42 protein-coding genes, 1 tRNA gene, 1 other RNA gene and 1 pseudogene (2 of these 45 cut by a window edge) are annotated in these 57,671 nt (G+C 60.8%); 9 read left to right on the forward strand and 36 right to left on the reverse strand.

From position 1 onward, the window contains the following. The 4 genes from DXD24_RS04785 to DXD24_RS04800 form a co-directional block, all read right to left on the reverse strand. On the reverse strand, positions 1-198 hold the beginning of the coding sequence (locus DXD24_RS04785; RefSeq protein ID WP_233502329.1) for a response regulator. 516 nt of this gene lie to the left of the window's left edge; the window shows 198 of its 714 coding nt (coding positions 1-198); the start codon lies at positions 196-198; its stop codon lies beyond the left edge, outside the window. A 4-nt stretch (positions 199-202) separates the two neighbouring features. Continuing rightward, positions 203-1,828, reverse strand: a complete 1,626-nt coding sequence (locus tag DXD24_RS04790) for an ATP-binding protein (RefSeq protein ID WP_117646289.1) — start codon at positions 1,826-1,828, stop codon at positions 203-205. Between the two features lie 136 nt (positions 1,829-1,964). Beyond that, on the reverse strand, positions 1,965-3,992 hold the full coding sequence (locus DXD24_RS04795) for a KUP/HAK/KT family potassium transporter (protein ID WP_117646290.1): 2,028 nt from the start codon (positions 3,990-3,992) through the stop codon (positions 1,965-1,967). 159 nt (positions 3,993-4,151) lie between these two features. Continuing rightward, positions 4,152-5,000 carry a nitroreductase family protein gene (locus tag DXD24_RS04800; protein ID WP_117582961.1) on the reverse strand — a complete coding sequence of 283 codons (849 nt, stop codon included), beginning with the start codon at positions 4,998-5,000 and terminating at the stop codon, positions 4,152-4,154. Between the two features lie 213 nt (positions 5,001-5,213). On the opposite strand from DXD24_RS04800, the gene DXD24_RS04805 reads away from it, so the two are divergent. Further along, positions 5,214-7,514: an LTA synthase family protein gene (locus tag DXD24_RS04805; protein WP_117646291.1), complete on the forward strand. Its 2,301-nt coding sequence runs from the start codon at positions 5,214-5,216 to the stop codon at positions 7,512-7,514. Between the two features lie 698 nt (positions 7,515-8,212). Here DXD24_RS04805 and DXD24_RS04810 read toward each other — a convergent pair. The 9 genes from DXD24_RS04810 to DXD24_RS04850 all read right to left on the reverse strand — a co-directional run bounded on the left by DXD24_RS04810 (position 8,213) and on the right by DXD24_RS04850 (position 22,243). Further along, positions 8,213-8,911: a hypothetical protein gene (locus tag DXD24_RS04810; RefSeq protein ID WP_117646292.1), complete on the reverse strand. Its 699-nt coding sequence runs from the start codon at positions 8,909-8,911 to the stop codon at positions 8,213-8,215. Between the two features lie 2 nt (positions 8,912-8,913). Further along, positions 8,914-9,507, reverse strand: a complete 594-nt coding sequence (locus tag DXD24_RS04815; protein WP_117646293.1) for a hypothetical protein — start codon at positions 9,505-9,507, stop codon at positions 8,914-8,916. A gap of 1 nt (position 9,508) precedes the next feature. Beyond that, a complete protein-coding gene (locus DXD24_RS04820) occupies positions 9,509-14,980 on the reverse strand; it encodes a hypothetical protein (RefSeq protein WP_147326347.1) in 5,472 nt (1,823 codons plus the stop codon). A gap of 3 nt (positions 14,981-14,983) precedes the next feature. Further along, positions 14,984-15,631: a hypothetical protein gene (locus tag DXD24_RS04825; protein WP_117646295.1), complete on the reverse strand. Its 648-nt coding sequence runs from the start codon at positions 15,629-15,631 to the stop codon at positions 14,984-14,986. Between the two features lie 92 nt (positions 15,632-15,723). Beyond that, entirely contained in the window at positions 15,724-16,410 is a 687-nt protein-coding gene (locus tag DXD24_RS04830) for a SipW-dependent-type signal peptide-containing protein (protein ID WP_117646296.1), read from the reverse strand. 70 nt (positions 16,411-16,480) lie between these two features. After that, positions 16,481-17,038, reverse strand: coding sequence for a signal peptidase I (locus DXD24_RS04835; protein ID WP_370446238.1), 558 nt, complete (start codon positions 17,036-17,038; stop codon positions 16,481-16,483). 821 nt (positions 17,039-17,859) lie between these two features. Then, positions 17,860-18,411, reverse strand: a complete 552-nt coding sequence (bilS, locus tag DXD24_RS04840) for a flavodoxin family protein BilS (RefSeq protein WP_117646298.1) — start codon at positions 18,409-18,411, stop codon at positions 17,860-17,862. A 127-nt stretch (positions 18,412-18,538) separates the two neighbouring features. Beyond that, positions 18,539-20,398 (reverse strand): ABC transporter ATP-binding protein, encoded by a 1,860-nt coding sequence (locus DXD24_RS04845; RefSeq protein WP_117646299.1) that lies wholly within the window; start codon positions 20,396-20,398, stop codon positions 18,539-18,541. After that, a complete protein-coding gene (locus DXD24_RS04850) occupies positions 20,399-22,243 on the reverse strand; it encodes an ABC transporter ATP-binding protein (RefSeq protein WP_117646300.1) in 1,845 nt (614 codons plus the stop codon). It abuts the gene before it with no gap. A gap of 209 nt (positions 22,244-22,452) precedes the next feature. Here DXD24_RS04850 and DXD24_RS04855 point away from each other — a divergent pair, with 209 nt between their 5' ends. Next, positions 22,453-23,445, forward strand: a complete 993-nt coding sequence (locus DXD24_RS04855) for a hypothetical protein (protein WP_147326348.1) — start codon at positions 22,453-22,455, stop codon at positions 23,443-23,445. A 348-nt stretch (positions 23,446-23,793) separates the two neighbouring features. Here DXD24_RS04855 and ffs read toward each other — a convergent pair. The 6 genes and pseudogenes from ffs to tadA all read right to left on the reverse strand — a co-directional run bounded on the left by ffs (position 23,794) and on the right by tadA (position 34,334). Continuing rightward, an RNA gene (gene ffs / locus DXD24_RS04860) (signal recognition particle sRNA small type) lies at positions 23,794-23,889 on the reverse strand. Between the two features lie 94 nt (positions 23,890-23,983). Continuing rightward, positions 23,984-26,266 carry a Spy0128 family protein gene (locus DXD24_RS04865; RefSeq protein ID WP_233502334.1) on the reverse strand — a complete coding sequence of 761 codons (2,283 nt, stop codon included), beginning with the start codon at positions 26,264-26,266 and terminating at the stop codon, positions 23,984-23,986. Then, the gene (locus DXD24_RS10255; RefSeq protein ID WP_158550155.1) at positions 26,160-31,277 is read right to left on the reverse strand and encodes a Cna B-type domain-containing protein; all 5,118 of its coding nucleotides are present in this window, start codon (positions 31,275-31,277) and stop codon (positions 26,160-26,162) included. The genes DXD24_RS04865 and DXD24_RS10255 overlap by 107 nt, the downstream gene beginning before the upstream one ends. Before the next feature lie 101 nt (positions 31,278-31,378). After that, positions 31,379-31,585, reverse strand: a pseudogene (locus DXD24_RS10330) (leucine-rich repeat domain-containing protein); the annotation flags it as partial. A 5-nt stretch (positions 31,586-31,590) separates the two neighbouring features. Beyond that, positions 31,591-32,085 carry a leucine-rich repeat protein gene (locus DXD24_RS04880; RefSeq protein ID WP_158550156.1) on the reverse strand — a complete coding sequence of 165 codons (495 nt, stop codon included), beginning with the start codon at positions 32,083-32,085 and terminating at the stop codon, positions 31,591-31,593. Between the two features lie 467 nt (positions 32,086-32,552). Next, positions 32,553-34,334 (reverse strand): tRNA adenosine(34) deaminase TadA, encoded by a 1,782-nt coding sequence (gene tadA, locus DXD24_RS04885; protein ID WP_117646305.1) that lies wholly within the window; start codon positions 34,332-34,334, stop codon positions 32,553-32,555. A gap of 51 nt (positions 34,335-34,385) precedes the next feature. On the opposite strand from tadA, the gene DXD24_RS04890 reads away from it, so the two are divergent. Next, positions 34,386-34,475 (forward strand) — tRNA-Ser (locus DXD24_RS04890). A gap of 3 nt (positions 34,476-34,478) precedes the next feature. Here the strand turns inward: DXD24_RS04890 and DXD24_RS04895 are convergent. After that, positions 34,479-35,063 carry a TetR/AcrR family transcriptional regulator gene (locus DXD24_RS04895; RefSeq protein WP_117646306.1) on the reverse strand — a complete coding sequence of 195 codons (585 nt, stop codon included), beginning with the start codon at positions 35,061-35,063 and terminating at the stop codon, positions 34,479-34,481. A gap of 212 nt (positions 35,064-35,275) precedes the next feature. Between DXD24_RS04895 and DXD24_RS04900 the strand changes: the two genes are divergently transcribed. Beyond that, the gene (locus DXD24_RS04900) at positions 35,276-35,827 is read left to right on the forward strand and encodes a LemA family protein (protein ID WP_082421874.1); all 552 of its coding nucleotides are present in this window, start codon (positions 35,276-35,278) and stop codon (positions 35,825-35,827) included. Between the two features lie 560 nt (positions 35,828-36,387). Here the strand turns inward: DXD24_RS04900 and DXD24_RS04905 are convergent. After that, positions 36,388-37,440, reverse strand: coding sequence for a branched-chain amino acid aminotransferase (locus DXD24_RS04905; RefSeq protein ID WP_035138743.1), 1,053 nt, complete (start codon positions 37,438-37,440; stop codon positions 36,388-36,390). A gap of 289 nt (positions 37,441-37,729) precedes the next feature. Continuing rightward, positions 37,730-38,377 (reverse strand): DedA family protein, encoded by a 648-nt coding sequence (locus DXD24_RS04910; RefSeq protein WP_117646307.1) that lies wholly within the window; start codon positions 38,375-38,377, stop codon positions 37,730-37,732. A gap of 224 nt (positions 38,378-38,601) precedes the next feature. Between DXD24_RS04910 and cysE the strand changes: the two genes are divergently transcribed. Then, positions 38,602-39,306 carry a serine O-acetyltransferase gene (cysE, locus tag DXD24_RS04915; protein ID WP_117646308.1) on the forward strand — a complete coding sequence of 235 codons (705 nt, stop codon included), beginning with the start codon at positions 38,602-38,604 and terminating at the stop codon, positions 39,304-39,306. 113 nt (positions 39,307-39,419) lie between these two features. Here the strand turns inward: cysE and DXD24_RS04920 are convergent, their stop codons facing one another. From DXD24_RS04920 to DXD24_RS04935, 4 genes are all read right to left on the reverse strand, one after another. Continuing rightward, positions 39,420-41,426, reverse strand: a complete 2,007-nt coding sequence (locus DXD24_RS04920) for an ABC transporter ATP-binding protein (protein WP_117646309.1) — start codon at positions 41,424-41,426, stop codon at positions 39,420-39,422. A 1-nt stretch (position 41,427) separates the two neighbouring features. Beyond that, on the reverse strand, positions 41,428-43,152 hold the full coding sequence (locus tag DXD24_RS04925; RefSeq protein ID WP_117646310.1) for an ABC transporter ATP-binding protein: 1,725 nt from the start codon (positions 43,150-43,152) through the stop codon (positions 41,428-41,430). Further along, positions 43,152-43,652: a MarR family winged helix-turn-helix transcriptional regulator gene (locus DXD24_RS04930; protein ID WP_117582944.1), complete on the reverse strand. Its 501-nt coding sequence runs from the start codon at positions 43,650-43,652 to the stop codon at positions 43,152-43,154. The genes DXD24_RS04925 and DXD24_RS04930 overlap by 1 nt, the downstream gene beginning before the upstream one ends. Positions 43,653-43,832: 180 nt before the next feature. Then, positions 43,833-44,123 (reverse strand): hypothetical protein, encoded by a 291-nt coding sequence (locus DXD24_RS04935; protein ID WP_055251737.1) that lies wholly within the window; start codon positions 44,121-44,123, stop codon positions 43,833-43,835. Between the two features lie 294 nt (positions 44,124-44,417). Here DXD24_RS04935 and DXD24_RS04940 point away from each other — a divergent pair, with 294 nt between their 5' ends. Further along, the gene (locus DXD24_RS04940) at positions 44,418-44,939 is read left to right on the forward strand and encodes a nitroreductase family protein (protein ID WP_117646311.1); all 522 of its coding nucleotides are present in this window, start codon (positions 44,418-44,420) and stop codon (positions 44,937-44,939) included. Positions 44,940-44,980: 41 nt separating this feature from the next. On the opposite strand, the gene DXD24_RS04945 is transcribed toward DXD24_RS04940, so the two are convergent. The 3 genes from DXD24_RS04945 to DXD24_RS04955 all read right to left on the reverse strand — a co-directional run bounded on the left by DXD24_RS04945 (position 44,981) and on the right by DXD24_RS04955 (position 48,159). Next, the gene (locus DXD24_RS04945; protein ID WP_158550157.1) at positions 44,981-45,556 is read right to left on the reverse strand and encodes a hypothetical protein; all 576 of its coding nucleotides are present in this window, start codon (positions 45,554-45,556) and stop codon (positions 44,981-44,983) included. Positions 45,557-45,640: 84 nt separating this feature from the next. Next, a complete protein-coding gene (locus tag DXD24_RS04950; protein WP_117646313.1) occupies positions 45,641-46,858 on the reverse strand; it encodes a helix-turn-helix domain-containing protein in 1,218 nt (405 codons plus the stop codon). 266 nt (positions 46,859-47,124) lie between these two features. Then, complete coding sequence (locus DXD24_RS04955; RefSeq protein ID WP_117564322.1) at positions 47,125-48,159, reverse strand: YeiH family protein; 1,035 nt, start codon at positions 48,157-48,159, stop codon at positions 47,125-47,127. A 192-nt stretch (positions 48,160-48,351) separates the two neighbouring features. Between DXD24_RS04955 and DXD24_RS04960 the strand changes: the two genes are divergently transcribed. Then, positions 48,352-49,053 (forward strand): GntR family transcriptional regulator, encoded by a 702-nt coding sequence (locus tag DXD24_RS04960; RefSeq protein ID WP_117646314.1) that lies wholly within the window; start codon positions 48,352-48,354, stop codon positions 49,051-49,053. A 114-nt stretch (positions 49,054-49,167) separates the two neighbouring features. On the opposite strand, the gene glmS is transcribed toward DXD24_RS04960, so the two are convergent. Beyond that, positions 49,168-51,015, reverse strand: a complete 1,848-nt coding sequence (gene glmS / locus DXD24_RS04965; protein ID WP_117646315.1) for a glutamine--fructose-6-phosphate transaminase (isomerizing) — start codon at positions 51,013-51,015, stop codon at positions 49,168-49,170. Positions 51,016-51,327: 312 nt separating this feature from the next. Here glmS and DXD24_RS04970 point away from each other — a divergent pair, with 312 nt between their 5' ends. Further along, entirely contained in the window at positions 51,328-52,461 is a 1,134-nt protein-coding gene (locus DXD24_RS04970) for a LacI family DNA-binding transcriptional regulator (RefSeq protein ID WP_117646316.1), read from the forward strand. Positions 52,462-52,697: 236 nt separating this feature from the next. On the opposite strand, the gene DXD24_RS04975 is transcribed toward DXD24_RS04970, so the two are convergent. Next, on the reverse strand, positions 52,698-53,348 hold the full coding sequence (locus DXD24_RS04975; protein WP_117646317.1) for an HAD family phosphatase: 651 nt from the start codon (positions 53,346-53,348) through the stop codon (positions 52,698-52,700). Positions 53,349-53,521: 173 nt separating this feature from the next. Between DXD24_RS04975 and DXD24_RS04980 the strand changes: the two genes are divergently transcribed. Continuing rightward, entirely contained in the window at positions 53,522-54,400 is an 879-nt protein-coding gene (locus DXD24_RS04980; protein ID WP_117646318.1) for an ATP-dependent sacrificial sulfur transferase LarE, read from the forward strand. Between the two features lie 128 nt (positions 54,401-54,528). Here the strand turns inward: DXD24_RS04980 and DXD24_RS04985 are convergent, their stop codons facing one another. The 5 genes from DXD24_RS04985 to DXD24_RS05005 form a co-directional block, all read right to left on the reverse strand. Beyond that, the gene (locus DXD24_RS04985; protein ID WP_117646319.1) at positions 54,529-54,981 is read right to left on the reverse strand and encodes a PTS sugar transporter subunit IIA; all 453 of its coding nucleotides are present in this window, start codon (positions 54,979-54,981) and stop codon (positions 54,529-54,531) included. A 12-nt stretch (positions 54,982-54,993) separates the two neighbouring features. Then, positions 54,994-55,932 (reverse strand): transketolase family protein, encoded by a 939-nt coding sequence (locus tag DXD24_RS04990; RefSeq protein ID WP_117582935.1) that lies wholly within the window; start codon positions 55,930-55,932, stop codon positions 54,994-54,996. Next, positions 55,932-56,762 carry a transketolase gene (locus DXD24_RS04995; RefSeq protein ID WP_117646320.1) on the reverse strand — a complete coding sequence of 277 codons (831 nt, stop codon included), beginning with the start codon at positions 56,760-56,762 and terminating at the stop codon, positions 55,932-55,934. Before DXD24_RS04995 ends, DXD24_RS04990 begins: the two co-directional genes overlap by 1 nt. A 64-nt stretch (positions 56,763-56,826) precedes the next feature. After that, on the reverse strand, positions 56,827-57,510 hold the full coding sequence (gene fsa / locus DXD24_RS05000; RefSeq protein WP_006235616.1) for a fructose-6-phosphate aldolase: 684 nt from the start codon (positions 57,508-57,510) through the stop codon (positions 56,827-56,829). 125 nt (positions 57,511-57,635) lie between these two features. Further along, positions 57,636-57,671: the 3' portion of a class II D-tagatose-bisphosphate aldolase non-catalytic subunit gene (locus DXD24_RS05005; protein ID WP_117646321.1), read on the reverse strand. Its footprint extends 1,233 nt past the window's final position; 36 of the gene's 1,269 nt are visible here — the last part of the coding sequence; its start codon lies beyond the right edge, outside the window; its stop codon occupies positions 57,636-57,638.

Raw genomic sequence — 57,671 nt, forward strand, 5'->3', positions numbered from 1 at the left:
GCCGTCCATATCGGGCAGGCCCAGATCGAGCAGCACAATGCTCGGCGCCTGCGACGAAGCGGCGGCGATGGCGGCGTGGGCGGTCTCCACAGCCATATGGCGCAAACCGTGCGCCTCGAGCGCGGCAACGATAAGGTTGCGGACGGCGGGATCGTCCTCAACGACCAAGATAAGCGGTTTCACAGCAGAGTTCGGCACAGTGTTACTCCTTATCAAACGAAACATCGGCGGCAGGAAGCTCAATCGTAAAGACAGAGCCGTGCGGGTCCGCCGCGGCAACCCCTATGCTACCGCCATGCGCCAGCGCAATGGAGCGGCAGAGCGAAAGCCCCAGACCCACACTGCGGCAGCTATCGGCTAGGCCATGGTTGGCGATATAGAACGACTCAAAGATTCGCTCGCGGTCCTCGGGCGCAATGCCCGGGCCGTCATCGGCAACCGAGCACGCCACGCATCCATCATGGACGCCAATCGAGATCACGATATGCGAGCCTGCGGGCGTATAGGTAATGGCGTTGTTCACCAGATTGACCACCAGCTGCACCATCAGGCGCGCGTCGACGTTGACGAGCGCCGGCTCATCGCACGCCACTACCTTAAGGTCGTGCTCACGTACGGCCGGGTTTACGTGGCGCAGCGCCTCCTCGACGATATCGTCCATGAGCTCGAGCGTGGTCGACAGATGCATGCCGCCGCCCTCGAGCTTGGTAATGGCGAGCAGGTTCTCGACGGTGGCGTTGAGCCATTGCGCGTCCGAGCGAATGGATAGGAGCAGGCCGCGGCGCGTCTGGTCGTCGAGCACGGCCGTGCCAGTCGAGCCCTGGTCGAGCAACACGTCGGCATTGCCCGAGATACTGGTAAGCGGCGTGCGCAGATCGTGCGAGATGGAGCGCAGCAAGTTGGCACGCAGCTGCTCGTTTTTAGCGAGCACCGCCGCCTCCTCGCGGGCCTCCATGGCGCGGGCGCGATCGAGAGCCAGCTCGCCTTCGCTCACGATGGCATCGGCAAGCGTCCTCTCCTCGGGCGTCAGCGCATCGGGCTCGGCGACAATGGCGAACACCCCCACCACCGAGGCGGGATCGCCCGCGCGCACCATGGTGTCGCCCGAGCGCACGGTCAGGTATATGCCGTAGAACGCCGAGGCACCATAGGTGGCATCGAGCGGCGTTCCCACATAGGCGGACGCCGAGAGCCGCGGCGGCATCTGCGGCGCCAGCTGGTGTACCGGCGCGGCATCGCCCACGGCCGTGTACGTCGTGCGCGGCAGCAGGTCATCGTTATCGGCATCGGCGCTATACCACACGACCGGACAGTCCGAAAGACGCGCCAGCTGCGTTGCCATAGCGTGCACAATCTGTTGCTGATCGCCACACCGCTGCAGCATGCGGTTGGTCTCGAGCACCATCTGCGTGCGACGGTCGCTGGCGGCAGCCTGTGCCAAGGCGCGGCGCAGGGCCAACGCAATCGAGCTCGATACGAGCGAGACCGCAAACATGATAAAGAACATGCCGGGATAGACGCGGTCGATAAACGACAGCGCGTAGCGCGGGTCGACAAACAAGAAGTTGTAGAGCGCCACGGCGGCAGCCGAGCTCAGCAGGCAGTACAGGCGGCTCCAGGTAAAGAAAGCGCACAGCTGCACGGCGAACACATAGACGATCATGATGCTCGGCGCGAGCCCCGGATGGTCGAGCAGCGCGCCCACAATCGTTGCCGCGGCTAGCAGCCCCGCCGATACGCAGGCGTCATACAGAGGGCTGCGACGCGTCAGCGTTGTACGCCGCCACCAAAAGTTCTCGGCAATATCGCCGTCCGCACGGACATCCATCAGCGCCCCGCCCCTCTCTCAAAAACAAAAACCACCACAAAGGGGACTGGCACCTTTGCGGTGGTTGCCTCCTTGTGGTGGTTCCAAGTGTATAGCCTTTGCAGCCTGCGGTCGTTAGACAAACAGCAGACGTCGACTACGGGCGCTCGTCGGGAGCCAGACGCTGCATCTTGCTCACGGCCTTAAACTTGGTGAACAGCGGCACGTACTCAAAGCTCACGTTGGAGTTCTCCAGGCCGTACCAGCGCGCAGGCGTGCCGGCGGCACGGCGGATGATGTACTTGAGCGTGATGGCCGTACGCTCGCTGGGCTCCACGTCGCTTTCGGGCGCCAGCAGCTTGCGGATCATGACGAACTTAAACGTACCGATGTTGCCCGGATCCTTGTAGACCGAGTAATCGTGCGTCTGCGCCGGCAGCTCGCCGCTGGCGGCCAGGTCCTGAACAACCTGGCGCAGGTAGGCATTGACGCGCTGGTTGATCTTGTAGCCCAGGTACAGATGCACGCGGAACACGTAGTCGGTGCCGAACGTCTCGACCGAGTAGGCAAAGGTATGCGGCTCGTCCATGGTCTCGACATTCACGAACCACCAGGCGCGAGCGCGCTTGGGGTGCTTATCCAAAATCGAGTAGACGATATCGCGGTCGATATAGTCGGTGTTGGTGTCCTTGGTCAGGTACACGATGTTGTCGCTCATGAGCTCGTAGCGATCGTCATCGCGCAGGCGTTTGAGCTGCGGCAGATAGCTGCGCAGCGGCAGCAGCGTAAACTGACGTTGCTCGACCGCCGTGCCGTTGTACCAGCACACCATAATGCCCATGATGAGTGCAGCCATGAGGATGGTGAAGTAGCCGCCGTGGAAGAACTTGGTGAGCGAGCTCACAAAGAAGAAGCCCTCGAGCATAAGGAAGAAGGCGGCAAAGATCCACGGCGCGACCTTGAGATTGCGCTCCACGTGCAGATAGAAGAAGAGCAGCATTGTCGTGCACATCATGGTCAGGGTAATGGCCAGGCCGTACGCGGCCTCCATGTGCGCCGAGTTCTGGAACAGCAGCACCACGACGACGCAGCCCACGAGCATGACGTTGTTGACCATGGGAATGTAGAGTTGGCCCTTGGTCTCGGCAGGATAGAAGACCTGCATATGCGGCATGAGGTCCAGGCGGCTGGCCTCGGACACCAGCGAGAATGCGCCGGTGATGAGCGCCTGCGAGGCAATGATGGCCGCGACGGTGGAAAGGCCGACGGCAAAGGGGCGCAGACCCGGAGCGAGCATCTGGTAGAAGGGGTTGAGGTCGGCGATACCCATGAGCTCCGGGTTGCCGGCGTTGTTGATAAGCCACGCGCCCTGGCCCATGTAGGACAGCAGCAGGCAGCACTTAACGAACGGCCAGGTGGCATAGATGTTGCCGCGGCCCACATGGCCCATGTCGGAATAGAGCGCCTCGGCACCGGTGGTAGCGAGGAAGCAGCTGCCCAAAATCATGATGCCCGCATGGTTGTTGGGGCTCAGCAGAAAAGCGATGCCACGCAACGGGTTGAGGCACAGCAGCACCGCGGGATACTGGCAGACAAAGAACAGGCCCGTGCCGCCCAGGAACAAAAACCACAGCGTCATGATGGGGCCGAAGGCGTGACCGATCTTGGCCGTGCCGATGCGCTGCACCAAGAAGAGCGCGATGATGATGGCAAGCGTGATGGCGACGACACGACCCTGGTCGTCACCGAGCACGGCATGGACCGCCGGGATGGTGCGCAGGCCCTCGATGGCCGTGGTGACGGTAACGGCAGGCGTCAGGATGCCGTCGGCGAGGAGCGCCGCGCCGCCCAGCATGGCGGGGATGATGAGCCACTTGCCGCAGCGCTTGACCAGGCTGTACAGGGCAAAGATGCCGCCCTCGCCGTGGTTGTCGGCGCGCAGCGAGATCAGCACGTACTTGACGGTCGTCAGCAGCGTGACCGTCCACACGACAAGGGAGAGCGCGCCGAGCACGAACTCCTGCGTGACGCTTCCGATGCCGCCGTTGCCGGCAACGAGCGCCTTGGTTACATACATGGGGCTGGTGCCGATATCGCCATACACCACGCCCAGCGTGACGAGCATCGCCGAGATGCTCACAGGAATCGCAACGTGCGAGGCTACTTCCTTTGCCTTTTGTTCCATAAGCCGGTTTCCTCCCAATTTTAACGTTCGACGGGATTATATGTAATCAGCCCATATTTTAATGGCACCGTTTTCCCAGCTAGATAAACATTTATGCGGCCTTTAGGCCACCGCGGCGATATGGAATGTGACAAAGGGATGCCCCCTTTGTCACATTCGTCATTTTCCGAGCCAGTTTTTGAACCACCACTCCATAGAGCGGCTCATCTCGGCCATAAAGGGGCTCGTGTGCTTACGGGTGTAGATGTCGACGACGCGCTCACCCACCTCGCGGGCATGCGGGCGAAACATCGCGTCCATCTCGGCCACCTGCGTGTCCATCGTCGCGGCGTCGGCGCGGCGGTAGTGCTCCTCGTGCACCAGGTTCACCACGGGATGCGCGATTGCCGGGCGCTCCTTGCGGGGTGTGCCGATGATGAGCATCGACAGCGGCATGGTATGGGCAGGCAAATCCAGCAGTGCGGCAACCTCCTCGGCGTTCTCGACGATATCTCCGATATAGCAGCTCCCCAGCCCCAGGGCCTCGGCGGCAACCACGGCGTTTTGAGCAGCGATCACGGCATCCTGCGCCGCGATGGCAAAGTCGCCCAGGCCCGGAGCACGACGGGGCGACTTGCCCGTGCGCTCTACAAACTCGGGCTCAAAGCAACCCACATGCTCAAACAGATCGATCCACTTGGCATAGTCGACTACAAATATTAATGCCCAGGGCGCCTTGGCGATCATCGGCTGGTGGTCGCACAGATCGGCCAAGCGATCGAGCGTAGCCTGCTCGCGAATGCTCACGATGGAGTACATCATCATGGCGCCTGCCGACGGCGCACGGCTCGCCGCATGCAGAATCGCCGCCCGCTGCTCGTCGGTCACCGCCACGGGACGGCCGTCGTCATCGCGCGCAAAGGCACGCGTGGAAGAACGGTGTTCCAGCGTGTCCAATACCGCGTTGCCCGTGGTCTCGACCGAATAGCCGTTCGTATCCAAAGCCGCCGCACAAACCTGCTCGCCCATTGCCCCATCCCTGCCATTTCTTTAAGAAGCCATTACGTTTCCGTGTAATTCCCGTCCATTATCGCGCAGGTCGCCACTACATTGCGCCACACCGCCACACGCGCGCGTTAATATGGCTGGTTGTTGTGCGCAGCCACCAATTGCTGCGCATATCTTGGTAACAATCGGGTAAATCCCCGCTTTCGTAGGTTTTAGTTTGTGAGGAGTCTCAGCATGTTCGCTGCCGCCATCTCGCTCGTCGGTCTTGCGGCGACCGTCTACCTTGTCTTGCGCGAGGCCAAGGCCATTCGCGCTCAGTCGGGCACCGTTGCCAAAAGCGCTCTTGGGTGGAGCGTCGCCTTCGGCCTGTTCCAGCTCTTTTTGACCATTTGGGGTGCCATTGGCCTCGTCGCCCAAAACGAGCCGCTCGCCTTTGTGATGCTCATCCTGACCAACGCCATCCTCACCGGATGCGCTTGGGCCAGCATCGCCCGCGACCGCATCGCCCCGCGCGTCTTTGCGTTCGCCGAGCCCGACGCCCCCGCCCCCACCGGCAAGCTCGCCCGCCTGCGCGGCGCCTTTGTGGGCAAACCGCTCGTCGCCGCCGTCCTGTGCCTGCTGCTCGCCGGCGTCTTTGCGCTGCTGGGCATGGAGGTCTCGTCCAACCACGACTTTACCTGGGTCTACCCCCTGTGCATCCTGCTCGAGTGGGCCATCATCGCCACACTCATGACTGGCTTGTTCTTCCTATTCCAGCGCCACGGCGCAGCTCCCGCGGTCCTGGCCTTTGCCCTCTTTGTCCTGGGCATTGCCGAGTTCTTTGTCATCACGTTTAAATCCATGCCCATCCAGCCGGGCGACCTTTCGGCCATCTCCACCGCCGCCGCAGTCGCCGGCACCGGCTACACCTTCTCGATCTCGCTGTTCTGCGTGCTATCCATGGGCTTTACCGCCATCGCCATGCTGCTGTGCGAGTACGCCGGCCTGGTCGCGCCGCACCGTCAGAAGGGCGCCGCCAACGCCAAGCGCATGTTGCTCACCAACCTGCTCGTGGCGGTGCTGTGCCTGGGCGGCGTGACCGCGCATGTCACGCTCATCGACTACTACAACACCCTCGGCATCACCGTCTACACCTGGCGTCCGCTCGAGAGCTACTGGCGCGAGGGCTATCTGCCTGCCTTTATTAGCGCGGCACAGTCCATCAAGCCGCCCAAACCCGCCGACTATTCTGTCGATGACGCCAAGGCCACGCTCAAAAAGTACGCCAAGGCCTACGACAAATCCGACGCGGCCAAGAGCGACGAGCGCGCCGCCGCAAAGGAGCAGTTCGACAGCGAGAAGCCCACGGTCATCGCTATCATGAACGAGACGTTCTCGGATCTGTCAATCTACCAGAACATGCGCGCCGGCTACGAGGGCCCGCAGTACTTTAAGAGCCTGTCCAACTGCCTTAGCCGTGGCAAGCTCTACGTGAGCGCCTACGGCGGCGGTACCGCCAATACCGAGTTTGAGTTTATGACCGGCAACTCCATGGCCAACCTGGGCTCGGGCGTGTACCCCTACACCATCTACAACATGGAAACGACCGGGAACCTGGCAGAGCAGTTCAAGTCGCTCGGATATTCCACCACGGCCATGCACCCCAACCACGCGACCAACTGGAACCGCGAGAACGTCTACAAGGACTTTGGCTTTGACCAGTTCCTGTCCATCAACGACTTCCAGGGCGCCGACACCCTGCGCGGTATGGTGACCGACCAGGCGACCTACGACAAGATTCTTGAGCTGCTCGACCAGAACGCCGATCCGCAGTTTGTCTTCGACGTGACCATGCAGAACCACTCGGGCTACGACACGGGCCTGCTGCCGGCAGATAAGCAGATGCACCTCAACATCGACACGACCGATCTGGACGCCAAGACCGTCGAGGACGGCACGCTGTCCGATGTCGACGAGTATGTCTCGTGCATCGAGCAGTCCGACCAGGCGCTGCGCTACTTCCTCAACGCTCTGAGCAAACTTGACCGCAAGGTGGTCGTGGTGTTCTGGGGCGACCACCAGCCGTTCTTCCCGTCCAAGTTCAATGACAAGTGGTTTACCGGCGAGGACGACGCCACCCACCAGGAGCGCCTGTGGCAGACCGACTACATCATCTGGGCTAACTACGACGTTGCCGGCTGCGACCAGACGAGTGAGACCGACGACCTGTCCACCAACTACCTGTCCACCCAGCTCATGCAGCTGATCGGTGCACCGCTGACCGACTACCAGAAAGCGCACATGACGCTGCGCGAGTCGCTGCCCGCCATCAACTCGGTGGGCTACGAGGACGCCAGCCTGCGTTGGGCGCTTTCCTCCAACGTCACCGGTGACGACGCCGCCGCAGCAGCCGCCACCAAGGCGCGCGAGGATTACGCCAAGATGCAGTATTACGAGATGTTCCGCGACGGCAAGAACGTGTATACCGAGCACTTCCAGACCGAGGCCAACGAGACCGACCCCAACCTGGCGCCGGGTACGACCAAGATCAAGTAACGGAGTCGGGGGCCCGAATCGGCGGCAGGCGGAGGCGCGGGAAAGGTCTGCTGCTCAAACAGTCCTGCGCAAGACGGGGGCCACATTAAGTGGCCCCCTTTGCGTGCGGAACTCGCGACAGACCTTTCCCGCGCCTCCGCCTGCCGCCGCCCCTCACCCGTTGCGAGTTGAGTGGGCTGATGAGAAGCTGCGCTCGCCTCGTAGCAGAAGCGTGGCCTGGCATGCGCATCGCGGAAAGCTTGTCCCGGAATTCACGTCCGGAATGGGATGCGGTTTCCGCTTGTGGCCCCGTTGGGAAACCGCATCCCATTCCGATCACAAATTCCGGGTCACATTTTCCGCCAAGGCTTCAACCGGAAACCGTGTCCCATTTCTCAGCCGAATACTGGGATGCATTTTCCGCTGAGTCCCTCAATCGGAAAGTGCATCCCATTCCAAAGGCGAATTCCGGGATGAGCTTTCCGAGACCCCGCCCATCCGGAAAGCCCACCCCGCTCTGAATACATCCGGGCATGGAATATCCGCTTATTAGGCCTTCCATCAATAAAGGGGCGCCCTCCCGGACGGCGGGCACGAAGTTTATCGCGAGTTCCGCACGCAAAGAAGGCAACTTAATGTGGCCTTCGTCTTGCGCAGGACTGTAGAGCAGGGAACTTCGTGCCCGCCGCCCGGGAGGGCGTTGCGTTTAGAAGATGGACCTAGCGCTTATTCCTCCGGGACAAAAGCAGCGCAGCAATAAAAGCGATGATTGCAAGTGTCAGCAACATCAAAAGCAACGTGAGCGTGCTGTCGCCGGTTGCCGCCAAACCAAGCACGCCGGCCCCTTTGCTGCCAGCAGGCCGCACGGGAATCTTCTCGCCATCGTCCTCGGCGGTAATCTCCCAGCGAATTGCCTTGTTTGCGTCGGCAAGCTCATTGCCCACCGACGTCGGGACACTTAGTTGCAAATTGAGCACCGTGCTGCCATCGTTCGTAAACGTTGCGACCTGCGTGGGATAGGCGAACACACTGCCCGGCGTTCCCGTCTGGAGCCAACCGGCAGACGCATCGCCCGCCGACGCCGTTAAGGTAATAGGCGACAGCAGGTGTGCCGTCTCGTGATCGACAGCGGCCCGCACAAACACGCGTACCTGGGACTTTACACCCGTGGCACGAACCTCGATCTGTTGCTCGCGCACATCGCCGGGCATTAGACCTTTAAAGGCGGGAAACAGATCGGGCTCCCCCGAGGAGCCCGTCGCCCCCGAGACCGTCAGCTGGCGCGCATTTCCGTCATACGCAATCGCGAGAGTATCGGCAAACGCGCGGGCAGGAACGGCGAGCGTAACCATGCAGAGAATAGCCGCGACCACGCAACGCAAGGAGCACGCAACGCCTTTGCGAATTGGGAACGCCATACTTACGCACCTCCATGCGGCGGCACCAGCACGCCATCCTCGACCGTACAGCCCCATGCATCGCGCACGGCCTCATCGGGCGTCGCCTGGACCGCCTGAGTGGAGATATCAACGACAAGATTGCGACCTCCGGTTGTCTTGAGCTCGGTAACTCTATTATTGAGCTCGGTAACTCTATTAATGAGCACGCCGGTTTCAGCGCCGGGAGCAACGGGCGACGTCCAGTAATAGAACCCGTCGCTCGCCTTAACCCAGTTATCAGCCGAGTTCGCGCCCGAGGCATCAGCCACGCTCCACGCAATCTCGTAATCCGTGCCAGCTTTTGGCTCATCCCACAGGCGGGCGCCGCTCGTCGCATCTTGCCAGTAGATATCCACTGCAGCACGAATATAGGCGGGCGCAGTACCCGTGTTCTTCGCCTTGACATCGCTTTTCACTTTGCCGTTGAGCGTTTCCTGAACCGATGGCGTCACCGACCCGATGCCGAACTGGTTGACCAGCACGCCCGTAACCGAAAGCCAGGCCAACGTGCCTGCCGTACCGGCCAGGAGGATAACCCCCACCAGCAAGGCGATGATGCGCTTGCGCTTGGACATGCTAATCCTCCTTCTTTGCTACGTTGCCGTTGCTCCAAACGTTATGGGCACGATCGCTGCCGTCAATCCATTTGTCGTTCACACGCGTGTTCGTGCAGGTGAACGTGGCGTCGTTCGCGCTCGAAGCAGCGGAGATGGTTGTCTGCGCCTTATCGCCCGGCTGCTTGCCGGGGACGCCGATCTGGCTGCTGTAGCGCCATGCCCACGCTGAGTCCTCCTCGACGGTGTAGATACCCGCCGGGACCGCAAGCTCGATAGCGCCGGAGTACCAGGTGGAACCGTCCTTCAGCTGCTCATCCGATGACACCGTTACCTCAACCGTGCGTTCCTCCAAGGCGTTGCCGTCCATGCCGGCCCGGGAAACCTTGAAGCGGAACGTCTTGCCCTTCGCCCAGCTATCCTGGGTTTGCTTGACGATCTTGAGCGTATGCGTAGCGGCGAAATCGAACACCGCATTGCCATCGCTCTGAGTGCCGTCGCCCGTGAGCTTGTAGTCCAAACGATTCGTCAGCTCAAACGAGCCCTCGCCTGAACCCGAACTGTAAAGCGAGACATACTTCCCGTTGACAGGCGCAGGAGTCTGGCCAGGAAGACCATAGCCCACGCGGTCAACGTGCACCGTCAGTTGCGTGCCCATGAAGGGCTTTGCAAAGCAAGCCTTGAACGGCGCCTTATCGCTCTTGTCATCTATCGTGTTCGCGGCATTGGGATCAAGCAACCACTTGAGCTGCCCGGTCACATTCTTAGGGCTCGCATCGTCCGACGTGTCGTTAGCGACGACCTTATACGTCACCGGATACAAATCCATGTTGGCTGTAACCGGTTTACCCTTGAAGTCGCTCCACGCCACAGCTTTGTCGCCATTAACCCACTGCCACTCCAAGAACAACTCCTTCAAGCTGCTATCCGCTCGCTCGCCCAGGAATGCGACGATTGCGGAGTAGGCTTCGGGATCGTAGGCCACTTCCTTTGGCTCCATGACGGGTTCACCCTTGTCGTCATAGACCGGGTTGCCGTTCTCGTCCATCTTGGGCACCTTAACTGTCTGAACAAAGCCGGCATTGCCATCCTGGCCACGCAGAACACTCGTATCGTTCGGGTCTACCGTAGCGGTGTAGATGACGTTGCCTTCGGTGTCGTGATAGCGCACTTTAAGCGGCGTAGGCTTGTAGATCGCCGTGTATGTGACCTCTCGGAACGGCTCGTTGCCATCGAGGAAATAAGTCTTGTCCCCTGTCATAAGAGTGTAGCTATCGTTGCCCTTATAGTCGCGTGACCAGCCGACAAAGTCGTACTTGGTGCCGTCTTTGCCGACAACCTCAGTTACAGCTTTTACCTCCAGCGAAATTTGATCGCCAGAGTCGGTGCGCGAAAGATAACGCACGGAACCGGGGTCGTCCAGGTTGGTATCGATATTTGATTGGACATGCACCGGGCTGGTACGGTAAACCGGGTACAGCTCCATGGGGGCCTTGACCACCGTGTTTTTATCCACCATGGGAACGCCGTCCGACCAAACGACATACCCGCTGCCTGCCGCCGGCTTAGTTTCCGTCCAGCCTACGAAGGCATTGTATGCGTTCGTTGCGGCATCAATCTCGCCGACGTTATACGTAGGCAGCGGCATGCCACCCGTAAGGTTGCCGAGTCTATCGCCCTGCTGAGCAACTTTGCCATCCACATCTTTGGCATTGAGATGATACACGACCGCCAACGGCGAATAGTACGCCACAAATGTATAGGCCCCGCCGGGTTCCACCTGATGGGAATACGAGTTATCGCCGTTAGGTTCGATCTCTTCAACTTCGCCATTCGGAAGCTCGATCTCAACCTTCTGCAACTTATACAGCTCACCGCCTGCTTTATAAACCGGAGTCGTGACGTCAGGGGTCACCGTTGCCGTAGCAGGGTCGGCGCCCGCGTTGATAACGGGATCGATGTCGTACCTAGGCACATTGACCTTGTCCGTGCCCTTGAAACCGGCGCGATACAGGTTGGTGGTGTACCTAACATCGTACTTCGCGTACACCGGATAGGCATCCTGCCACTGGGTGACCTTAAAATCTGGTTTCACCAGATACGGTTCGGCCTTATCCGGGTCAGAAGTAGTGAAGGAATCACCCTTGACATCGTAGATATAATTCCAGACGGGAGAACCCATCTGGACCTCGGCGGTCGAAATCCAGCCCAGGAACTTATAACCCGGCACCGCCATCTCCGCATCGGTCGGAGAAGACTCAAGGGTCAAGGGGCTTTCATAAGAACCAGTTAGCCCGTCCTGCGGCTTTCCTTTTGCCTCAACCGAGGTGTTCACATGCGGGTAGTAATACGTGAACGTCGGATCCGCCCCGTTCACCTTGGTCTGCAGCAAGTTACTCTCATAGCGCCGCGTGGCAGTCCTCACGACATTATCGCCCTTGTTGTAGAAATTAACGTCCGTGGTAATCATCGCGCGAACGTAGTACTTCTTATCTGTACGCACCATGCTCTCGATGGGATTTTTCACATATGTCCAATATTCACCATCGCGCTCAAGCGTCCAGAAATTCAGGCGATAGCGATCATTCACCGGTTTGACCGTTACGTTCAGCGAAGCCGAAGTCCAAGTATCGCTTAGCGTTGCAGCGCCTGGAAAATCGGTATCGGCATAGAGGTTTTTTAGAGTATCGGCTCCCGTATCGTTTTTAACGTTGTGCGAGTACGCGTTAAGGGGACTCACGACAAGGGTTTCCTTCGTGAAGCGCGTGCCACACGTTTCATAACTATCCTTTATACCGTGGTCAACATGCTCCGGGCCCCAGTGGACGACGTTTTCACGCACGAAGGTACTACCGACGTTTTCCTCAAAGGGCGTTTGATAGCGATTCCAAACGGAACAAAGTAGCTTGCTGTCCGTAAACTCATGGTTGGTATAAGCCCGAACGTAATAATCCACGCGGTACTCAAAGCGGGCGATGTAGGTATGCGGCGCGGTTAAATCGACATCGGCGGGGAGCGTATAGCTGGGATCGCGGCTCACGCGAACCTCAACTTCGGACCCATTGGCAGCCTGCTTGTTTTCATACCAGCCCAGGAAGCGGTAGCCATCAGGAAGCGCGCCGCCCTCGGATATAGCTTTACCGGATACGTCGAGCACCCGTACGGTATACGCGCTTGTGCCATCCTCGGCAGTCTCAACCTTAACGTCAGTTTTGCCCACACCGTCGCGCCGAGTCTGATCGTCGGTTGCATCCTGCTCATTGCCCTCAAACACCGTCATGATGTTCGACACATAGTCGGTGTACACCGGATAAAAATCGGTAGGACCAAGCACAGTGATCTCGGTGCCGGCAGGATAGAACGCACCGGCGTTTTTTAGCTCGGCAAGCTTAGGCGAGGTGATGGCCGCGTAACCGCCATGCATCCCGGCCTCGCCACTCGGCTGCGTCGTCCAACCGATAAAGGTGGCGCTGGCGGAAAGAGTGCCGCGGTCCGCAGGGGCAGCCGGCGTTAAACCGACGCCATAGCGGTACCAGTCCGTCGACTTGTCGTGCTCCTCGCCGCTCTGCCACGCGAGCGTCTCGCCCTTGACGTTATAGAACAGTACCTGCGCCTCGTACGAAGCAATAAACAGGTCGTTGCCCTTAAAGGCCTCGGCCCCCTTCGCGTTATCGGCGGTATAGGTCGACGTTATCTCGTGCGCTTCGTTCTTCTGGACCTGCTTGCCAGCCTTAACGGCATCGGCATCGGTCTTGCCGTTAAACCAGGCGTTATCGGCATCGATACGGTTCACATTGACTCCGGACTCGCGGAACCAGCCCATGAAGCGATAACCGCCGTTGGCATCGGTCAAGCCCTTGGGCTTTGCGGAGGTATCCTGCTTAAACGTTACCGATGTATCGCCCTGGGCCAAGCCCTGAGCCGTTCCCGCCAGCACGGCGCTCACGGCAAAAGCGTACGGATCCGAAGTCGCCTGATCAATACCGAGTTTGGTCGCCTCGATTGTCGCGGTACCCGCACCGGGAAAATCGATCGTCGCCTTAACGCTTTGGCCATGCACGGGGATATTCAGCTTGTAATCCATCGCCCACTCATTGGTGTGCTGGCCACCCAGGGCATCGTCGTTGGCGGTCGAGCGCATGGTGCGGGCACAGAAGTCGTAGTCGTGCTCTTCCCATAGCTCACGCGTGATGTAGCGCTCGTCGTCCCACGGGCCATAGCCGTCGCCCTTAGTGGTACCGTCGCCGCCAAACGCGGGGATTTTCTTTTTAGCGGGATTACCCTGGCTATTGCCATTCAAGCTCACGCTCGGTTTAAAGTAGCACTCGGTGACCGTGGCATCATCCCTGTTGGCACGCGCGGCAATGCCGCCCAGGTTCACATCGTTTTGAATGATGGGGATCACGGCGATGGGATTGTACTGGCGCGAACTCAAATCGCCCGCAAAATGGCTGCGGACGAGCTCGTTGCCCTCGGCGGTCAAAATTCGGCCCGCCAGGCCGCCTGTCCACGCACGCGTCACGGCGACGACGCCCACATATGACGCGGCATAGCTGTAGCACTGCGCCGTCGAGAAGCAGTCGATAATCTTGGCCTCGCCCGCCATGCAGCCCACAAAACCCGAGGCGTACACGTTGTTGCCGCCCAGGGCGCCAATTGCCACGTCGTACTTATTGGTGACGTCGGTCATGCCCTTCTCGGCAATCGAGCCGTCGTCCTTACGCGTCGGCGTCACGCGGCAGTACTCGATAGTCGAGTTCTTAACGTAGCCGGCAAACGCCGCCATATACAGACCCTCACCGCCGAGCGCCTGCACGCCCGAGGTCGTATTGTTGACGGCACGGCCGCCACGGACCTCGCAGTTGTAGAGGGTGCAGCCGTCGAGCTCGCCGGCGATGAGACCGCCCTCAAAGCCTGCGTTGGTAATGAGGTTGAGAGCATTGTTGGCGCAGGTCACGTGCAGCGTGCTCTCCATGACCATAACGTTTTCGAAGCGCGTGTTGACGGCCCTGCCCACGATAATGCCGCCGCGGAAGTCAGCCCAAATGTTGGCATCCTTGACCAGGAAGTTCTTGATGGTGGCGCCATCGGTCTCGGCAAAAAAGCCCGTGTCGCGCTCGGGATCCAAGACCTTATTCTCGTAGTTCAGGCCCTTCACGGTATGGTTTTGACCGTCAAAGACGCCCTTAAAGGGATGTTCTTTGTTGCCAAAGGAGAGGTGCTTGACCGTATCCTCAACAATGGCGTTCATATCATCATCGTTAAGAACGATATCGTTATCGAGATAGACGCGCCACTGCGACGTGTCGCGCTGTCGCGACAGCGCGACACACGCCAGGAAGTCGTTCCTGTTTGTGATATGGAATTCGGTCTTGTCCTCGGGCACATCCTCGGCATACGCTGCCGCCGGCAGCGCTACAACGCAGCAAAGGGCGATTGCCACCACAGCGATCAGCCTGCCGAGCACGCCTCGGTTCATGTTCTTAATCTCCATAGGCTAGTTCGCCTCCGGCCAGCCCGCGACGTCAAGCACGTCGAGGACGGTATCGCTTGCCTGCTGGTTTTTGGCCTGCACGGCCTCAACATCGATATCGAGCCTGAATGAGCCGCCGCGCGCGGCATCGTGGTAGTCGCCCACAAAGCGCAGCGAGTCCATGAGGCTTTCCGTCATGGCGCCGGGGTCGAGCGTGCCGCCACGCCCGGCCAATCCGCGGTAGTAGTACCACCCATCGCCGCCATCGATCCACGGGGACCCCTCGCCCGCGTTCACATGAAACGCAACGCTGCCCGAAGCATCCGCGCTCGAACCGTCGGGCGCCACCGACGTCATGTGCAGACGCGCGCGAACGTACTCGGGCTGCGTGCCGACGTTCTCCACGCGCACAATGCGGCTGATGTCAGAACCCCCGGCCTTGGTGTCGGGATAGTCCCCGTGCTCGTTGGGCTCAAACGGAATCTCCTCGCCCTGCTCGTTGAGGGTGTATTCGCAGACTCGTACCTTCACGCTGCCAAACGATAGAACGTTGTTCGCCGGAACCATATCAACGGTAAAAGCCAGCGTGCCGCACAGGCATGCCAGGGCCAACAGCGCCATCGCGGCAAGCGCCAAGGTGCGTTTCTGATTGTCGGAAAGATTGTTGAGCATTACGTTCGCCAGTCGTCGATAGGGGGGACCGAGATCCCGGCCCGAATATAGGGGTGGGGGCGGGCCGGGATCTCAGTGGGGGGGTTGGATTACTACAGGTCCTTAGCCCAATCCTTGGCAGCAACCTCAGCAGACGCAGCCGAGCCCTCAGTGGTGCTGTCTGCAGCGTAAACGAAGCAGTTGACCGTCATCTTGGCATCCTTGGCGAAATCCTTTTGCTCGGTCTCCTTGGGCGTAGTCACATTGCTGAACAGCTCACCGGTCCACTTGTCCTCGGTCTTGCTGGCAATAAGCGGAGTTGCCTCGGTCCCATCGCCAACATAAACGAAAAGGCCACCGAGATAATGAGTCGGCTCTCCCTCAACGGTGGTCGCATCAACGGCCTTCCAGCCAGAGTTAATGGTGAAGTAAGTCTTCCTGGAATTAGCAGTCCCAGCAGACGCCGTCTCGTTCTTCACGAAAACGTACACATAAGCGTTTTCGGATCCCTTGCCAATACCGACATTAGGATTCTTAGGAACAGACACGCCAGGGGCGAGCTTGGAGTTCGCAACCCATTTAGTCTCGGTCAGGTTGCCGTTGACCTTAGTGTTATCATCCGGAAGCGGCTGACTCGGATGATCGGGATCGGTAGTGGGCTTGTTAATGCCCGCAGTAGTGAAGTTGTTGGGCAGGCTCGACTGCGCCGTCAGCCATGCATACGTTCCCACGCCGGCAGCCAATACCAGCAGCAACAGGGCGGCAATGATGCCGTAGCGCTTTTTCTTCTTGTTTTCCATCGTTCTCTTCCTTTCGAGAATCGTTTTCCCCGGCAACGGCCCCTACCGCCGCCGACGCTTTTCCCTGCCGCTATGAACGCCGCTCCCTCGCATGCGCGCGGGCATGCTTGCCCGCAGGCTCGTCGGGAACCACCCGATCGAGCACAATCGACGCCGCGACCAGCAGCGCCAGAACGGCCACCACAACAAGCAAACCGGGCATCGTCGTGCAATATGCGTTAACGAAGCCCAGGTAAGGGACACAAAAAGAAACAGTGCCGATAACACTCGAAAAAGGCGTCTGCTCGGCATCGTGCATGATGCTTCCGTCTGCATTTATGTTCGCAATTCCCTGCGTGCCGATCATCTGCGCCACAGGGTCGATCTGATACACCTGGTGCGTCACCACGGCGCCGTCCGATCGGTAAAAGGTTGCATTGTCGCCCACGGCAATATCCGTTGGCTCAACCTGGCGGACAAACACCATGGAGCCAACGGGAAGCTCGGGTTCCATAGAGCCCGAAAGCACAGCAAAGGGCGTGTATCCAAATGCGCGAGGCACAAAAGAAACAACGGCAAGGGCTATGACAAGCGCGAACGCCAAGCTACTCAAAAGTGCAATAAATCGTTTGAGTCTACGCGCCGTCAAAGTGATAATTCACACCCCTTGAGGACCTATTCGACCCATCCAAAGGTCAGCAAGTTTCAACAGGAACCGCAAGGCGCTTGAAAAGTGAGTCCGAAATAAGCCAATTTGGAATCTTTTCGTAATAAAAACATAGCGATGTGCTACACATTTTTCAATGTTTTATCGCTAAATGCTACTTATTTTGGCGTAAGTGGTCATTTATCCCCAAATTAGTCTGTTTTATCCAATACTTATAACTAACCCCCTACGCAACTTCCCCATAGAAGGTTCGATTTTTTTGCGAAACTAAAATAATGGTACCCCCCCCCCCCCCCCCCACATTAAAACAAACTACTGGAAGTGTCATTTATTTCCGACCCCTCCTTTGCCGGAGTTTTATGACAGCCCCATGTAGTTCGCAGCCCATAATCCTCTGAGAACCGTGTCCCAGAATTCACGTCCGGAGTGGGATACGGCTTCCGCTTGTGCCCCCGTTGGGAAACCACATCCCACTCCGATCACAAATTCCGGGTCGCACTTTCCGCCAAGGCCCTCAACCGGAAACTACATCCCATTTCTCAGCCGAATACTGGGATGCATTTTCCACAGAGTCCCTCAACCGGAAACGGCATCCCATTCCAAAGGCAAATTCCGGGACGCAGCTTCCGCAACCCCACCCATCCGGAAATCCCATCCCACTCCGCACACATCCGGGCATAGAACAATCAGCTTATTAGGCCTTCCATCAATAAAGGGGCGCCCTCATGTCAAGAAAAAAGCCTCGAGAACTTCGAGGCTTTCACATTTGTATTGTTTTGCACGAAGGACCGCGAACGGCGAAGCTACTCGCCCAACACGGCCTTCTTGGCCGCCGCCGCTATGTTGTCCAGATCCTCCTTGGTGGGATGGTCCTTCGCGGCAACCCAGTTGTCGAGCAGCATCTTAAAGCGAGCATTGCCGGGATCCTGCTCGAGCATCGCCTCGTAGCGCTGCTTAACCGCAGGACCCATCTTGCCCTGGCACATCGCCCAGCCTACAAGCTCGGCATCATTGGCCAAATTGGACGACACGCGGTCGATAATCTGCTGAAAATAGCTCTGGTCGGCACCGAAGCCGCAGGTGCCAAACAAAAAGACGCGCTTGCCATGTAGGGCGGAAAGCAGCGCCGCCACCGAGGGCGTGCAGGCGCCCTTGTCGCACCAAAAACCAACGAGCACCGTATCGGCAGCGCAGGCACCCTCTGCCTCGTGCGCGACCTGCTCCGGATCTGCATCATCGCTCAACGCGGCGGCATGGACAAACTCAACACCTGCAGCCTGCAGCGTGCGCTTGATCGCACCCGAAACCATCCTGGTATTACCGCTCTTGCTGTTAACCACCAAAGAGCACGTCATAGTCACGTTGCCTCGTATCCCCCAAAACTAAAGCCACTAATGCAATTTATTAGATGAATATCTTAGTACTAACGTGACAGATGTAAACCACCGTCTGTCGATTGATTAATTTGCCCCGCGGGCTTGCTCACTGGGCGAATTGGCTGCGGTAGAGTTCGGCGTAGAAGCCGCCTGCCGCTAGCAGCTCGTCGTGCGTGCCGCGCTCGATAATCTGGCCGTCGCGCATTACCAGAATGCAGTCGGCGTTGCGGATCGTCGACAGGCGGTGCGCCACCACAAAGCTTGTGCGGCCGGCCATAAGCTCGTCGAATGCCGCCTGCACCTGCAGCTCGGTGCGCGTATCGATACTCGAAGTCGCCTCGTCCAGCAGCAAGATAGCCGGGTCGGTGAGCATGACGCGCGCGATGCACAGCAGTTGTTTTTGACCCTGGCTAAACGTGCCGCCGTCCTCGCCGATTACCGTATCGTAGCCGCCTGGCAGCTGCACGATAAACTTGTGCGCATGCGCGCGCTTGGCAGCCTCGATAACCTGCTCGCGCGTGGCATCCGGGCAACCGTAAGCGATGTTGTCCGCCACCGTGCCCTCGAACAGCCACGTATCCTGCAGCACCATGCCAAAGGCGCGGCGCAGGCTTGCGCGCGTGTAGTCACGCGAAGACCGGCCATCGACCGCAATGCGACCGGCATCGATATCGTAAAAGCGCAGCAGCAAATTGATGAGCGTCGTCTTGCCGCAGCCCGTGGGACCAACGAGGGCAAAGCGCATGCCGGGTTTGGCCTCAATACAGATATCCTGCAGCAGCTTGCGGTCGGGCACGTAGCTAAAGTCCACATGTTCAAAGGCGACCTCGCCCTTCGGGGCGGCAAGCTCCGCGGCATCCGTCGCATCGGGCTCCTGCTCGCGCGCATCGAGCAGCGCAAACATGCGGCGCGCCGAGGCGTACGCGGTCTGGATCTGCGTAATGACGTTGGTGACCTCGTTGAACGGCTTGGTGTACTGGTTGGCATAGGACAGGAAAATCTGCACGCCGCCCACCGTAAGCGCCGCGGGCACGCCCGTGATCACGCCCACGCAGCCGATCACAGCGACCACGGCATAGATGATGTTATTGATAAAACGCGTACCGGGGTTGGAGAGCGAACCCATAAACTGCGCGCGCTCGCCCGCGGTGTAGAGCTCGGCATTGAGGGCATCGAAGCGCTGCTGGGCGTTCGGGCCATAGGCAAAGGCGTCGACAAGCTTTTGCTCGCCTACGTACTCCTCGATATGACCACCGAGCTGCCCTTGAATACGCTGCTGTGCCGTAAAGCTTTTGTTGGAGAGCTTGGCAATAGCACCGGCTGCAAAAATGGAAAGCGGCGTGACGAGCACCACCACGAGCGTCATGGTCAGGTTGATGGAAAGCATAAACGCGAGCGTGCCCACGATGGTAATAACACCGGTGAAGAGCTGCGTGAAGCCCTGCAGCAGACCGTCGCCCACCTGATCGACGTCGTTGACCACGCGGCTCATAAGGTCGCCGTGGGCGTGACTGTCGATAAAGCTGAGCGGCATACGGCTGAGCTTGTCGCTCGCCTCCACGCGCATGTCGCGCACCGTTTCGTAGGACAGGCGGTTGACGCAATAGCCCTGCAGCCACTGGAAGGCCGCAGCACCTACAACGACTATCGCGAGCTTGGTAACGAGCGGCAGCAGTGCATCGAAATCCACCTGGCCCGCGGCAACGATCAGGTCGATACCCTCGCCGATAAGGATAGGCGTGTAGAGCTGCAGAATCACCGAGATAGCGGCGCTCACAAACGACGCCGTAAACGAAATACGGTGCGGACGGACGTAGCCCATCAGGCGGCGGGTCACCGCGCCCATGGGATAGCGCTCTGGGTCGCCGGGCTGGCGCGGGCCGTCGCCCAGGTCGTTGAGGTTATCGTTACCGGACACGTTTGCCGTCATCGTGGCGACCGAACCGGAGGAAGTGTACGGATTCATTTAGCAGCCCTCCTTTGAGCAAGTAGGCGCAGGGGCAGTCGGGGCGGACGCGGGCACCGTGCTCCCCTGCTGGCCCTCGAGCTCCTCGCGGCGCAGCTGCGACTGGCAAATCTCGCGATAGAGCTGGCAGCTTGCATACAGCTCGTCATGCGTGCCCAGGCCCGCAACCGATCCGTGGTCGAGCACGCAGATCATGTCGGCATCGCGCACGGTCGAGACGCGCTGGCTCACGATGACCGTCGTGAGCGGCAGCCCGCCCTCGGCGGCACCGCGCACGCTGCGCTCGCGGATGGCATGGCGAAGCGCCGCGTCGGTCTTAAAATCGAGCGCCGAGGCGGAGTCGTCCATGATCAATATCTGAGGCGAGCCCACCAGGGCGCGCGCGATGGTCAGGCGCTGGCGTTGGCCACCGCTGAAGTTCTTACCGCCCGCCTCGACCGGGGCATCGAGCCCCTGCGGCTTGTTGCGCACGAATTCGCTGGCCTGCGCCATATCGAGCGCCGCCCAGAGCTCATCGTCGGTCGCTGACTCGTCACGCCAGGTCAGGTTGCTGCGGATGGTGCCGCTCACCAGCGACGCGCGCTGCGGGACGGTCGCGACCACATGGCGCAGCTGGTCGAGCGGCCAGGCGCGCACGTCGGCGCCCATCACGCTCACGCTGCCAGCGCTCGCATCGTACAGGCGCGGGATAAGCGAAACGAGCGTGGACTTGCCGCTGCCCGTGCCGCCGATAATGCCGAGCGTCTTGCCCAGCGGCAGCTCCAGCGTCACATCGCTCACGGCATTTGCCGCGCCCACGCCAAACGAAAAGCTCGCATGGTCAAAGCTCAACGCAGGAACGGGAGCGACATTGCCCGGCTCGGGCAGTGCGACCGGCTGGTTGCCCTCATCGGTAATGCTCGGCACGCAATTGAGCACCTCGTTGATACGCGACGCGCTGGCGCTCGACTTGGTAAAGACCACGACCAGGTTGGCGACATACACGATGGAGGTGAGGGTCTGCGTCATGTAGTTGACGAACGCCATGACCTGACCCTGCGTGAGCTCGCCCACGTTGACCTGGATGCCGCCGACCCACAGGATGGCGCACACGCCCAGGTTCATCACAAGAAACGTGACGGGGTTGAGAATCGACGAGAGCTTGCCCACCGCGATGGCAGTATTGGCCTGGTCATCGGCGGCTTGGGCAAAGCGCTCACGCTCGTGATCTTCACGCACAAACGCACGGACCACGCGAGCGCCCGAAAGGCCTTCGCGGCAGATAAGCGCGATGCGGTCGAGCTTTGCCTGCAGCTGCTTGTAGTACGGAATACAGCGCGCCATGACAACCCAGAACACCAGACCAATGGCGGGCGTGCAAATCAAAAAGATGATGCCGAGCTTAAGGTCGATGGCAAGGGCCGCGACCATGGAGCCCGCCGCCAGGAAGGGCCAGCGGATGAGCATGCGCACGCCCAGCGCCACGGCGAGCTGCACCTGGTTGACGTCGTTGGTAATGCGCGTGATGAGCGACGGCGTACCAAAACGGTCGAGTTCGGCATAGCTCAGCTTGTTGATGTGCTGGTAGAGCGCGCCGCGAATGTCGGTGCCCATGCCCTGCGAGGTGAGCGCCGCCATCTTTTGGCAGACGAGCGTAAACGAGATGCCGATCACAGCCATGGCGCCAAGTACCATACCGTAGTGGACGACGGCGTTCACGTCGTGTGCGCCGATACCCTTATCAATCATCTGGGCAATCACCAGCGGCGTCAGCAGGTCAAAGATCACTTCGATCAACTTGCACGCAGGGCCGATCACCATATACCGGCGAAACTTACCACCAAAACGCCTGAGCAACTCAATCATAAAAAGGCGCTCCCTATCATCATCCACATTCAATTCGAACCATGATAGTACCGCCACCCCAAAAGAAGCGTAAACAACTCGTCATTTCTAACGGGATTCAGTTTTCAGAGGGGTATACGCGCACGCCCGATCAATGGCGGGCAAACTGCCTGATATACTTACATTAGTGCTACCAAGTTAGTCGCCGACCCTTGAAATGAGGTGCCGAGATGAACGGCATTCTCTCAAGAAGAGCAAGACGAGCAACTGTGGGCATCGCCCTTTCCGCGGCACTTGTCGCGGGAATCGCCCCCGTAACGGCGATCGCGGCAGAAATCAGCTCCCCCACCGGTGCAGTTGCCTTGCAGACGGAAGACGCGGCCGCCGCAAAGGAAAAAGCGTATGCAGCCATGCAGGAAGCGCTCAAAAACCTCGAGGCCGCAAAAGACGCCGCAGGTCCTGAGATATTAGAGACTATCGAGCATGTGATTACCGATTTGCAATCGCTCCGCGACAGGATGCTGAAGGAAGCCGACGACTCAAGGGGACCTCTTCTTTACCTACAAGCGAACGTCGATGCAGCCCAAGCCAAATACGATGAGGCCCACGACCGGACAAGCGGCCTTCAGGCAGAATTAAATAAGGCAATCGACGACGGAGCTTCTAACGAAACTATTAAGCAGTTGCGAAGTGAGATCATGTCGGCAGAAAGGCGAGAAAAATCTTGTGAAGATGATCTTCACCGCTGCCAACGCCGGCTCGAAAGCCAGGAAAGTGTCGTCGCGAAGTTCGAAGCCAATGCGGAAAAATGTCAAACTGATATCGACGAAGAGACAGCCAAGCGAGATGCGCTCCTCGACAATTTGAAAAAAGCGCAAACGGCCTATGACGACGCCTGCAAGGCATACGAAGAGGCAAAGGCCGCGGCAGACAAGGCCACCTCGCCCGAGATAACGAAACCGACCGAGACAGTGCCTCCCTCCGGCTCAGCGCAACCCGCCGAGGCGACACCGCCCGTTGGCTCACCTGCAACCGGCAAAGACGCCCTACCAAGCTCCACCAAGCAAGCGAACACAAGCAGCGGCAAGCAAGCAGATACGACCGCCGGCAAGCTCGCAAACACGGGCGACACAGCACCGAGCGCAATCGCACTCGTAGCAGTCGCCGCCGCAGGCCTCGGAATAACCGCCACTGCCACACGCCGCATCAAGAACTCAAAATAGCTGCCAGCGGTTATTGTCTTCGCCAATCCACAAGCCCAGAGACAAAAAGAGGTCCGTTTCCCCACCTAGGGAAACGGACCTCTTTAACTGCAAAAATTCAAACAACAGCACCGCCGCCTCTTAAACTACGTAGCCATCAATGCCCAGACAACGCCAGCGAGCAGCAAAAGGCACGGGATTAAATTATTCAGATAAATGTGACCCTTCAGGCGGTTTTGGTCGGCTACCCGCGAGTGCCGGCAGGGCGCTTGGTAGTCGAGCGATCCCGCAGGCGAAGCCGAGGACCAGCGAGACACCAAGCGCCCTGCCGGCACTCGCGGGTAGCCGCGGCACCAAAAAACGCCTGCGCACTCGATGGATTCGGATGCCCGACAGAGGCTCCTTATGGCTGCTTCCTTCCGGACCTGACCAGATTCGGAACATGTCGTCATCCGAACCCATCGAACGCGCTAGGCGCTCGGTATATCTTACCTGCTCCCGCCCGCCACGGCAAGTGGGGCGGACCCATCGGATGGATTCGCCCCACTCGTCCATATCGCTAGCGGCGCCTGCGGTACAGGACCGCGCCGCCCGCGACGGCCAGCGCGCCGATGCCGGCCATGGCGCCGAGCGCCTCGACCGGCAGGCTGCGGTCGCCGGTGTCGGGCATGCCGCCCTTGGAGCCGTCGCCGCCGGAGCCGCTGCCGGAGCCGTTATCGGAACCGCCGCCCGAGCCGCCGCCCGGCGTGCCGGGGTTCTCGGGGGTGCCGGGCTCCTCGGCGTAGCTGTTGGTGAAGACCGGCGGCAGGTTGGCGTCGCCCTCGTAGGAGACCTTCGCCGACAGGTAGCCCGTCTTGGTGCCGTCGGCCGCCTCGTCGCCCACCGTGACGACGATCTTGCGCACCGCCTTGTCGTAGGTCACGCGCGCCTGGCCGTCGTCGACCTCGCTCACCGTGAAGGTGTAGGTGCCGGCCTGCTTGAACGTCAGCGCATCGAACGTGACGCCGCCGTCCGCGGCGTTCCTGGCGGTCGACATGACCTTGCCGTCCCGGCCCCTGAGCTCAAAGCTGAACTGGCCCGCCTTGAGCTCGGCGCCCTTGAGCACCTTGGCGGCGCCCAGCTTGAGGGTGACGGGCGCGGCCTCGTAGCCGTTGGTGAACGTCACCGAGGTGTCGCCCACGGCATTGCCCTCGGCATCCATGAGCTCGTGCCTGACGGCGAGCGCGCCGTTTTTGGCATCGGTTACCGTCGTGCGCACGCGGTACGTCGCCCTGTCGTACGTCACGCCGCCCGCCGTGCCGGCGACCTCGCGCAGCTCGTAGCTGTGCGTGCCGGGCGCGGTGTAGGGGACGGGGCTGAGCTCGACCGTTCCGTCGGCGGCGTTCCTGCCCGTCGCCGCGACGCTCTCGCTGCCGTCGGCGGCGATCTCGACCAGCTGGAACTCGAACTCGCCCTCGGCCAGGTCGCGGCCCTCGAGCTTCTTGCTCACCTTGATCTGGTCGGTGACGGAGCTCGGCGTCGGGTTCACGCCGTAGGTGTTGGTGAACTCGAACGCGCCCCTGCCCTCGGGCGTGCCCTCTGCGGGCAGGACCTCCGCGGCGAGCGTGCCCGCCTTGGTGTCCTCGACGACCCTGACCGCGAAGGTCCTGGTCGCCGTCGCGTCGTTGACCACGCCGTCGACCGAGCCGGACTCGCTCACCCGGTAGGCAAACGTCTTGGTGCGCAGGCCGTCGCCGTCGATCTCGACGCCATCGAGGTCGCTCGGCTGCCTGAACGTGACGCGGCCCAGCTCGACGTTGCCGGCGGCGTCGTTGGTCGCCTCGGCCACCGTCTTGCCGGAGGCGTCGACCGGTGCGGGCGCGCCGTCCAGCGGCTCAATCTTAAAGGTGTACCTGCCCTCGATGTCGGCCTGCGTGAGGCCGAGTCCGGCCTGGCCGAGCGCCAGCGTCTTGGTGCCCGAGAGGTCGACCGTCGCCTCGCCGGCGCTGTAGCCGTTCACGAACGGCAGCGTGCCGCCGGAGCCCTCGGGGTAGACCACGGCCACATCCAGCCCGCCCTTGCCGTTATCGGTCACCTTGACCGTGATATCGAAGCTCGAGGCGGTCGCCGTCACGCCCGCGGGCAGCCGGTCCATGCCGTCCTCGGATACGGTATAGGGAATGGCCCAGGAGCCGTCGGCGGCCCTGGTGGCGGTGCCGTCCGCCACCATCCGCTCGAGAGCGTCGGTGGTGTAGGCAATGGGCGAGAACGCGAGCCCCGCGGCCTCGCCGTCGCCGGAGGCCTGGTTGGTCGCGGTCGCGACCGCGTTACCCCGGGCATCGCGTACGGAGAACGAGAACTCGCCCGCCGCCGCGGCGCGGCCCGTCAGCGTCTTGGTGGCGTTGATGGCCACGTTGCCCTCGCCGCCGAGCTTTCCGGTGGCCTCGTAGGAGTTCTCGAACGCGACCGTCACGGGCGCGGGCGCCGCCGTGGCGCCATCCGCCGTGGAGACCTCGCTGCGTGCGACCTCGACACCGTCCTTGGCAACCGTGGTCGTGACCGTGAGCCTGCCCGTCGCGGCATCGTAGGCGGGCGCGATGGTCACCGTGCGCGGCGCGGTGTCGTTGGCGTAGCCCTCGCCGCCGAGCTTGGTCTCGGCGACGGTGAAGCTGTAGGTCTTGCCCGCGTCGGCGTCGGTGAACTTCACGTCGCCCCCCGCGGCACCGCCGATGAGGTCGACCAGGCCGGCCGCACCGTCATCGGCCGCGGCCACGGCGTAGGCGTCCTTGCCGGTCTTGAGGCCGAGCCTGGCGGCCGTCTCGGCGTCCGCGGTCACGGTGAAGGCGAACTGCCCCGCCTCCATGGCGCGGCCGGAGAGCGTCTTGGACAGGCGCACTCCCGCGCGGGCCGAGTAGTCGAGCTCGGTCGTGTAGGTGTTGACGAAGTCGCCGCCGCTCGCCTGCGCGATCGCGGGCGTCGTGGCCGTAAGGTTGCCGGAGCCGTCGTCGGTCACGGTCACCGTCATCGGGCCTGACCTCGCGCACCGTGTAGGTGAAGGTCTTGGCGCGCACGCGCTTGCCGCCGACCTCGGCGAACCCGGCGTCCTTGATGTCATCGAGCGTGTAGCGGATGGGGCCGAAGTCGAAGGCGACCCTATCGCCCGCCTTGGTGCCGGCGGCGGCCGTCACACTGACGGTCTTGGAGCCGTCGGCAGAGCCCTCGGGCATGGGAGCGCCGCCCTCGCCCGCGAGCGCGAACTGGAAGCTGTCGCCCTCCGCCCAGTCGCGGCCCTCGAGCGTCTTGGTGAAGAGCCCCGCGGTGGAGACGTCCCTGCCCTCGGTGGCCGTTCCGTACGTGTTGGTGAACGCGACGGTCGCGCCGTCCTCGGTCACGGCGCCTTCGGCCTTGGAGCCGTCAGCCCCGTTAACAGCAGTCGTGTAGCCCTCGGCGGCGTCCTCGGCCACGGTATAGCGCGCGCCCACGGGCAGGCCGGCGACAGTCTTCTCCCCGCCGTCCTTGAGCGTGAAGGTCGCCTTGCCGTCCGTAAACGTCACGGCGTCCTCGCCCTTGCCGAAGGTGCCGGAGACGGGCTCGCCGTCCCCGTCGGCCAGCGCGACCGTAAAGCCGAACTCGCGCTGGCTGTCGCCGCCGACGACCGTCTTCTTGACGGTGAGGCTGCCCTCGCGGGACACGCTGTTGTGGGTCGTGTTGGTCTGGGATTCGTTCTCCCCCACCTTGACCGTGGCGGTGTTGGAGATGTCGTCGACCACGGCGGCTTCGGCGGAGACCTTCACGTCAAAGCTGAGCGTACCCGTGGCGCCCGCAGCCTGCTCGCCGAGCGACCAGGTAAGGGTGCGCGTCGCGGCGTCGTAGGCGGCACCGTCGGCAGAACCCTCAACATAGTTAACGCCCTTGGGCAGGACATCGGTCACCGTCACGTCGGCCGCCTGCGCGGCGCCCCTGTCGTCGACACTGTTATTGGCCCAGCCGATGGTATAGGTGAGGGTATCGCCCACGCCCACCGGCTTGCCGTCCACATCGACCTTGGCGCCCGAGGCGTCCGCCTTGGTGACGGTCTTGGTGTTGTCGTGCGGCGTGAAGGTGTTGGTGAAGGTCTTCTTACCCCGCTCGTTGGAGATCACGGCCTTAAGGCCGGAACCGGTCTGAGTCACCGTGATGTCGAAGGTGTAGGCATGCGCATCGCCCTCAATCAGGACATCGCCGCTTGCCTTCTCGGTCACGGTCGCGTGGTAGGCACCCGGATTGGTGAAGCTGAGCTCGCCAAAGGAAACCTTGCCGTCCTTGTCATTCTTCGCCTCGATCGGGTAGCCCTCGAGCACATTGCCCGCGCCGTCGGCGAGGGAGAGCTCAAAGGCGAACTCCCCCTCCTGGAGGCCGGGCTTGCGGCCGCCCGCGAGCACCTTGGTGAGCTCGGGGACGGACGCCGTTGCGGGAGCGGGGTCGAAGGTGTTGGCGAAGGCGACGGAGGAGACCTGGTCAGCCGAGATGGAGCCATCGGCCTTGGATCCCTCGACACCGTTCACCGCGGCTTTGTAGCCATCGGCGGCACGTTCGGTCACCGTGTAGGCGGTTCCCGCGGGCAGCCCCGTGATCCTCGCCGTCTGGCCATCTTTGAGCTTGAGGGTCGCCTTGCCGTCCTCGAACGTCGCGTCACCGTAGGCGCCGGATACTTTGCGGCCCGCGACATCGGTGGCCTCGACCGCAAACTCAAATGTCTTGTCCGCGTCGACCGCCAGGCCCTCGCGCGCCGCGACGGTCTTGGAGACGTCGAGCTCGCCCGTCTTCACAGTGTTGGTCACGGTGAAGCCGCGCTCGGCGTCGCCTGTGACCTTCGAGCTGTAGCCCTCGACGGGCACCTCGGCCACGGCGTAGGCGATCGCGGAGCCGGACTTGGAGTACTTGGGCAGGCCCTTGAAGGAGCCCTTCCAGCCGTTGGACTCGTTGAGCTCGATCGGGTCGCCGGTGGCCTTGCCGTCGGCGAGCAGGCGCACGGTGGCCTTCTCGGCCGCCGGGCCGACCCACTTCTTCTCGACGGGCACCGAGACCTTGGCCGTGGAGGTGTTGGTCACGGTGAAGCCGTGCTCGGCGTCGCCGGTGACCTTAGAGCTGTAGCCCTCGACGGGCACCTCGGCCACGGCGTAGGCGATCGCGGAGCCGGACTTGGAGTACTTGGGCAGGCCCTTGAAGGAGCCCTTCCAGCCGTTGGACTCGTTGAGCTCGATCGGGTCGCCGGTGGCCTTGCCGTCGGCGAGCAGGCGCACGGTGGCCTTCTCGGCCGCCGGGCCGACCCACTTCTTCTCGACGGGCACCGAGACCTTGGCCGTGGAGGTGTTGGTCACGGTGAAGCCGTGCTCGGCGTCGCCGGTGACCTTAGAGCTGTAGCCCTCGACGGGCACCTCGGCCACGGCGTAGGCGATCGCGGAGCCGGACTTGGAGTACTTGGGCAGGCCCTTGAAGGAGCCCTTCCAGCCGTTGGACTCGTTGAGCTCGATCGGGTCGCCGGTGGCCTTGCCGTCGGCGAGCAGGCGCACGGTGGCCTTCTCGGCCGCCGGGCCGACCCACTTCTTCTCGACGGGCACCGAGACCTTGGCCGTGGAGGTGTTGGTCACGGTGAAGCCGTGCTCGGCGTCGCCGGTGACCTTAGAGCTGTAGCCCTCGACGGGCACCTCGGCCACGGCGTAGTCGATCACGGAGCCGGAGGCATCACACTTCGGCAAGTTAGAGAAAACACCCTCCCAGCCGTCAGACTCGCTCAGGGTGATCGAATCGATGACGGTATCGCCGTTCTTGAGATTTATTTTGACCTTATTAGGATGGGGGATCTTAGGGTTCTCCCAGACCTTTTTGACTGGAATGTTGATGTTCTCGGACCTGCCGATGACAACACCGCCGTTGGCGCCGATGCCGCCTCCCAACGGCGCCGTATTGCCAGAGATCGTCAGCGACGCCTGGCCGCCGCCGAGGTTATACACATCCTCGCTCATCACAGATTTAAGCGCGACGTTCGGCGTGGCGTCGGTAAAGGACAGGGGATCGCCGTTGTCGCCATCGGGCGAGAATCGCGGGATTTTGGGGTTTGTTGCCGCAATAGTGCCGTAGGGCTTAAACAGCCCACCGTCTCTGTACCAGCTGACCTTTCCGCCGCCCGGAGCGCGGTTGGCCAAGGTCAGTTTGTATTTGGCGTCTTTGGCGCCGGTGAAGACGAAGTCGTCTCCCGCCTCATCAGCCGTGTTCTTGGCGATCAGGCCGCCGTCCTGGACGTAGACCTTGGCATCTCCGGTCGGGCAGAACCACATGCCGCCGCCCTGCTTATCCGCATGGTTATCAACAACGAGGGCGTTTTCGATGCGGAGCGTGCTATAGCCATGAGCCTCGTTGCCTTCGCTATACACGCCGCCGCCCATGCTCCGAGCAGTATTACCCTCGATCTTGCCCGCGCTGAGCGTGACGCCATTCGAATAGGCATAGACGCCTCCGCCGGCGGAAGCGGAGTTGCCAGATATGGACCCGCCTTGCATGGTGAAAGCAGTATTCCCTGTTTCGCCGCCCTGACAGCCCGGGTCGACCACACACACTCCGCCGCCTTTGCCGTTGCCAGACGCAACGTTGTTCTCAATCTCTCCACCCTTCATGGTGAACTCGGCGTTGCCCTCAATGTGAACTGCTCCAGAGGGATCTAAGGGCCCCGCCTCCAGTTTACTGCTCCTGTTGCCGGAAATCTGACCACCAGTCATCGTGAACTTGGCTCTTTGGCTATCGCCCTCCCCCTCACTATACGCAAGGACCGCGCTGCCTCGATAGCCGCTGTTGCCCTCGATGCTGCCTCCGCTCATGTCGAAGCGGGCATTGCCCACCAACATGACGCCAGAAGATGTGAGGTGATAGCCGTTAGTGTCTCCGGTAACGACGATTCCGTTCTTACGGATAACGCCGCCCTTCATGACAACATGAGCGCCGTCCTTCGCGTGGACAGCGCCGCAATACGCGTCCTTAAGTTCGCACTGCTCGATAACGCCGCCCGTCATGGTAAGCGAAGCCTTGTCTCCCGACACGTCGACAACACCAGTATTGACGGTGCTCGCAGCGCCGTCGCACACAACGGCCTCGTCAGAGAGCACAACTGCTCCCTTGCTAGAAATAATGGCGCCCTTGTTGTAGCGACCACTCAGGGACACTTTCCCCGACAGCTCGAGGGATGCTCCCTCGGCAACATTGACCAGTACGGAGACGCCGCTATTCTTTGTTGCCAAGATGGTATAGGGCTCATCCGACGTGATCTTAATCATCTTCTCGGCAGGAATCGTGAGCGTGGAGCCGAGCTTCACGTCCTTTTTCAGAGTGATGACGGTTTCCTTGCCATAGGGGGCCTCGCGGACCAGCTCCTGAAGGGTCTTGGTGCTGTCATCGCTCACGGTATCGCCGACGCTGTCTTTGATGGACTCGCGCGTGTAGACGATATCGACACCAGAGCTCGGAAGGTTATTCGAGCCGGTGATGTCGTCCATGCTGTTTTCGATTGTGATCTTTTGAACCGTGCTGTCGTCAAACATACGCGAGGGTATTTCGGTGAGGCCACGCCCGATCGCCACATCCTTCACGCCATCTACGCCCGAGAAGGCTGCCGTGCCAACGGAAGTCACGGAATCTGGAATGGAAAGCTGCTCCGGCAACGTGCCGCGAAAGAAGGCGTAGTTGCCAATTTTCTCAAGTGTCTCGGGAAGCTGGACGGCGACGTTGCTCCAAATAAAGGCCCAGTCACCGATACTCTGCAGGCTGTCGCAAAGCCCCACGATCTTAACCGGCGCGTAGCAGAACGCATAGCCCGGAACGCTCTGAAGCGAGGACAGGTCCACGGACGCCCGCAGCTTTTCGCACTTGTAGAAAGCCCCCAGCCCATGTTTGTCACCTTGCTTAGATTGGGCACGCTCACCAGGCTGGCGCACCCCTGGAAAGCAGAGGATCCGATGCTCGTCAATGTGCCCGGGAAATCGATGCCGGTCAAACTCGAGCAATTCTGAAACGCCCCATCCCCGATGGACTCAATTTCGCTCAGCGCGGTGACGGACGTTAGAGAGGTGCATCCGTCAAACATGTGCGAGGGGATCTTCGTAACCGATGCGGGCAACGACACGCTTGTCAGAGACGTGCAGCCTTTGAGCACGCCCGTTATGGTGTCGGCGAAGGCGACATCTTTTGGAAACTCGATGCTTGTGAGGGCCGTAGCCCCCCCCCGAAGGCGCTCGGGCCCGAAATCATTTTGAGGGTGGAGGGGAGATCGATCTCCGAAAGGCTTTTGCAGCCCGTGACCATCGAGTTGGCGCTAATCTTCTCGACGCCCTCATCGAAATAGAGTTTTTCGAGCGAGCCGGCGTTTTGCAGCGTGCAACTGAAGTCCTTGATGGAGCCAGGGATATGGAGCTCCTTGACCTTTACGAACTTCCGGAAATACCATCCGCGCACGTTTTCGAGCGTGTCGGGGAGCGTCAGCTGCTCAACGTTCTTGGCCACGATACCAGACGAGAAAAAAAGTTCGGTGACTTTGTAGGTCTGGCCACCATGCGCGATGGAGCTGGGTACACTCACCGCGGTCACACTGTCGTCGGCAACAATACATGTGATTTCCGCCGTGCCCTTATCCGTGGTCTCGCACGAATAGGTCACGCCGTCCTGGGTGATCTCAAACTGCTCCGCAGTATACGCAGTCCGCGATTCCGTGGCCGCATATGCGACACCGGCCGTCGCGCCAACGGATAAACATCCGAAGCCGAGAACCAACGCAAGGCAGAGAGCGGCGGCTCTCCGCCCCCCCCCCCGAAAACTTTCCTCTCCAATTCCCTTCTCCCCCTCTGGTGTCGCCCTCTCTTCCCAAGAGCGATCTATTGATTAGGACAGTTTAAAGACAACATTATGCCCAAAGAGGTCCATCATGGAGATAATCCACTTCTTCGCCCGAAATGGTAATTAATTGGCAGGATTAATTGGCGAGCAACTGAACGAAGAGCAATCTACTAATGGCACATAAATGGCGGCGTCAACACCCGAAGTGCATAGTCTCCGATTCCCAGACAACACCACTTCGAGGCAAACGGTCCGACGCAAGGCTCAGGGCAATCAACTTCGGATTGGTTTTAGAGGCGAGCGAGGTCATAGGCTCGCGCGGCAGACTCGCCGGCGCAGATGAGGTTGGTTGCGGCTTCCTGCGGATCGAGTGCCCACTTCAAATCCATGGGCTTGCGGCAGATCGGCAAAACCAGGTCGACGCCCTGCCCATACACCGCATCCAGGTTGTCGGCACGACCGCCCACGACGGCGACCACCGGCTTGCTATAGCGCTTGGCACGGCGGGCCACACCCACCGGCGCTTTGCCGGCGGCGGATTGCTCGTCCATATTGCCCTCGCCCGTTATGACCAGGTCGACATCGCGCACGCGCTCGTCAAACCCAATCAGATCGAGCACCGTCTCCACGCCCGAACGCAGCTCCGCGCCGAGCGCCAGCAGCGCGGCACCCAGGCCGCCGGCGGCACCGGCACCGGGCACGCCGAGCACCGAGCCAAATGTCCGTGCGCCCTTGGGCGTGCGCAGCAGCCCCTGGGCCCGAGCCTCGACAATTGCCGTATCGAGCAGACGACCGTAGCCGACCATCCAGCTGTCGCACCTGTGCACCGTCTCGATGTCGCCCGCCGGCAGACCCTTCTGTCCGCCGAACACTGCAAGCGCGCCGCGACGCCCTACGAGCGGATTCTCGACATCGGAAAGCACCACGACACGCGCGCCATTCAGTGCCCGTAGCGCCGGTGCCAAATCGATACTCGCCACGTGTTCAAGGCCCGCGAGCCCCGGCGCGATATCGCAGCCACGGTCATCGACAAGACGCGCGCCCAGCGCCTGCAGCATGCCGGCGCCACCGTCGTTGGTGGCGCTGCCGCCCAAGCCAATATAGAGTGTCTTTGCGCCCGTGCGAACCGCGCGAAGCATGAGCTCGCCCACGCCATAGGTTGTAGCGGCCAGCGCCGACGACTCCGTGCAAGGCGAGTACCCGATGCCGGCCGCCTCGGCCATCTCGATGACCGCGGACTCGCGCTCGACATCAACCAGCATCCGGGCAGGCACACGCTCGCCCAAGGGGCCTGCCACCTCGCAGGTCACAATCTCACCGCCGCACGCGGCAACGGCATCGAGCGTTCCCTCACCACCATCTGCCAGCGGCAACGTGGCCACCTGGGCATCGGACCACACACGGCGCACGCCTTCGGCAACCGCCGCCTCCGCCTGCGCGCTCGAAACGCTACCCTTAAAGGAGTCGATCGCCAACAGCACACGGCGGGGCCGGCGGCACGCGGCACCAAAATCGACCACCTCAACGGCGATTTCTTCGGCACACGCGAGCGCCTCGGCATGAGCGGCATGTGCCTCAAGATCGGCCCCACAACCGCAGCCAGCACCATCGGTGCCACGCAACCCACTAAAATAGCCGCTCAACACCTCACGACACTCGTCTGCCAGCACACCGGCGGTCACATTAAACCGATGATTCAGGCGCGAGTCGGCATTCAAATCGTATAGGGATCCCAACGCGCCCGCCTTGGCGTCGCTCGCGCCATACACGCAGCGTCCCACGCGCGCGTTGACCATAAGCCCCGCACACATGCAGCAGGGTTCGAGCGTCACGTAGACCGTACAGTCGGAAAGGCGCCAGCGACCGAGCGCCTGGGCAGCGGAGCACACGGCCGCAAACTCGGCATGAGCCGAAGGATCCTGATCGAGCTCGCGACGATTGTGCGCCCTCGCGACGATCTCGCCGTCGCGCACCACTACGGCTCCGATGGGCACCTCGCCCACCGCAGCGGCGGCGCGCGCCTCGGCCAGCGCCTCGCGCATGAACTTCTCGTCGATTTCGGTGATCGTCATCGTTCGCCTTCCCTGTTGCAAATTCAAAACGATGCTATCATTACGACTCACGGAGAGATGGCAGAGCGGTTGAATGCGGCGGTCTTGAAAACCGTTGAGCGCGAGAGCGTTCCGGGGGTTCGAATCCCCCTCTCTCCGCCATTTTTAGTGATGCACCGGCGTCATGGTCCGCTCAAACAGCGCATCGACCACGTCGGCCATCTCGGGTCGACGCTCAAGATCGTGGCCCGATTCCCACCATATCGTGAAAAGTCGAATAATACCGCCGGCGACAAACTCAGACGTCGTCTCGAGTGACACGGGGGCCAGGGCATCCTCGGCAAGCACGTTCATCACACGCTCGCGGATGGAGCGGACAATACGGTCGCAAATAACGTTGGTCAACATGCCCGACATGCTGCTTGCCAAAATGTTATCCATGAGCTGCTCGTGCGCCAGAATCAAATCCATGGCATCGTCCAAAATCGCGTGCCGAAGCGCGCGCACGTCCTCGGCAGACACTGCGCCGGCCTCATCGGGCTGTTTTTGCGGCAAGCCCGACATGAACTCATCGATATAAAAGGCAAAGTAATCGTTCTTGTCGCGAAAGTGCTTGTAGAACGTCGTGCGGCGAATCATGGCGCGGTCGCACAGCATGGCAACCGTCAGGTCCTCAAAACGATGCTCCTCGAGAAGCTCGGTAAAGGCATCGAACAGGGCGCGGTAGGTTTTCTTGATGCGAAGGTCCACTGATAATCGCCATCCTCAGGGCAAAGACAACACTCGTCAATCTGTCGCATATCTTACACCTGTACCTCGCGCGCTTTGCCCCGGTGCCAACCCTACCGAAAACATAACGCTTACCGGAAAGTTCGGCACGGCAAAACGTTGCGGGTATACTAGTAGCGTTATACCAACGGCAGCTGGCGCATGCCGCCGCGGCCATTCGAAACGGAGACATCATGATTACCGTCATCATCGGCATCGTTGTTGTCATTGTGATTGTCTGCGCCATCGCCGGCATCTACAACAACATGGTCACCAAGCGTAACCGCATCGATAACGCCTGGCAGAACATCGATACGCAGCTGCAGCGCCGCAACGACCTGATCCCCAACCTGGTCGAGACCGTCAAGGGCTACGCCAAGCACGAGCAAGAGACGCTCTCCGCCGTGATCAGCGCGCGTAACACCGCCGTCAAGGCCACCACGCCCGAGGCCAAGATGGAGGCCGACAACGTGCTGACCGGTGCGCTACGCCAGCTCTTCGCCGTAGCCGAGGCCTATCCCGACCTTAAGGCAAACACCAACTTTACGCAGCTGCAGGCGTCGCTCGAGGATACCGAGAACAAGATTAGCTATGCACGCCAGAGCTACAACGACTGCGTGCTCAGCTACAACAACGCCATTCAGACGTTCCCGGCTGTCATCTTTGCCGGCATCTTCCAGTTTAAGGAGCGCCAGGGCTTCGAGGCCGCCGAAGCAGCCCGCCAGGCCCCGACCGTCAAGTTCTAGTAGTTTGGCAGCGCATCCTTAATCGGCCAAATGTATAAACCGCCCCGTCGAACGCATACTTCGACGGGGCGGTTTCCTTTTTCGCGAAGGTCCCCCTCTAAGCGCCGTGCATTTTTAGGAGTATTCAACATAACCAAGAGCTTCGGGCGCTACGATAAATGCCAAAGACCGCGAATATCCCTGCAAATCAAACGCTGTCAGCCCATAACCCCGCCCATCATTCGTAGAAAACATCGAGAAATCCCGATTTTTTGCCCGAGGTCGGTATGCAGGGGCCTTCGATTGCAGAATACTCGCAAAAATGCACGTCGCCATCACCCCCACATGGCGCGAACCAAAACAAAAGCACGGCCTAAAAGGCCGCGCGCCATCTTTAATTCAGATCTATATTGCCCGTACGGCAGCGCCAGGGTGACACAGGCCCGAGGGCGACCTTCCTTTCCGGCGCACTCCACAGGACGAAAGAACCCCCGCCGCACGTAGTGCGCAGCGGGGGTTCTTTCATGTCCGAGGACGCGCCGAAAGGGAAGGTCGCCCTCGGGCCGGACAGCTAAGACAGCTTACGCGACGGTGTAAACCCAGTTGTGCTTATCCTCAACAGCACCAGACTGGATGCCCGTCAGGGTCTCGCGAAGCTTCTTCATCACAGGACCGATCTCGGTGTAGCCAGCCGGGAAGGTCACGGTCTCGTCGGCTCCGTAGACCTTGTTGTCGATCTCGCCGACCGGGGAGATAACGGCAGCGGTGCCGCACAGGCCGCACTCAACAAAGGTGCCGGCCTTGACCTCGGCCCACTCGACGGGACGCTGGTCGACGGTCATGCCCAGGTCCTGAGCAACCTGAACGAGCGAACGGCGGGTGATGGAGGGCAGGATGGAGTCGGTGTGCGACTGCGGAACGACGAGGGTGCCATCCTCCTTCACGAACAGGACGTTAGCGCCACCGGTCTCCTCGACATAGGTGCGGGACTCGGAGTCGAGATACAGGTTCTCGGCATAACCCTCGCGGTGAGCCTCCATCGTGGGCTTCAGGGACATGGCGTAGTTGAGGCCGGCCTTGATGTTGCCGGTGCCGTGCGGTGCGGCGCGGTCGTACTCGGAAACGCGCAGCTTGACGGGCTTAAGGCCGCCCTTAAAGTACGGACCGACCGGGGTCACGAGAATGCGGAACGTGTACTCAGGAGCGGGAGCCACGCCGATTACGTCACCGGAGCCGATCATAAACGGACGCACATACAGGGTTGCGCCAGAGCCGAAGGGCGGAACCCATGCGGCGTTGGCAGAGACGACCTGCTTGACGGCCTCAACAAACTTGTCCTTGGGGAACGGGGGCATCTCGAGGCGCTGCGCAGAGTTGTACATACGCTCAGCGTTCATATCGGGACGGAAGCAGACGATGCTGCCGTCCTCGGCGGTGTAAGCCTTCAGGCCCTCAAAGACCTCCTGGCAGTAATGGAAGATGCCACCGCACTCGGAGACATGCAGGGTGTGGTCGGTAGTCAGACCGCCCTCGTCCCACTCGCCATCCTTCCAATGAGCCTCGTAGCTGTAATCGGTCTTCATGTAGCCAAAGCCGAGGCTACCCCAATCGATATCCTTCTTCTCGACAGTCATATGTCGCTCCTTACATACACAGTTGCATACTCGCGAACTCGCACGCAAGGACCGAGGCCGACCGCGTCGCAACGTCACACGCCCGGAGCGTAGAGCCGGACGGGACACGCGGACGACATCGAAGCCGATGACACGTCGATTCGCATGCACGAGATTGTACTCCGCACACGCATCGGATAAAACGTTTTTCTTTAACTAACTAAAGTATTTTCATTTGACCGAAGCTAGAGAGGCCCGCCACCGTAATCGGCGACGGGCCTCAACGGCACGGTTTGCGCGCTAGCTCGAGCTACGCGTTCTGTTTGCCCAGCTTTGCCTTAACCAGGCCGACCACGGTCGGGATAATCGACACGGCGACGATGCCGATAATCAGCAGCTCAAAGTGCTCCTGCACAAAGGGGATGCCGCCAAAGAAATAGCCCAGCAGCGTAAAGACCGTCGACCAGGTGATACCGCCCAGCACGTTAAAGATGACAAAGTTGCGCCAGTGCATGCCGCCCATGCCGGCGATGAAGGGCACGAAGGTGCGGATAAACGGGAAGAAGCGACCCAGGAAGATAGCCAGGTGGCCCCACTTGTCCAGGAAGTCCTCGGACTTTTTAATGCGCTCGGGCGTCATGGCCTTGACCTTGCCCGAGGCAATGATCTTTTGGCCAAAGAAATGGCCAATCATAAAGTTGCACTGATCGCCCAAAATGGCAGCGGCCCACGCCACAGCCAGCAGGGCCACAATGTTAAAGCCGCCGTTGTGGGCGAAGAAGCCCGAGGCGAACAGCAGCGAATCGCCGGGAAGGAACGGGAAGAACACCACGCCCGTCTCGATAAAGATGATCAGGAACACACAGCCGTAGGCCATAAGCGGGCCGGCGGCGATCCAGCTGGCGATCGCGGTGCGCGGGTCTTTGAGCAACTCGGCGATAAAATTAATGAAACCCATGAAGTAGAACCTCTCAGTTGTGGGCGCGGATACGTCCAAGTTGACCAGTATACGGTTGCGGCGCGGCCATGCACACGACCGCACAAAAGCATGACTCCATTACCAGCAAGTATGCATAACTGACATCTGTCACGCTAAGCCGTGGAAGATTGCTCTTCCTAATCCCTAGCGAATCGCTATACTTTATTGAATCGCATTGCCATGGCGCTAAGGGAGGGCGGCCGGTGAGCTTTATCAATACCATTCGCGAGGACATCAAGACCGTCCAGGCACAGGACCCCGCCGCGCAAAACGGTCTGGTCATTTTCCTTTCGTACCCCGGTCTTCACGCCAAGTGGAACCACGTACCCGAGCATTGGCTCTGGGAGCACGGCCACCGATCGCTCGCCCGTGCGCTCTCGCAGCTCACCCGTCATATCACCGGCGTCGAGATTCACCCTGCCGCGCAGATTGGCAAGCACTTCTTTATCGACCACGCCATGGGCGTCGTCATCGGCGAGACCACCATTGTGGGCGACAACTGCGTACTCTATCAGGGCGTCACGCTCGGCGGCACCGGCAACGAGACCGGTAAGCGCCACCCCACCCTGGGCAACAACGTCACCGTGGGCACGGGCGCCAAGGTGCTCGGCAACATTCGCATCGGCAACAACGTCAAAATCGGCGGCAACTCGGTTGTCGTCAAGGACGTGCCCGACAACTGCACCGTCGTGGGCGTGCCGGGACGCATCATCAAGCGCAACGGCTGCCGTGTGTTCGAGGAGAGTTTCGACGCCAAGCAGCATCGCGAGTACATGCCCGATGACGCCGCCGAGCAGAGTGCCCTCAACCGCCAAGGCATCACCGAGAACGCCCGCCGCGTCAAAGAACTCGAGCGAGAGGTGGCCGAGCTCAAAGCCCTCGTCACCAAGCTCGTGGACGAGCGCTAGGGACGCAAGCGGCACAAAACAATATCGGCACCGACGCAAAAGGCGCGCCAGGGAATCCATCCCCGGCGCGCCTTTCTTTTTGATGTGACATGCGGGACTATCCCTTTGTCACACTATGCGAACTGACTCAGATAGAGGTCGGCGTAAGCACCCTCGGCAGCCAGCAGTTCCTTATGCGTGCCTTGCTCGATAATGTTGCCGTGATCCATGACCAAGATCAGGTCGGCGTCCACGATCGTCGACAGGCGATGCGCGATCACAAAGCTCGTGCGCCCGCGCATAAGCGCGTCCATGGCACGGCCGATGGCAAGCTCAGTGCGCGTGTCCACGCTCGACGTCGCCTCGTCCAGGATTAGAATCGCCGGGTTGTTGAGCAGCACGCGTGCGATGGTCAGCAGCTGACGCTGGCCCTGGCTGATGCTTTCGGCATCGTTGGCCACGCGCGTGTCGTAGCCCTGCGGCATGGTACGTACAAAGAAGTCGACCTGCGCGGCGCGTGCGGCCGCCACGATCTCATCGTGCGTCGCCTCGGGGCAGCCGTAGGCGATGTTCTCGGCAATCGTGCCGTCGAACAGCCAGGCGTCTTGCAGCACCATGCCAAACTGCTGACGTAGCTCGCCGCGATCCATGCGGCTCGTATCCACACCGTCGAGCGTAATGCGGCCACCGTCGATCTCGTAAAAGCGCATGAGCAGATTGATGAGCGTGGTCTTGCCCGCGCCCGTGGTTCCCACCACCGCGATCTTTTGGCCCGGCTCGGCGGTAAACGACACGTCGCGCATGAGCGGCTTGTCGGGCGAATAACCAAAGCGCACGTGCTCAAAGGAGACGCGACCCTCAATGCGACCCGGCAGCTTGGCGGCCTCCCCCGGCAGCGGATCAGCCTCCATCTCGGACTCATCAAGCAGGTCGAACACGCGCTCCGCACTCGCCAGCGCGCTCTGCAGCGAGTTAAAGGTAAACGACAGCTGCGTCATGGGTTCGGACGCCTCGTAGATAAACTGGAAGAACGCCTGGAACACGCCGACGGTCATGTGACCGGCAACCAGCATGCTGCAGCCCACCAGCGCGATCACGATCTGCGCCAAACGGCCGATAAAGCGCACCGCAGGGCCGACGGCATTGATCATAAAGTCGGCCTTGGTGCTCACGCGCGCCAGCTCGCCCGAGGCCTCGTGCACTTCGGCAGAACTCTGACGCTCGCGGTTAAACGCGCGAATCACCAGACGGCCCGAGTAGCCCTCCTCGACCGCGCTCGTGATTTTGGACACCCACTCCTGGCGCTCGCCGGTCACGTCATGTGTGCGACGCGAGACCACTTTGGTCATCAGCAGCGACAGCGCCATAAAGAACAAAAAGACGAGCGTGAGCGGCACGCTAAACACGAACATCACGCTCACGGCGCCCACCACGGTGCCGATCGACACCAGCAGCTGCAGCAGTCCGCGCTGCATACTCTCGGACATCTTGTCCAAGTCGTTGGTCGCACGGCTGACGACCTCACCGGGACGATGCGCGTCAAAGTAGGCGAGCGGCAGACGGTTGAGCTTTTGTGCGATACGGTTGCGTAGGCGCAGGTTGAGGCGTTCGGCAACGCTCGACATCAAAAAGGTCTGGAGCGCGTAGAACGAGGCAGCGGCAGTCCAGATCATAAAGTAGACGAAGATGGTCCTGCCGCAGTTCTCCCAGGTGATGTTGAAGGTGGTTCCGTTGGCAAACGCCACCTGAATGTGGCCCCACAGCTCATCTATCACGCGGGCACTATATGCCGGCGCAGCGGTGTTAAAGATGGCGTAGAACACAATGCTCGCGAACACGATATAGAAGCGCCAATGGTCGCCGGCAGCCTCGCTCCACAGGCGGCGCACCGTCGCCCAGGTGTCGCGGGGTTTCTCGTCCTCGTCCTCGTCGTCCACATCGCGCATGCGCTCTGCCTCAGCGCGGGCACGCTCGTCCTCGGCGCGCTCGTTTTCCTCGTAGAGCGCTTGGCGGCGAGCCTCGCGCTCGGCTGCAGCCTTGGCGGCGTCATCCAGCTCGGGTGCCACGGCAGCCGTTTCCTCGACCAGCCCCGCGGCAACGGCGTCATCAACGCTGGCCTGCTTCCTGAGCTCCTCGGTCATGCTACTCACCTCCCTTCATCTGCGATTCCGCGATAGCGCGGTACACCTCGCAGGTTTCCATGAGCTCGTCGTGCGTGCCCAGGCCCACGACCTCGCCGTCCTTGAGCACGACAATCTGGTCGGCGTGCAAGATCGTCGAGATGCGCTGCGCGATGATGAGCACCGCAGCGTCACGCGTCTCGTCTTGCAACGCATGGCGCAGGGCGGCATCAGTCTTAAAGTCCAGGGCCGAAAAACTGTCGTCGAAGATATACAGATCGGCGCGCTTCATGAGCGCGCGAGCAATGGCCAAGCGTTGGCGCTGACCACCCGAGAAGTTCGTACCGCCCTGGGCAACCGGGGTATCGAGTCCATGCGGTTGATCGAGCACAAAGGTGCTCTGGGCAACCTGCAGCGCATGAAGCATGTCCGCCTCGGTCGCGTCTTCGTTGCCAAAGCGCAGATTGCTTGCCACGGTGCCCGAGAACAGCCATGCCTTTTGCGGCACATAGGCAATGCGCCCGCGAATCTCGTCTTGCGAAAGGTCGCGCAGGTCAACACCGTCCAAGCGAATGGCGCCCTTCGTGGCATCGTGGAAGCGCAGCAGGAGCTTGGCCACCGTCGACTTGCCCGAACCCGTCGAGCCGACGATTGCGGTCGTCTGACCGCGGCGACAGGTAAAGTTCAGATCGCACAGTGTGTCCTCGTCGGCGTCGTCAAAGCGAAACGACATGTGATCGAACACGGCGACTGCATCCGCATCGTCCTCGGGGGCAGGCGCCCCGTCACCCAGCGTACGCTGGCCATCGACGATGCTCGGCTCAATCTCCAGCACCTGCTGCGCGCGGTTCAGACATGCGGCGGCACGCGGAAGCGTCAGCACCACCATCTGCGCCATCATCACAAAGAACAGGATCAGAAGCGCGTACTCCAGCACCGCCGAGATGCTCGCGATCTGCATGGCGTGGGCGCCCACGCGGTTGCCGCCCACCCACAGTACCGCCACCTCTGCGATGTTCATCAAAAAGAAGCTGGAGCTGTCGAGCCCCACAAACAGATGGTTGACTTTGATGGCGTTGGCGGCGTAGTCGCTAAACACCTCGTCCAGGCGCTGCTCCTCGTGGCGCTCCTTATTGAAAGCGCGGATGACGCGAACGCCCACGATGTTTTCGCGCAGCACCACGTTCATGCGGTCGATAAAGCTCTGCAGGCGCATAAAAATTGGCGCGGCGTTAGCCACGGTAAAGACTGCCGCCACCAGCACGATCGCAACCACCACGCCCAGCAGCGTACCCATGGCGGGATCGATGAGCCACGCAAAAATGATGCCCGCGACGGCCAAGAACGGCACCGGCAGCACCAGCTGGATCGTCTGCAGGATGGCCTGCTGAATCACATTGATGTCGTTGAGCGAGCGCGTGATCATCGATCCGGTGCCAAAGCGCTCAAAGTCGCTGGCCGCGAGCTCGAGCGACTTGTCGTACACGGCATTGCGGATATCGCAGGCCACGTTGGCGGCCAAGCGCGCCGAAAGATAGCAGCCCAGCACCGCGCCGCCGCTGGCCATGCCGGTCGCGATAAGCATGTAGAGGCCATTGCGCAAAATGTAGTCGACATCACCCGTGGTGATACCGGTGTTGACCATGTTCGCCAGCATCGTGGGAACCAACAGCGTGCCGACGTTATCAACCAGCAGCACCAGCAGCGTCACTGCGACAAGCCCTCGATAGGGCTTCAGAAACCTCATTAACAGTCGCACGACTCCCCCTCACATTGATCCTGCGTCTGGCTTGCAGCTGCCACCTGCTGCTTAAATGTCTCGCACTCCTCATCGAGCACCTGGGAGAATTTGCCGATCAAGCGCATAATCTCGCGTTGCTCACACGGCTCAAGCGCGCAAAATGCTCGCTGTTCGGCCTTAAGTGCCGGCAACGCATAGCGCTCAGCAAATTGCCTACCCTCTTTGGTCAGGCACACAACCTTGTTCTTGCGACTGCCTTCGGCAAACTCCAGCGTGGCGAAACCCCGCGCCTTCAAGGTTTTAATTGCCGAGTTGATGGTCTGTTTGCTGTAGAACCATTCGCTTGTCAGACGGCTTACGGCGACGCTGCCGCCCGCCGTGCTGGTATCGACGAGCATCCAGTAAGCGCAGTCCGAAAGACCGCAGGCGCGCGAGAACTCCGAATAAATATGGTCGAGTCCATTGAGCAACCGGTCGAAATCGACCAGCGTAACCGCACTATTCATCTATCCCACCATTCGATTGTCCGATTTTTGACCAATTTATATCTCTAGATTAGTCCGAGTTTTGACTATCGTCAACAGGCTCTCCGCAAATGCTTGCACTTTTATGGCCTATCGGCAGAAAAAGACCGCCGGCGCGGGGGCAGCGCCAGCGGTCACGTGAAAATCGGGTTTTATTGCCCGTTAAGCGGCGACGGCCTCATAGACCGTAGCGCCCGAGAAGCTGTCATGCAGGCTCTTGCCGGCAATCCACGGCAGCTCGACGACCTCGCAGACCGTGTTGACCAGCTCGGAGCAGTCAGTAAAGTGGCCCTTGTCGTTGAGGGCCTCGCAATCCTGAACACGCCAATAGCCATCGGTGTGCGTGATGTAGTACTCGTGATCGTCAATCGTCACAAAAGCGCGCGTCTTGGAACGCAGCAGCTTCAGAAATCCTTCGAAGTCGGTCTCGACGACATCTCCAGCCTGGAACATGATGTTACCTCCTGGCCCGGCGCCACCACGGCGCATTGATAAACGTTGGTACTCCTTTAGTAAAACCTTTATCAGAGGTTATGCGTTCGTCATTTAGGCAAGTGGTAAAAAACCGCAGGGTAGACGGGATAAAACGTTTAACCATCCCATTTGTTTGTCACATTCTGAAGGTACTTTTATGCAAACCTACTTTCCCAATTGGGATCTACCCTTTTGGCCGGGCAATTGACCGTCTATCGTTTGAGCCCGACGGGTATGAACGGGGCATCTGCAACGCCACCGCAAGGAGACACCATGGAGACTATCGAAGCACTCATCCACCGCCGCAGCTGCCGCAACTACAGCGATCGTCCCGTCGAGGCCGAAAAGCTCGCACGCATTATCGAGGCCGGCCAGTATGCACCCAGTGGCATGGGGCGCCAGCCGGTGACGTTTGTCGCCGTCACCGACCCCACGACCGTTGAGCGCCTCTCGCAGCTCAACGCACAGGTCATGGGCAGCAACAGCGACCCCTTCTATGGCGCCAGGACCGTTGTGGTGGTACTGGTCGACCGCAGCGTGCCCACGCACCTGGAAGACGGATCGCTCGCCATGGGCAACCTGCTCAACGCCGCCTATGCACTGGGTGTCGACTCATGCTGGATTCACCGCGCGCATGAGGTCTTTGACTCGCCCGAGGGCCTGGAGCTGCTGGCCAGCTGGGGCCTGCCCGCCGACGGCAGCCTGCGCGGCGTCGGTCACTGCATTCTGGGCTATGCCGAAGACACGCTACCCGAGCCCAAACCCCGCCGCGACAACGTGGTGTACGTTAGGTAATTAGTTCCGCCGTTCTAACGAACGGCTGACCCACTCGCAACTTATCTTGCCGATGGAGTTGTCGTCGTTTCGTTCGTGTGGGTCGTTGAGGCGCCGTCGCCCTGTTCGCCCTCGTCCTTTTGAGCGTCGGCGATGGTGGAGGCTGCCGCGACCATGCCGCGCTGGGGCGCGACGCCCGTCTGGGTCTGAGCGCCCTCGACAACTTCTGTGCCTGCATGCGCGAGCTCGGGCGATTTAAACACCGCGTCCAAGTTGGCGCCACCGCCGGCGTAGCCAAGCGCAGCGAGTGCGATGACGATCACTGCAACGACGACCGCGATCGGCACATAACGATGCCAACCAGCAGGATTGAGCCCACTGCGGCGAGCCGCCCCGCGGCTGATGTAGCCGAGCGTGCCGTCGTGCTTGAGCTTTGAGCCCACCACGCGTTTGCGGCCCCACAGCGAGGACTCTGCCTGCATTGCCAAGCGAGCACCTGTCGAAGGATAGCCGTATTTAGTGCGCTTGAACGAGCCGTCAAACCCCGAGGCGTGTTTGCCCCACGTCACCGATGTTGTGCGTCGGTTAACCGGCGCGGCACTCCGCCTTCTGCGGCTCGGTTTTGTAGTCTCAGCCATACGCCCCCGCACGCCGTAACCAAATCGAAACAATAACGCTTTGGACTGTAGCACACGCGTCGCGCGCGGTCACGGGCGCCTCGCTCAACGGTCATCGTCCTTCAGCAAGCGCCACAGCGTTGTTCGGCTTACGCCCAGCACCTCCGCCGCACGGGTCCGGTTGCCGTGGAGATGATCTACAACCAGATGCGCGATATCTCGCTCGGTATCGGCCAGCGGTCGCAGGATATACAGGTCGCTTTCGAGTGTCGGGGCGCCAAAGGTTGCGGTCTTAATCACGTCCTCTTGGGCGAGCACTTCCTCCGCCACAGCGCGGTCCACCGTGCCCGCCCCCACCAATATATACAGTCGTTCCGAGACCTCGCGGAGCTGCAGATAATTGCGCGGCCAGCGGTAAACATCGAGCGTCTTTGCCGCCGCGGCAGACAACGTGGGCGCTGCCGTCCCAAATGCATCAGCGAGATATTCCAAATAGCGCGCAACCTTCGTCGACGCGGCTCCCTGCTCGGCGATTGCCGGCGCCACGCTCACCGCACAGGCGAAGCGCTCAGTCACAAAGGCAGCTTGATCACTTTCGCTGCCGCCCGGCATGTCATTCGCCGTCAGCACCACATGGCAGCGCGTCGCCAACGCGGTGTCGGCCATCGTGGAAACGAGCTCGCGGAGACGCTGGGGGCCAACCGTGTTCCAGCCCTCAATGCAAAGTGTCAGCCCCGTTTGGAACAACGGCGATTCGGCGCTTTTGAGCACGTGGCGCCAACCGCGATCGGTAAGCTCATCGAGCGCAACGGCAACAAAGGGTTGATCGGCAAAAGGACCGTCCAGATAGAGGCGCTTGGCGATCTCGACCTGACCCGCTCCCAGCTCGCCCTCGAGCATAAGGGGCACGCCGCGCGCGTAGCTCTCGGCGACCGGCGCAGCTACCGAGGCCGCCCCCTCAACGATGCCGTACGCGCTCGATTCGTAGCGGGCCTCAACTTCGTCGGCGTTGAGCCACTCGATGCCCGCATGTGCCGCGGCGCCGCGCACCTCGCGGACCACGACGACCCAAAGGCCCCCGCCCTCTTTGTCGGTGGGGCGAACGGTCAGGCTCAGGCGCGTACCCGCACGCCCCATAACCAGACGCGCGCCGTCTCCTATACGGTCGAGGCGCTCAGCGACAAAAGTCGCCACATCCCGCTCAAGCGCCGCGTCATTCATGGTCGAGATCACGACGTCCCCACGCGCATCGATTGCCAATGCCGAGGCCCCGGCAGCAGCCAGGGCCTCGGTCAAGATGTTTAGCTTGGCATCGCTATCCATGATTTGCCCCTGTCCGCGGCGACGTGCAACCGCCGACGGTCGCACGACCGAGTGTTTCAAAATTGAACGATATTGCTCACCAAACACTATAGGGCAGAAAGCGCCGTCCTGCGAGTATAGGTGTTGCCCCGCATCGCCATCCTGGCGGGGCGATAAGAGCTCTTCGGGACTTATAAACCTGCGGACAAGCCATACCCGCAAGAGCTCCTATCGCTCCACCGCAGGCATGCGCTCACCAGCAACCAGCACGCAAATAAGCTACTCCTCTACCAGATTCCCAGCACGTGCTGCATTCCCAAACTCATGCACGCAATGCCAATCCAGCAGCAAAAGCCCAGCGCGATGGGCTTGCCGCCCTTTTTGACCAGCTCGACGATATCGGTATTAAAGCCAATAGCCGCCATGGCCATCACGATAAAGAACTTCGACAGCTCCTTGATGGGCGCCGTGATGGACACGGGAAGCTGAAGCACCGTGGTGATTACGCTCGCCAGCACAAAGAACAGCACAAACATGGGAAACGCGCGTTTAAGCGAGAACGTGCTTTTGGCGTCGCCGCCGGCCTTGCGCGCCAGATGCATCTGCCAGCATGCGAGGACCAACGTGATGGGAATAATGGCCAGTGTCCTGGTGAGCTTGACCACCGTGGCGCTCTCGAGCACATTGGCGCCGGGATGCATGCTGTCCCAAGCGCTCGCCGCAGCCGTTACGGACGAGGTGTCGTTGATGGCGGTGCCGGCAAACAGGCCAAAGCCCTCGTTGGTCAGCCCGAGCATACCGCCGAGCGTTGGAAACACGAGCGCCGCGATAACGTTAAACAGGAAGATGACCGAAATAGCCTGGGCAATCTCGCGATCGTCGGCATCGATGACGGGCGCGGTAGCGGCGATGGCAGAACCGCCGCAAATCGACGAACCCACACCCACAAGCGTCGAGATCTTACCCGGCACGTTCATAACGCGGCAGAGCACAAAGGCGATGACAAGCGAGGTCGAGATCGTCGCCACGATAATCGGCAGCGACTGGGCGCCCTTGGACAGAATCTGGGAGAGGTTCATGCCAAAGCCAAGCAGGATAACCGCGTACTGCAAGACTTTTTTAGACGTATAGGTGACACCGGCGGCGAGCTGTTCGCGATGATTCTTGGGAAAGACGAGCGCCAGAACCATGCCGAAGAGGATGGCGAATACCGGCCCGCCGACCACCTCGATCTGCTTGCCGAGCAGCGTTGCGGGAATGGCGATGATCAGGCAGAACAAAACGCCCTTCCAGCGCTCGCGTACGATATTTGCCAGTTGCATATGGGATTCCTTCTTTCTATTTCACGTTTGCGACGGCTTATGATACGGCAACGTTGAGCACAATCCCGTACAAACGCAGGCAAAAATGTCGCAAAAGTTATCGGGCGGCGATTGAATTTCCACCGCAGAGAACTGATTCGCGGCATAATAAACAACTGACATATGAGTGTGGAAGAACGTTTGCGAGGCGCTATGGAAGAATCGATGCACATCGGCGAGCAAGAAACGAGCCTACAGGACCAGTCCTACCACACCATTCGACGCAAGATCGTCTATCTGGACTACAAACCGGGCGAAAAGCTGGGCGTCAAGCAGCTGTGCGACGACCTGGATATGGGGCGCACCCCTGTGCGCGAGGCACTGGTGCGTCTGGCGCAAGAGGGCCTGGTGCGCACCGTGCCCCAAAGCGGCACCTATGTCTCGCCCATCAACCTCACCCTTGCCGAGAGTGCCTGCTACATTCGCGAGCACCTGGAAAAACAGGTGATTGTAGAGTGCTGCGCGCGCGCCACCTCGGCAGGCGTCGAGCAGCTCGACCGGGCCATCGCGTTGCAGGAAAAGGCCATGGCCGAAGAGGATCGCATCGGCTTCTTTTTAAGCGACAACCTCATGCACCGCATAATCTTTAGCATCGCATGCCGTAGCACCGTGTGGTCGTGGCTCGAAGAGACCAATGCCGACCTGGAGCGCTTCCGCTGGCTGCGTGCCGCCACACAGACGCTCGACAATCAGGAGACTGTTAACGAGCATAAGCAAATCCGCCGCGCCATCGCCGGTCGCGACCCCATCGAGGCGAGCTTTTTGGTCAGCAAGCACCTGCATATGATGTTCCGCAACCAGACCGAGGTCCTGGACCAATATCCCAAGTACTTCGAGACCAGCAAGCTCCGCTAACCTGCCAAAAAGGGACAGGTTTATTTTGGCAGGTTTTATCTGGGCAAATGCAGAAAAGGCCCGGCTCCGCTGCAACGGAGCCGGGCCTCGGTCACTAGAACGGCGGAACAACAATTATTCGACCGTGACGCTTTTCGCCAGGTTGCGAGGTTGGTCAACGTCGCAACCGCGCAGGATGGCCACCTCGCGGGCGAGCAACTGCAGCGGAACGCTCGCCGTGATGGGGCTGAACACGTCGCGGACTGCCGGCACGCGGATGATGCAGTCGGCGATCTTGTTGATCTCCTCGTCGCCCTCAGTGGCAACGACGATGACCTTGGCGCCGCGCGCCTTGCACTCCATAAGGTTCGACACGGTCTTGTCGTAGGTGGCACTCTTGGTGGCCACGGCGATGACGGGGAAGCCCGGGTCGATCAGGGCAATGGGGCCGTGCTTCATCTCACCGGCGGCGTAGGCCTCGGCGTGCAGGTAGCTGACCTCTTTGAGCTTGAGCGCGCCCTCGTAGGAAATAGCGGCACCCATGCCGCGACCCACGAACAGTGCGGACTGCGCGTCCTTGCACAGCAGGGCGGCCTCATGCACGGCCTCGGTCTGGGTATCCAAAATCCACTGGATCTGCTCGGCCGTATCGGAAAGCTCGCGGAACAGCATGCGCGCCTGCTTGGTGGTCAGGCGGTACTTGACCTGCGCTAGCAGCAGGGCCAAAAGCGTAAGGCTCACGACCTGGCCGATGAAGCTCTTGGTCGAGGCGACCGCGATCTCCTTGTTGGCCTTGGTGTAGATGACGCCGTCGCTCTCACGCGCCACGGGGCTGCCCACCACGTTGGTGATGCCGAAGACCTTGGCACCCTTGATGCGCGCGTCGCGAATGGCGGCAAGGGTATCGGCCGTCTCGCCCGACTGGGACACGGCAACGACAAGCGTCGTCGGCGTAATGATGGGATTGCGGTAACGGAACTCGCTGGCCGCCTCCACCTCGGTGGGGATGCGAGCCCAGCCCTCAATGAGATTCTTGGCAATGAGGCCGGCGTGATAGCTGGTTCCGCAAGCGATCACGTAGACGCGGTCGATGTCGTTGAGCTCCTCGAGCGAAAGGCCCAGCTCGTCGATGTCGAGCTCGCCGGCCGGCGTCATACGACCGACTAGTGTGTCGCGCACGACGCGCGGCTGCTCGTGGATTTCCTTGAGCATAAAGTCGGGATAACCGCCCTTTTCTGCCATGTCCAGGTCCCAGTCGATGTGGGTGACCTTGGGCTCGATAACGTTGCCGGCCTCATCGGTGTACTCGACGCCTGCGGGCGTGAGCTTGGCAAACTGACCGTCCTCGAGCACCACGACATCGCGGGTGGCGTCGATGAGTGCGATGACGTCGGAAGCGACATAGGCGCCGGTCTCGCCTGCGCCGACCACAATCGGGGAATCCTTGCGGGCCACGGCGATCACGCCGGGCTCGTCAGCGCACACGGTGGCCAAGCCATAGGCGCCCACCACGTGGGTACAGGCCTCGCGTACGGAAGCCATCAGGTCGTGCGTCTCGGCATAGGCCTCTTCGATCAGATGCGCGAAGACCTCGGTATCGGTCTCGCTCTTAAAGTGATGGCCGCGGCCCTCCAGCTCTTCGCGCAGCTCGGCGAAGTTCTCGATGATGCCGTTGTGGACGATGGCGATACGACCGTCGCAGCTGGTGTGGGGGTGAGCGTTAACGACGGAGGGCTTGCCGTGGGTGGCCCAACGGGTGTGGCCGATACCGCAGGTAGCGTCGCTGTCGATGTTGGAAAGCTCGCTCTCCAGGCCCGCGACCTTGCCCACGCGGCGGATGACGTCGAGGTGCGCCGCGGCACCCTCGCCCACCTCGAGCGCGACGCCCGAGGAGTCATAGCCGCGATACTCCATACGCTTGAGGCCCGTGACCAGGATGTTCTTTGCAATATCAGAGCCGGTGTAGCCGACGATTCCGCACATAGGATAAATCCCTTCGTTCGCGTGACTGCAAGACGTCCACGCACAAGGGGCGCTGAGACGCATAACGTTCGAGTATTGTACTCACGCAGGCGCAAGCTGATATACCAGATGTGGTATCTCAACTTAGATACCACCCGATGCACACACGTCCAGCCGGTCCAAACCACCACAAAGGTGCCTGTCCCCTTTGTGGTGGTCGCGCTGGCAACGGCGTTTCCCCAGATAAAACCTGCCAAAATAAACCTGTCCCTTTTTGGTAGGTTTGGGATGCTACAATCTGGTTTGTACTTGAAACGCATCAAAGGGGCCGCTATGGCAAAGGTGAAAATCAGCGACGTCGCGCGCGAGGCCGGGGTTTCGCTGGGCACGGTTTCCAACGCGCTCAACCACCCCGAAAAGCTGCGTCCCGAGACCCTCAAGCTCATCAACGAGACCATCAATCGCTTGGGCTACCTGCCCAACCAAAGCGCTCGTCAGCTCGCGGGCGGCGCCACCAAGTCCTTTGGCCTGGTGCTCCCCCGTCTCGATCACGGCTTTTCGCTCCAAATCGCCAGCGGCGCCCACAACGAGGCCCGCAAGCACGGCTACGATCTGCTCATCGCCAATGCCGATAACGACGATATTCTCGAGGATCATTACCTGCGCTACTTTATGGGCACGCAGATGTCCGGCGTCATGGTTCAGCCCATGGCATCCCCCGACCGGCACCAGGCCATGACTAAAATGCCCGTGCCGATCGTCCATCTGGACGTCCATTGTTCAGAACCCGGTTACTACGTGGCCGCCGACAACGAGGCACAGGGGCGCATTATCGCCGAGCTCGCCATCGCCCGCGGCGCACGCCATATTGTCGTTGTGGGTCGAGCAGCATTCATGCAGCTCACTCTGCGCGTCCTTGGCATCCACAAGGCACTTGCCCTGCATCCCGATATCAAAATTGAGGTCATCGACGCCGGCGAATGGAATACCGCAGCCGACGGCTACAGTATCGGTGCCCAGATTGCCGAGCGCCCTGCTGACGAGCGCCCCGATTTTGTCATCGGTCTGACCGACGTATTAGCCTCGGGCGTTATCTCGGCGCTGACCGACAAGGGCATTTCCGTCCCCGGCCAGATTCTTGTTGCCGGCTGCGATGGCAACCCACTTGCCTGGAGCGGATCGGTCCCCCTCACCACGGTAGCACCACCGGGCTACGAGATCGGCCGCAAGGGCGTGCAGCTGCTCATGGAACAAATCGAGGATAAACCTGCCGCCAAGACCAAACGAGTCCGCATCGGCTCCGCCGCGCGTACCGTCACCACGGCCACGGCCACCGAGGACATTAACCGTCAGGAGCTCGTGCGCCCCTTCTTGCTCGAGCGTGTGAGCACCCAAAAGGCCGAGCAGCACCCGACGGGCCCATCCGCGGCCCCAATAACCGACATCAACCTGGGCGCCTACTTGTAACAAAAAACGCCGCAACGGAAACAGCCCCGCTGCGGCGTTTTTGCTGACCCCACGGGCCTTCCCCGTTTAGCCGGATCTGCGGCTACGGATATTTATGGAATGTAATCCATTTTTCATTAGCTTTTTTGTTAAAATAGATTCAATTCCATTTTTTAGAACAGTGCCTCCGCGCAGGCGCCGTTACCGTCACCGTCCTGCGAGATCGGGCGCGGGGCATGGCGACTCGCGTGCAAACGCTAGCGCACGGCCTTGACCGCGGCCGGCAGATCGAACAGCGTATCGAGCACAGCCTCGCAGCCATCCACCACGTCCTGCGGCAGTGGCACGATATCGGGAACGGCAAAGACGTGGCAGCCAGCCGTGATGCCCGAGACGCAGCCGTTGCGGGAATCCTCGACCACGGCGCACTCCTCGGGAGCAAAGCCCGCGCGCTCGCAGGCGAGCAGGTACATCTCGGGATCGGGCTTGCCGTGCGCGACGTCCTCGCCGCAGGTCACCATCTCAAACTTGTCAAAGAGGCCGACCATCTTAAGGTTGCGCTCGGCGGTAACATGGCGCGACGACGTCGCAAGACCCACGTGATAGCCCGCAGCCAGCAGCTCGTCCAGGCACTCGGCAGCGCCAGCCTTAAGCTCCAGATCGGTCTTGACCATCTCGTCGCGAATCTCCCTATGGCGACGATAGATTGCCTCAGCGGTTTCGCGGCTGCCGTAATGCCCATCAAGGATCTCCATGACATCGGGCAGCGTGCGACCGATAAACTGATGGATCAGCGCACCATCAATCGCGAATCCCAGCTCGGCCGCTCCCGCCTTCCACGCCTTGATACCCAAACGCTCGGTATCGACCAGCGTTCCGTCCATATCAAAAATAACAGCCTTGATCATATCGGTCCCCCATCGCTTCGCGCTGCTGTACTCCCGCAACTTTACCGCACTTGTAAACTTGTATATAACGTATATAGCATATTGCACTTTCGTTACATAGATAGAAGTCTTATGACAAGCGGCTCGGTAGGATTATAGTTTTCGACCGAGTACTCAACGGCAAGGATCGATTCATGCTTTCAGACACCACCGCACCTGCAGAGGGGCTTCAGGACAAACTCACAGCGCTCGAGCAGCTGCTTTTGGCATACGGACGCGTCGCCATCGGCTTTTCCGGTGGCGTCGACAGCAGCTTTCTGGCCGCGGTCTGCGCCCGCATCATGCCCACCAGTACGCTTCTCGTTCACCTCACCACGCCGTTCATCGGCACGCCCGAGCAGGCTTCGTTTGAGCGGGCGGTTGACGGGCAGGCCGATGAGGGGCCGCATTTTAAGCTCCCCGTGCTCAACCTCTCGGTCGATCAGCTGCAGCTCCCCCAGGTAGCCTGCAACGACGCCGACCGCTGCTACCACTGCAAGCGCGCCGGCTTTACCGCCATCGTCAACCACGCCAAGTCGCTGGGCTTTCCCACCGTCATCGACGGCAGCAACGCAAGCGACCGCGGCGACTACCGCCCCGGCATGCGCGCCGCCCAGGAGCTCGGCGTGCGCTCGCCGCTTATGGAGGTCGGCTTTACCAAGGACGAGGAACGCGAGTTGCTGCGCGCCTGGGGATACCCCGTCTGGAACCTGCCGGCAGGAGCCTGCCTGGCCACGCGCGTCCCCACGGGCGAGGAGCTCACACGCGAGAAGGTCGATGTAATCCGCGCCTGCGAGGATTACCTGCATGATCTTGACCTGGCTCAGGTCCGCGCACGCCTGGTCGGCGGCTGCATGCATATCGAGGCCGCGCCGGCAGACGTCGCCAAGATCGCCGCCCTCAGCGGTGCCGCCGTCGACGCCGAAGGCAAGACCCCGCTGCCCGCCGCCATCGAGTCCACGCTGCGCGAGCTGGGCTGCGGCCATATCTCCCCCGAGGTCACCCCCTACATCCACGGCAACATGAACCAGTAACCTACCAAAAAGGGACGGGTTTATTTTGGCAGGTTTTATCTGGGGAAACGCAGACAGGGCCGCGACGCCTATAGCGTCGCGGCCCTTTTCCTTGGAGAAGGATCGATTAATGGAACGGAGAGCCCGTTCTAGCCCTCGAGCCCGGCGTTGATGAGCTCGGCAATCTCGACAGGATCGGTGCTTTCGCGCACCCTGTCACGGAAGCCAGCATCCATCAGCATCACGGCAGCCTTGGAGAGCAGACGCAGGTGCGTGGTTCCCGCTTCGCCGGCGGGCACGTACAGCGCGAGCGCCACATCGACGGGCACGCCATCAAAGCTCGGCCACTCAACAGGCTCGGACAGCTTGAGCACGGCCACGCCCGGCGTATGGATCGCATCGCTCTTGGCATGCGGAACGGCAAAACCGGCGACGAGGCCAGTCTCGGCCTCGTTTTCGCGAGCAATAAAAGCCGCCTCTACAGCAGACGCGTCATCGGCAAAACCAAGCTCAACAGCCTGCTCGGACAGATAATGCAGCGCGTCCTCGCGCGAGGCGGCGGCGTGGCCAATCGTCACTTGGTTGGCAGATACAAACCCCATGGAAAGCCTTCCTTACAACACGGACCTGACCGCAGCTTCGATGCCGTCGGCGTCCAAACCGTACTTATGCAGCAAATCGACCGCAGGGCCGGACTCGCCGTACACATCGCGCACGCCGACGCGACGCATCGGCACTGGATGCTGCTCCGCGAGCACCGAGGCAACGGCCTCGCCAAGACCACCGATAATCGAATGCTCCTCGGCGGTGACCACGCGACCGGTCTTCTTGGCGCTGGCAACCACCAAACGCTCATCGAGCGGTTTGATCGTATGCATGTTGATGACCTCAGCATCGATGCCGTCGGCAGCGAGCGCCTCGGCAGCAGCGAGTGCCTCAGCGACCATGAGACCGCACGCGACGATCGTGACATCAGAGCCCTCCCGTACAACAACACCGCGGCCGATCTTGAACTCGTAGTCCTCGTGATCGTTGATGACCGGTGTTGCCAGGCGGCCGAAGCGCATGTAGACCGGCCCCTCAAACTCATAGGCGGCGCGCACACAGGCGCGGGCCTCGACATCGTCGGCGGGAACGACCACCGTCATACCCGGAATCGTACGCATGAGTGCGATATCCTCGCAGCACTGGTGCGTGGCGCCGTCCTCGCCCACCGAAATGCCGGCATGGGTGGCGCCAATCTTGACGTTGAGGTGCGGGTAGCCAATGGAATTGCGGACCTGCTCGTAGGCGCGACCGGCGGCAAACATCGCAAAGGTGCTCGCAAAAGCAACGCGGCCCGTGGTCGCGATGCCGGCGGCAAGACCCATCAGGTTGCTCTCGGCGATGCCGGCATCGTAAAAGCGCTCAGGATGGGCAGTCTTAAACTTACCCGTCTGCGTAGCGGCAGCCAGGTCGGCATCGAGCACTACAAAGTCATCGTGCTCATTGCCCAGCTCGACGAGTGCCTCGCCGTAGCTTACGCGCGTGGCGACTTTTTTGACCTCTGCCATTAGAGTTCCTCTCCTGCTGCCGCGAGCTCGGCCATGGCCTGCTCAAACTGCTCGTCATTGGGCGCCTTGCCATGCCAGCCAACCTGGTTCTCCATAAAGGAGACGCCTTTGCCCTTCACCGTCTCGGCGATGATAGCGACGGGCGCGCCGGTCACCTCGCGAGCTTCGGCGAAAGCCGCCTCAATCTGCGCCATGTCGTTGCCATCGGCTAGCTCTATCACATGCCACTTAAAGGCGCGGAACTTGTCGGCAAGCGGCATGGCCGAGTTGACTTCATCGATCGTGCCGTCAATCTGCAAGCCGTTGTGGTCGACGACGGCAACAAGATTGTCGAGCGCATGGTTGTCGGCAAACATAGCCGCCTCCCACACCTGGCCTTCCTCGCACTCACCGTCGCCCAGCAACGTGTAGACACGGTAGCTGTCGCCCCAGTGCTTAGCGGCAAGCGCCATTCCAACTGCAGCAGAGATGCCCTGACCGAGCGAGCCGGTGGACATATCGATGCCTGGGGTATCGTTCATGTTGGGATGGCCCTGCAGTCGGCTGCCAATATGGCGGAGCGTCTCGAGCTCTTCGACGGGAAAATAGCCGCGATTTGCCAACACCGAATACAGGCCCGGCGCCGCGTGACCCTTGGAGAGCACAAAGCGGTCGCGATCGGCCTTGTGAGGGTCGGCAGGATCGATATTCATTTCCTCAAAGTACAGATACGTCATGATGTCGGCTGCACCGAGCGATCCACCCGGATGTCCCGACTTGGCCGCGTGAACCGCAGTCACGACACCCTTCCTGACCTCATTGGCGACCTTCGCCAGCTCCTGGTTGGTCATACGAATTCCTCTCTTGAGAACAACCCCGGCACCGGATGGCGCGATGCCGAGGGCAACCCGGTCGTTAAGCCTGAGCGACGACCTTCTGCCAGTCAGCCTCAAAAGAGGCGAGGCCCTGGTCGGTCAGCGGGTGATGCAGGCACTTCTTGAGAGCGGCCATGGGCACGGTCGCGATGTCGGCACCAAGAAGAGCCGCCTGGGTCACGTGGTTGGGCGTGCGGACCGAAGCGGTGATGATCTCGACGGTGTCGTCGACGTTCTTGCCGGTCCAGTCATAGTTCTTGATGCATGTCACGACATTGTCGAGCTGCGAGATGCCGTCCTCGGCGATGTCGTCAAAGCGGCCGACAAACGGGCTGATGTAGCGGGCACCGGCGTTGGCGGCCATGAGGGCCTGCGTCGGCGAGAAAACAAGCGTCATGTTGACGCGCACGCCCGCATCGGCCAGGGCGCGGCAGGCGGCGAGGCCGGCCTCGCACACGGGAAGCTTGACCACGATGTTGGGAGCCAGGGCGGCAAGACGCTTGCCCTCCTCGATCATGCCCTCGGCAGTGGTCGCGGTGGACTCAGCAGACACGGGCAGGCCCTCGCAGAGCTCGGCAATCTTGAGCATATGGGGCTCAAAGTCGGCGAGCTTGCCGCCGGTCTTGGCGTACAGGGACGGGTTGGTGGTGACGCCGGCAAGGCAGCCCCAGCTCTTGGCCTCGGCGATCTCGTCAAGGTTGGCGGTATCGATAAAGAACTTCATGGTGCAAACTCCTTCTAAGGAATCCAAAACTCAAAAAATAGGACAAAGGGGATGTCCCTTTGTCCTATGTGCCGGGCCTGCAGCTGGGACATGCCCCAGGCCCGGCGTCGTGTAGGAAAAGCTACTTAGAGAGCCTTCTCGATGCGGCTCGTGACGCCCTT

This window comes from Collinsella sp. TF12-2AT (assembly GCF_003436735.1).
GTDB lineage: Bacteria > Actinomycetota > Coriobacteriia > Coriobacteriales > Coriobacteriaceae > Collinsella.

Excerpts from the sequence above, each read along its gene's own strand:
- DXD24_RS04795 (WP_117646290.1), bottom strand. The coding sequence starts at position 3,992 with ATGGAACAAAAGGCAAAGGAAGTAGCCTCGCACGTTGCGATTCCTGTG.
- DXD24_RS04905 (WP_035138743.1), bottom strand. The coding sequence starts at position 37,440 with ATGACTGTCGAGAAGAAGGATATCGATTGGGGTAGCCTCGGCTTTGGC.
- DXD24_RS04990 (WP_117582935.1), bottom strand. The coding sequence starts at position 55,932 with ATGGCAGAGGTCAAAAAAGTCGCCACGCGCGTAAGCTACGGCGAGGCA.
- glmS (WP_117646315.1), bottom strand. The coding sequence starts at position 51,015 with ATGTGCGGAATCGTCGGCTACACCGGCTCTGATATTGCAAAGAACATC.
- bilS (WP_117646298.1), bottom strand. The coding sequence starts at position 18,411 with ATGACGTGCTCTTTGGTGGTTAACAGCAAGAGCGGTAATACCAGGATG.
- DXD24_RS04950 (WP_117646313.1), bottom strand. The coding sequence starts at position 46,858 with ATGGATAGCGATGCCAAGCTAAACATCTTGACCGAGGCCCTGGCTGCT.
- DXD24_RS04810 (WP_117646292.1), bottom strand. The coding sequence starts at position 8,911 with ATGGCGTTCCCAATTCGCAAAGGCGTTGCGTGCTCCTTGCGTTGCGTG.
- DXD24_RS04945 (WP_158550157.1), bottom strand. The coding sequence starts at position 45,556 with ATGGCTGAGACTACAAAACCGAGCCGCAGAAGGCGGAGTGCCGCGCCG.
- DXD24_RS04955 (WP_117564322.1), bottom strand. The coding sequence starts at position 48,159 with ATGCAACTGGCAAATATCGTACGCGAGCGCTGGAAGGGCGTTTTGTTC.
- DXD24_RS04825 (WP_117646295.1), bottom strand. The coding sequence starts at position 15,631 with ATGCTCAACAATCTTTCCGACAATCAGAAACGCACCTTGGCGCTTGCC.
- DXD24_RS04805 (WP_117646291.1), top strand. The coding sequence starts at position 5,214 with ATGTTCGCTGCCGCCATCTCGCTCGTCGGTCTTGCGGCGACCGTCTAC.
- DXD24_RS04820 (WP_147326347.1), bottom strand. The coding sequence starts at position 14,980 with ATGGAGATTAAGAACATGAACCGAGGCGTGCTCGGCAGGCTGATCGCT.
- DXD24_RS04970 (WP_117646316.1), top strand. The coding sequence starts at position 51,328 with ATGGCAAAGGTGAAAATCAGCGACGTCGCGCGCGAGGCCGGGGTTTCG.
- DXD24_RS04985 (WP_117646319.1), bottom strand. The coding sequence starts at position 54,981 with ATGGGGTTTGTATCTGCCAACCAAGTGACGATTGGCCACGCCGCCGCC.
- DXD24_RS04850 (WP_117646300.1), bottom strand. The coding sequence starts at position 22,243 with ATGATTGAGTTGCTCAGGCGTTTTGGTGGTAAGTTTCGCCGGTATATG.
- tadA (WP_117646305.1), bottom strand. The coding sequence starts at position 34,334 with ATGACGATCACCGAAATCGACGAGAAGTTCATGCGCGAGGCGCTGGCC.
- DXD24_RS04920 (WP_117646309.1), bottom strand. The coding sequence starts at position 41,426 with ATGACCGAGGAGCTCAGGAAGCAGGCCAGCGTTGATGACGCCGTTGCC.
- DXD24_RS04865 (WP_233502334.1), bottom strand. The coding sequence starts at position 26,266 with ATGGAGGCGGGGCAGTTCGCCTTCACCGTGACCGCGGACGCCGAGACG.
- DXD24_RS04790 (WP_117646289.1), bottom strand. The coding sequence starts at position 1,828 with ATGGATGTCCGTGCGGACGGCGATATTGCCGAGAACTTTTGGTGGCGG.
- DXD24_RS04910 (WP_117646307.1), bottom strand. The coding sequence starts at position 38,377 with ATGGGTTTCATTAATTTTATCGCCGAGTTGCTCAAAGACCCGCGCACC.
- DXD24_RS04975 (WP_117646317.1), bottom strand. The coding sequence starts at position 53,348 with ATGATCAAGGCTGTTATTTTTGATATGGACGGAACGCTGGTCGATACC.
- DXD24_RS04940 (WP_117646311.1), top strand. The coding sequence starts at position 44,418 with ATGGAGACTATCGAAGCACTCATCCACCGCCGCAGCTGCCGCAACTAC.
- fsa (WP_006235616.1), bottom strand. The coding sequence starts at position 57,510 with ATGAAGTTCTTTATCGATACCGCCAACCTTGACGAGATCGCCGAGGCC.
- DXD24_RS04830 (WP_117646296.1), bottom strand. The coding sequence starts at position 16,410 with ATGGAAAACAAGAAGAAAAAGCGCTACGGCATCATTGCCGCCCTGTTG.
- DXD24_RS04855 (WP_147326348.1), top strand. The coding sequence starts at position 22,453 with ATGAACGGCATTCTCTCAAGAAGAGCAAGACGAGCAACTGTGGGCATC.
- DXD24_RS04930 (WP_117582944.1), bottom strand. The coding sequence starts at position 43,652 with ATGAATAGTGCGGTTACGCTGGTCGATTTCGACCGGTTGCTCAATGGA.
- DXD24_RS04960 (WP_117646314.1), top strand. The coding sequence starts at position 48,352 with ATGGAAGAATCGATGCACATCGGCGAGCAAGAAACGAGCCTACAGGAC.
- DXD24_RS04980 (WP_117646318.1), top strand. The coding sequence starts at position 53,522 with ATGCTTTCAGACACCACCGCACCTGCAGAGGGGCTTCAGGACAAACTC.
- DXD24_RS04995 (WP_117646320.1), bottom strand. The coding sequence starts at position 56,762 with ATGACCAACCAGGAGCTGGCGAAGGTCGCCAATGAGGTCAGGAAGGGT.
- DXD24_RS04815 (WP_117646293.1), bottom strand. The coding sequence starts at position 9,507 with ATGTCCAAGCGCAAGCGCATCATCGCCTTGCTGGTGGGGGTTATCCTC.
- DXD24_RS04925 (WP_117646310.1), bottom strand. The coding sequence starts at position 43,152 with ATGAGGTTTCTGAAGCCCTATCGAGGGCTTGTCGCAGTGACGCTGCTG.
- DXD24_RS04845 (WP_117646299.1), bottom strand. The coding sequence starts at position 20,398 with ATGAATCCGTACACTTCCTCCGGTTCGGTCGCCACGATGACGGCAAAC.
- DXD24_RS04800 (WP_117582961.1), bottom strand. The coding sequence starts at position 5,000 with ATGGGCGAGCAGGTTTGTGCGGCGGCTTTGGATACGAACGGCTATTCG.
- DXD24_RS04900 (WP_082421874.1), top strand. The coding sequence starts at position 35,276 with ATGATTACCGTCATCATCGGCATCGTTGTTGTCATTGTGATTGTCTGC.
- DXD24_RS04935 (WP_055251737.1), bottom strand. The coding sequence starts at position 44,123 with ATGTTCCAGGCTGGAGATGTCGTCGAGACCGACTTCGAAGGATTTCTG.